Genomic DNA, 57,671 nt, shown 5'->3' with positions numbered 1-57,671 from the left:
GGGATGATGCTTGGTGCTTAGAGCGCTCGCACGTGGGCTATGAGCGATGAACACGGTCGATAGAGCGCTTAACGCGTGGCATAGAGCGCTCGCGCCTAGACTATGAGCGGATAACACGTCGCATTGAGCGCTTAACCCCTGTATAGAGCGCTCCGCCCAATTTTATGAGCATACCCAATAAATCCTCCAATAAAAAAACGCTTCGAAAAGCTGTAAAACAGCCTTCCGAAGCGTTTATTTCATTATTTATTAAGCATTCCGCTCATTCCGTCGAATCCAAAGCCATCTCAGCCGAACTCTCCAACTTCAACACACCATCCGTCATCTTGTACACCTTATCCACGTATTGAATCAACCGTATATCATGCGTCACGACAATGGTCGCTGTCTGATTCGACTTCGTTTCATTACGCAACAACTCCATCACCTCAAACGCCCGATCCGAATCGAGCGAAGCGGTAGGCTCATCCGCCAAAAGAATCGCCGGCTTGCTGAACAACGCTTTAGCAATCGCCACACGCTGCCGTTCACCGCCAGACAAATCAGAAGGATAGTTCTTATGCAACTTGGTAATACCTAAATCCTCGTATAACTTGCGTTGCTCGTCTTTGGTCATATTGTCTTTCTTCACTTTATTTAGCAATTCAAGCTGCTCGTCAACAGTTAGGAACGGTACGAGGTTAGAAGCCTGCAATATAAAACCGATTTCCTGCAAACGGATTTTTGAACGTTGCTTTTCATTTAGCTGCGATAATTCCTTACCGTTAATGATAACTTGACCTTCGCTTGGCGTTTGCAGAGCACCAGCCACCGTCAGGAATGTACTTTTACCTGAACCTGACGGACCGATAATCGCGACCAATTCTCCACGTTCGACTAAGAAGTTGGTCTCCTTCATCGCTTCAACGAGCGTATTGCCTTCACCGAACGTCTTTTTTGCATTTCGTAGTTCCAGTACCATCGTTTACCCTCCTATCGCTTCGAGCGGATCAATTCGGATAATCGTCCAAACCGAAATGACTGCTCCGAGAATTGCCACTACTATTAAGATCAATCCATAAATTATCATGGTAGGTATATCAAACATAATAGGAACTGCATTTGGCAGGAAGCTTCCCGCAAGCAACGTCAGTCCAAATGCCAGGACAACCCCGATCAACGCAAGAATGAATGTCTGTGCGACAACGGATCTAGCCAAATAGGCGCTGGAAATTCCCTGCGCTTTCATCAGACCGAACATGCTGATTTTCTGTACGGTCAATACGTATAAGAAAATGGCAACGATTGCCGCTGAAATGACAAACAGGAAGTAAATCATATACACTAACGTCAAATTCTGCTCTGTATAACCCGGCAGATTCTCGATAAATGTTTCCGTTTCAATGATTTCCGTATTGTCCGGCAATGAAAGTGTAGCCCAGTCTTTGTCTCTGATGACAATTGCGTTAACCAAGTCTTTATTCATTGTATAGGCGTCACCATATTTAATTTTCTGCATATCATTTAACTTCATATAGAGAATAGGCGATGCATTAAAACGAGCCTTTTCTGTGAAGCCAACAATCGTCAGTTTCGTGTCAGATGAAGATAACTCGAGCGTATCTCCAATCTTAAAGCCTTCATCTTTCAGCACATTCGATGCCACGACACCGTTTTGAACGTAAAATGTCGGGTCCCCTTCACTAACTTCCGGCTTGATGAACTCTTCTCTATCAATACCAAAGAGCATGACATTTTGCTTGGTTTCCCCATTGTTGGCGATGGCGCCCATTTGGCTAACAACAGCCGTTTCTTTCGCATCCAGTTCATCGGCTATTTTCTTATCAAGTGCCGACTCATACAAACTCTTATCGGATTCCTCTGTCAGAAGAACTGCATCGACTTTCCACGAGTCGATCGCTTCCCTGTTCATGCTAGCTAATCCATTCGCCAGTCCAGACAAGAAGAACACGAGGAACGACACCAATAACAAAATCGATGTAATGAGTAAAAACCGCAATTTATTCTTTTTGATTTCGCTCCATGCCAAAAACATTCATTCTCACTTCCTTTTATAGGACATTTATCGCTTCTTCTAACTCATAAGAAGTTGAAACGACTTCTTTCGATACGTCACCAATTGATGTGACTACACTTTGCAAGTTTTTCATATGATCTGAAAAATGCTGGATATCATCTATCGTCAAATGAACCGTCTCGGTGATATTCTGGAAAGTCTCTCTAGTTGTTTCCGTTTCTTTCATGCCCATATCCGCATACTTCGTGACAGCATCTATCGCATCATGAACAGCTCGCGTCTTCGCTTTCGACTGCGCGACGAGTTGTGCAATATTATCTGTCGACCGTTTCGTCTGATCAGCTAGGTTTCGGACTTCATCTGCAACAACCGCAAAACCTTTTCCGTGAACACCCGCACGTGCCGCTTCAATTGCAGAGTTCAGTGCTAAAAGATTGGTCTGATCCGCAATATTCTTCACTAGTTGAACGACTTCTTCGATTTGAATGGATGAGCGGTTTAATTCTTCAATCAATGCCGCCATACCTTTCGTTTCCTTGACAATCGTCTCCGAAGTGATCACCATTTGTGCCATCTGTTCGATTCCAGACTGCGCTTGATGGACTGATGTTTCGGAACGGACAATACTCTCCTGAATTTTCCCTTCAAGTGTAGTAGATTGCTCGATTAAATCATTGACTGCCGCATATGTGGACTCGGACTTCTCTTCAATTTCAAGCGCAATACTACCAATTTGCTGCTTGACACTATCTTTTACTTCTTGCTGATTTGCATGAATTGCGTCATTCGTACTCTTCTCAAACGCCTCAAGAACCAACTGCTTTTCGAAATTCAAAATCTTACTTAACGCCACGATCATTTCACGTTCTTCTGCACGGTCCAATTCTAAATCAAATAATATATCGAGCATCGTTGAATGCAAGTTTTGAAAAGCCGCGATATACCATTTAGGTTCCAAGCCTATGCGTACATGAGCACCCGCTACTTTACTGCGATTGAGTAAATAAGCCTCATCAACCACACCGTCGAATAATCCCGCGAGATGTACAGCCAACGTCTTACGTAAATAGTCGGTCGTACTGTACTTTTTAATCATCTGAGACAATTTAGGAACTGCTGTCACACTAGAATAAAAGGCTTCTACAATTTCATCAATCCGGTCGTTCATCGGATCTTTTAACGCGCGTAATAGTTGTAAATCCCGCTCTCTTAATTGAATAGCATCTAACTGCAATTGAACCTCTTTGGTGGGAACTTGCAATTTGACAGGGGTAGTGGAAATGGGACGGACTAATGATTGGGCCTTGTGTTTTTTAGTGATCCACATAGTGAAATTCTCCTTTATCTTCAACTGACACGAACAAACTGCCGTTTTTTCAACGTCCATGCTTTGTACAATGTTAATATTTATTGATTATACAATAACCTGGCTATATATACTAGAATAGTTGGTCGGGATAGACCTATTTCGTACTTTTAAATTTTCTGCTAATCAAAACCCCTACGAAGAAACCATATACAGCATGTCCGACCATCCACCAGAACAAAGAAGTAATATTGGTGACACTTGGCGTACGATCAGAAAATGAAGTCGTCGGATACAGTAATAACCCGATAATACTATTCACTAGAAAAGGGAACAATACCGCATGATGACGAATGAAACCATTGCTCTTGTCATACAGAATCACCAGTATGATACAAAGAACAACTGACACAATCAGATGGAAAAACACTTCAATCACTTCTGGAAATGCATATTCTTTTACAATAGGTATGTAATCCACATTCAATAACAAAGTATAGACCTTGTGACCTGTAATCGACTGTATAATTTTTAAGAAAATAGCAAGAAAAACACCCGTTACGATACCAATCCATGTACCTTGTACTATATATGTCGTTTTCATTTAGACACCTTCCTACTATGTAAAAATAGCAGGTTTGACTTACGTTGTCAAATCTATGTATAATGTTAAGCATATAGAACTGGGCGATGTATGATCGCTAATTATAGTAAAACGAAAGGTTGATTATTTTGAAGCCGTCATCTGAAACCCCTACGTATACAATTAAACAAGTTGCGGAGCAAACAGGATTGTCGAGGCAAGTCTTGAGGAAGTGGGAAGAACGCTACGATATCGTGATTCCACAGCGACTAGATAATGGCTATCGGGTATATCACGATGAAGATATTCGGTTATTTTTGCTGATGAAACGTTATGCAGAAGATGGTTTTGCGCTCTCACAAGCAGCCGAGATGGCGAAATCCCAGAAAAACTCCATTTTCCCATCGAATCCCGAAAATACCTATATAGAAGATATATTGAGCGACTTATTGCGCCACGGCAAAAATTGTGATGAATTAGAATTAAACTTTTCCTTGCAAGCCGCCTATCATCGGTTAGGACTTGAACACTATCTCCAGCAAATCGTCATTCCATTTTTGAAGGAAATAGGTGATCACTGGGCAAGTGGTGAGTGGGACGAATATCAGGAAGCCTTGTCGAGTCTGGTCGTACGAGATCAACTCGTCCAACTACGGCGAAACTTCCAATACCGGGAAGACTCGCCCCTATTGCTCGGTGCATGTCTCCCGAATGAATCACATGAAATCCCGGTGCATATTTTTTTACTGCAACTGATGCTAAAAGGCTGGCGTACAGCGATGATTGGATCATTACCTGCTCCTGGCGCTATTCAGTCTCTTATAGAAAAAATCAAGCCGGTCAAAGTGTTATTGTCGGCGTCGACTACGTTTCCGTTTGAAGAGAGTCCACAGATGATACAAGAATTGGACGAGTTTGCAGGCCAACACCCTCATACCGAATTTTATCTAGGTGGATACGGATCGTTCATTTGGGCGGATCGGTTACAGCTACAACATATTCATCTACTTGAATCTATTGATGACATTTAAGAATTTTTGCATGTATCATACGCTGCCAATGCGCGTGCACGGGCAGCTTGATGGTCAACAATCGGAGCCGGATAGGATGTACCAATCGTAACGCCTGCTGATTCCAGCACATCAACCGGTGCGTCTGCTGGTTGAAATACATAGTTTACTGGCATGTCCGCCAACTCGGGCAGCCATTTTTTTATATAGCGAGCATCTTCATCGAATTTTTTTGCCTGAAGAATGGGATTAAACACTCTAAAGTACGGCGACGCATCAAAACCACTGCCCGCCACCCATTGCCATCCCATCGCATTGTTCGCTAGATCCAAGTCGAGCAACGTCTCTTCAAACCACGCCATGCCCTCTCGCCAGTCAATCAATAAATGTTTAATCAAAAAAGAAGCTACGACCATTCGCACACGGTTATGCATATAGCCTGTTTCCCATAATTCACGCATTCCGGCATCGACTAACGGATAACCGGTACGCCCTGTTTTCCAAGCTTCCAGCTGAGCGTCGGCAGGTTGCCACGGGAACTTTTCAAACTCCGGTCGCACGGGTTTCGTCAACATTTCTGGAAAGTACAGTAGCTGGTAATTATCGAAATCCCGCCACGCCAATTGCCGAATAAAAGCTTCCACTTGCCGATCACCGACGTCTTCCGCCGCAGCTAATGCACCATGCCATAGCGAACGTACGCTAACATTCCCCCAAGCCAAGTAAGGCGACATGCGCGAAACACTAGATTGCGCAGGGAGATCTCGTCCCACTAAATAATCGCACAACCCACCGTCACGAAACGTTTCCCAACAGTCCATCGCAGCTTTTTCCCCAGGTCGCCAATAAGTTGCAAACTTGTTATACCAAGGTTCATCCGATAATAGTCCCCATTCTTCTGAAGACAATGATTGTAGTTTACCAGTAGACGGTACGAGTTCAGGAGTTGCGAGTGGTGTCGCAATTCGTTCTTGGCGGAGCCGCTTCCAAAACGGCGTAAATACTTTATATGGCTGATTGGTTTTATTGAAAATCGCATCCGGTGCAACGAGTAGCGACCCTTGGAATGAACGCATTTGAACACGCCTTTTCTCACAAGCCTCTGCTACTCCACGTTCCACTTCCCGACTTTTCGGATCATATAATTCATTGAACACAAGTTGATCGGCTCCGCTTTCATCTAGCAACTTCATCAGCTGTTCAACAGAATGTCCTTGTCTGATCACGAACTGAATTTGCTGCTCCGCAAAGCGCTCGATTATTTCCAGCAAACTGTGATGCAACCACCAATCAGATGCTGCGTGGCGTGCTTCCGGCAAAATGAAGACGGGCAATACTTCACCATGTGCTGCCGCCTCCACCAATGCTGGATGATCATGCAAACGCAAATCTTTTCGGAACCAAACTATTGTCTTACCCACTCTATTCACTCCTTTTACTTATCTTAAAACGCACCTGATCCACCGCCTCCACTGCTACTGCTACTGTCACTCTTGGAGCGTTGTTCGATACATTGGTCGACGCTTGATTGGAAGAACCGGCGAGGAATATAGGATTGTAGACAACGCCGCCATAATAGGAATTTCCGTACTGTGCGTCTGCCGTATCCTGTCGATGTCTTTCATCATAACGAGTGCGATTTTGATCAAGCTGCTTCTGGACACTGGCGAAATCCTTATAATACGCGTCCAGTTCAGGACTCTATACTAGGAGGCACGATCGTAATCGTCATATTGCCATAATCGGTTTCATTACGGCGATCGAAAAATGGCCAGTAAAACTGCGCGCCATCTGCATACTTTTCCATTCCATTTCTAATGGTGTACTGCAAATCGAAGACAATGACCTCGCTGTCTCCTTTGCGATGTACACGATATTCCGAGTTACGCTTCTCAATCCTTAACTCTTTACCCTTTTCAGAGGCTTTAAACTCCTCAATCGAAGCTCCTCGTTTCGGTTGAATTTCTCGAATAATCCCGTTAAATTCGCTGTCAAAATTATAGGTATGCTGTTCCGTTACCCGGACGGTGCCATCCGTTTCCAATTGTGCTTTGATTTTTACATCCGAAATGCTGAAATCTACAGCCCCTACTGTCGTCGGCAGAACAAGGAAAGCTAGTAAAGTGACAAGTAACAGTTTCCATTTCACAAAAAATCACCTCTTATCATGAGTATACGATAGGAGGTGATCAATAGATTCATTTATTGGCAGAATTTTAGAAATACAATTCAGGCATGGCTATAATTTCAGTACTTTATAAAAATAAACACCTATCGCACTGAAGAGTAGTACAAGTAGCGTGATGAGGATAGGCGCATTCAATGAACCGATTCGAGCCAAAGCGATATCGACAGACTGCCATAGTAGAAAGATCACTACTAATGTAGAAAGGTTTTTGATGACATTCATGAATAGCACGCCATATCGGTACTGGATTTCTACGTTGTCAGGACGCAAATTCATGTAGTTAAACATATACGGATACTTCTCCACTATCCATAAACCTACCCACATAACGGCGCCAATGACTGACAACAGCAGTAATTCTATTTTCGAACCATAACGGTCCACTTCCCCATTCGCTCCAAAATGCGCAGGAATACGATCAGGCAATTGATTCCACTGCAATAGTAAATAGACGAGAGCAGCAGCGAATAAAGCGATCACCAACACATCGAACGCTTTTGCAACAGCAGGCTTCTCAATGTCTAGCTTCGGTTTTTTCGTCTCCATACTCTCGCCACCTTATTTATGATTCCGTTGCACTCGTTATTTCAAATACATCAAAAACGTTCTCTTGAATATTGAGCGACATGATCTTGCCTTGCTTCTCATAGAAATGGATAGATCCTCTGCGGTCTTCCACCATTTCCGTCCAGCCCCATTCTTCAATAGTACGCAAATAATGATCTGGCGGATTGCCTTCCGAGTCACCGATTCCCTTCAACTTATATTTCGCTGATTTAGAAATCTCCCCTATGCAATCTTCTGCTTTTACTTCATACGCTTCTTTCGGAACAGGGAATCCTTGATTGATGATGGCCATGCGGTAGCCGTCTTCTTGACTATATGCATTGGAACAGCCAGTTAGTACCAAAGCAGACACCACGGCCATCAAAGCAAGTACTTGCTTCATATGTTTACCTCCCGTTTCACGACTTCATTGAATCCATCGTACTAGGAAATATTGACATTGTCACCCTACTTTTTGTGACGAATTAACGTAACTTCTGCACAATCACTACTTTTAAATAGTTAAATTCAGGATAGTCCCGTGGCGTACGGAAGTCCCTAGGTAATGTGGATTCTTCCAGTACTTTATAACGCATATCTGTCTCTTTGAAAGCTTGCTCAATAAAGCCTTTGAACTTCTTCATACTGAAGCTCGCATTATTTGTAGAAGCGACGATAATGCCGTTTTTCTCCGTAACCGCAATCGCTTCTTTCATCAACATAGGATAATCCTTCGCTGTACTAAATGTATACTTCTTCGAACGCGCAAAGCTCGGTGGATCCAGCACGACTAGTCCGAATTTCATGTCATGACGCTTCGCGTAACGGAAATAGTCAAAGACATCCATCACTTTAATATCTTGTTGCTCATAATCGATACCGTTGACACTGAATTGCTCGATTGTCTTTGCGACACTACGCTTCGCCAAATCCACATTCGTCGTTTTCTTCGCTCCACCTAAAACAGCTGCAACCGAAAACGCTCCTGTATACGAAAACGTATTCAACACTTCGCGACCTTCTGAATACTTGTCCCGAATCGCCTCACGTACATCGCGCTGATCAAGGAAAACTCCAGTCATCGCGCCATCATTCAAATCAATTGCAAAGTTCATGCCGTTCTCCTTAACAATAATCGGAAAATCACCAGGCGTTCCTTTGACAAAATCATCCTGCTCGACATACTGCCCCTTCGAATCAAAACGTTTCTTTTCATACACCGCTTTATATTCCCCACGCTTATCCAGAACATTATAGACGTGGTGACGGAACGCATAAATACCTTCACTGTACCAGCTGACCATATAATAGCCATCGAAATAATCGATCGTCAACCCACCGATTCCATCGCCTTCCCCATTAAATAAACGGTAAGCCGTTGTATCTGGATCATTAGCATACGACGCACGACGCTCAAAGGCAGTCGCCATTTTTTGATCGAAGAAATCAAAGTCAATCTCTTCTTTTTCATTCGAAGTCAGCACCCAGCCGATTCCTTTATTTTGTATTCCATAATAACCCGTAGCCAAATATTTATGGTAGCGATCCGTCAAACGAATCAAACTACCTTCCTTCGCCTGAATCTCGCTAGTCATCACAGCATCCTTCAAAATCAAAGGATATCCCTTCTTCAAAGCCACCGTGCCCTGTGCATTTAACTGTATTTCAACTAATTTACTCATATCGTCATCCTCAAAGTGTATTTTCTCTATTATCGCATGGATGAACCAAAAGTGAAAGGTGGCGTTTAGAGTCGGCAGGCATAAGACGAAGATGCGAAGCGGCGCTCTTTGCCGCATAGCAGCTTTGACTTATGACCCGAGACTCTGCCACCTGCAACTGGATGAACCAAAAGTGAAAGCGGCTCGTCAGGATCGACAGGCATAAGACGGGCTGGACTTGAGGCGCTCTTTGCCTCACGACCAGCACGGCTTATGACCCGAGATCCTAGCCGCTTGAACTAGATGAACCAAAAGTGAAAGGTGGCGCTTAGAGTCGGCAACTCAAAAAATCTTTTTTTACGACTTTTACTAACCTTTCACTTACAATGAAAGTACTAAAATACCCAAACAGGAGGAATTCAAATGAACATCATCCCTTTAGGCATCTGGGGAGGCTACCCGAAAGCGAACAGCGCCACCTCTTCATTTCTCATTGAGCACGAAGGATTCCATTGCCTGTTCGACTGTGGCAGTGGCGTTCTATCTTCCTTGCAAAATTACATTACACTTGACCAGCTCGACGCAGTCGTCATCAGCCACTATCACGCAGATCACATCGCGGACATCGGCAGTCTGCAATACAGCCGCTTGATTCAGTATTACCTCGATCAACCGTCACCTGTCTTGCCGATTTACAGCCACGCACAAGACAAAGAACAATTTGAGAAACTGTCGTATAAAAATCAAACACAAGGTATCGAAATTCAGGAAGACCAATCCGTTCAAATCGGTCCATTTACCGTAACATTTTGTCCAACGATCCATCCCGTCTACTGCCTTGCAATGAAGTTTACGGTAGAAGGCACGTCCGTGGTTTTCACTGCCGATACGGAATGGTCGGACAAGCTTGTTACGTTCTCGCAACACGCAGATATCGTATTTTGCGAGGCCAATCTATACGAAGAGCACCTCGGCAAGTCTCCGGGTCACATGGCAGGTAGCCAAGCAGGAACACTTGCGCAGCAAGCAGAAGTGGGTCAACTCGTCCTCACCCATCTGCCACACCATGGTGATATTAATGAGATATTGAATGAAGCGAGGAAAACGTTCAGTGGTTTGGTGGAAATTGCAGAAGTAGGAAAAAGGTATACAGTAATTTAAAGCCGGAACAGTAGACTGGTGAGTATGAAGGGATTGCAAGGGATTGCAAGGGATTGGATTGGAGTGTAGGAGGGGCGACTCCCAGAGGATCAGCTCGACAGGTGAGACAACCAAAGAGAGCTTGCGAACTGGTTGGCTCACCGCGGGCCCTCAGAAAGCGTCCCCTCTGTAGCGCAAATCCCCTACCGTAACCACTGCCAGTCTTTCCATTTTATTTCACGTAAAAAACGACCTCTGCACATCCCGCAAAGGTCGTCTCACTTCTTATAAAAACACAATCACGGCCAAGATTGCTGCCAACACGAGACGATAAATCGCAAATGGCATCAACTTGACTTTCGAAATCAACGTCAAGAAGAAACGAATAGAAATCAGCGCAAACACAAATGCACTCAAGAAACCTACCACGTAGAATCCTAAGTCATCCATCGACATATACTCCCAGTTCTTCAACACCGACACCAGACTCGCACCCATCATAATCGGGACCGCCATGATGAACGTAAAATCAGCAGCCGTCCGGTGATTCATCCCGAACAATACACCACCGGAAATCGTCGCACCCGATCGTGAAAATCCAGGCCACAACGACAAACACTGAACCAGTCCAACTGTAAACGCCTGTTTATATGTAATTTGATCCAGGGTCTGTACACGTGGATTTTTCGGCCCAAACTTATCCGCAGCAATCATCAGCACCGCCCCTGCAACTAACGCAAAAATAACGGTTTCCACGCCGAATAAATAATCATCAATCAAATCTTTAAATGCAAAGCCCAAAATAACAGCAGGTAACATCCCCACGATTACGTGTAATAAATTGAAACGCTCGCTCATCTTGACTCCGCTATCTACATTATACAAACCGACCAAACTAAATAACCGTTTCCAAAATACTACGACAACAGCTAAAATTGAACCGAGTTGAATCACGATCTTAAATGTAATGGCAGGATATTTCCCAAGGAATTCTTCTGTCTTCAACCACATATCATCGACAATAATCAAATGACCTGTCGAAGAAACGGGTGCGAATTCCGTCATTCCTTCTACGAATCCTAAAATTAGCGCTTTAATTAAATCAAATAATTCCATATAACTCTCTTTCCGCGAAGGCTCCCCTTCTGCTATTCTATTTTCTTTTATCCAGTCTACCATGACGTAACAAACAGTGGATAAGTTTCCGCCAGAATATTTTTATCCACATGTGCATACATTTTATTTTCACATATAACTGAATACTTATGCACATAGTACGTGGATAGATTGTGGAGAAGTGCATAACTTCAGACTATTCTAACTAAAGTAGTTGCTTATCCACAGTTTTACCGTCTATCTATTGATATGCTGCGGCTTATACTTGTAGACTAGTAATCCGTTAATTTATTTTGAAACGCATAAATAACCGCTTGAGTGCGGTCTTGGACTTCTAATTTGGATAATAGATTACTGACGTGAGTTTTTACAGTTTTCAACGCAATGAATAGTTCATCCGCAATTTCCTGATTAGATTTACCTTTAGCCAATAATAATAAGACTTCGAGCTCGCGATCGGTTAAGTCTTCATGCAAGGCATGCGTCTTGCCACTGCGCATTTTCGTCATCATTTTAGATGTCACTTCAGGCTCAAGCACGGTTTGTCCCTGCATAGTATCTCTAATCGCATCCGCCACACGCTTCGCATTGGATGTTTTCAAAATATAACTGACAGCTCCTGCTTCAAGTGCAGGGTATAATTTATCATCATCGAGGAAGCTCGTGACGATAATTACCTTCGCTTCCGGCCACTTGGCGATAATCTCAGCTGTCGCCTCAGCGCCATTCATCACAGGCATGACCATGTCCATCAGAATAATATCCGGACGTAAATCCAGTGCTTTTACGACGCCTACCTGACCATTTTCAGCCTCCGCAATTACTTCAATATCCGGTTGCATCTGCAAATACGTCGATACGCCAATGCGCACCATTTCATGATCATCTACCAACAGCACTCGAATCATCCGCCAGCTCCCCTTTCAAAATCGGTAATTTCACTTCTACGATCGTTCCTTGAGACGGTACCGAGACAATCTTACAACTACCGCCAATCTCAATCGCCCGTTCTTTCACATTCTGCAGACCATACGATCCGCCTTTCCCTGCGTCCTGCTTAAATCCAACGCCATTGTCTTGCACACGTAAAATCGCCAATCCATCCCGTTCGATTAATAATATTTCTACTTCCGTTGCCTTTGCATGGCGAAGTGTATTCGATAACGTTTCTTGTGCAATCCGGAATAAATGATCTTCCGCACCTTTGGATAGCACGATATCTTCTAAACGATGTGTAATATCGAATGTCACTTTTTCCTGTAATTCACTCAATAATTCTTCGAGACCTTCGGCAAGCGTCTGATTATGCAGTGCAGCGGGACGTAAATGGAGAAGCAATGCCCGCATTTCTAATTGTGCCTGCTGAACCATTCGTTCCACTTGCAGTAACGGCTTGCGGAGTGGTCCTTCTTCCGCTTGTTCCGCTAGCGCTGATAATAGCATTGAGGCTGCGAACAATTGTTGGGAGACAGAGTCATGCAGCTCCCTTGCTAATCTTTGACGTTCTTCTATAATACGTTCTTGAATGATTTGATCTTGTGTCTCGACACGCTCATCCGTAATCTTACGCAAACTGTTTCGCTGTGCTTCAAGTACTTCATATAACTGTTTAATAGAACGATTCGTTTGTTTTTTCATTTTATTCGAGCCCGTAAACTCTTGTTTAGCATACAAATCCTGTAGTTTTCCAATAATGATATTCTCTTTCATCCTACTGTTTAGGCTGATCCAGCTTGCGATTCCTAAACTTATGACGAAAATCGTCGTGAACAACCAGGCCAACAACGGCATATCCGCAGCTTCTGTATCGAGTAGCAACCTCTGATAGTCAGCGATAGATACATCAATGAACAAATAGAAGAAGACCGCGACGATCGAACTAAACATCAGCGTCAAGAGAATGGTGCGACCAATGATTGCCTTCATTTTCTACGCACCTCCACGTCACCGATCCACGTAAATACTGAAATAATCAACTCGGGATCATTCGGCCGTTTCGTTTCATAGCCGTCATGTTCTTGTATAGTTTCATTAAATAGTTGCTGTGGAACGTTGCCTAACAAATTCGCTTCACCATATAACGTGGCATAATGAATGCGTACCGGAATATCGTACGGCAGTTCAATACGCACTTTACCGAAGATTTGCCGAACCGAAATAAAGGAAGCCCCTTTAGGCAATACCGTATCCGTCACATCGACATGCACATCACCGAAAAACCCTTGCATATGAATATCTTCCCACTCATACGTCGAGAATGGAGTGGATTGGACCGAAAACAAGCGGTTCCTCCACATACCTTGCGATCGTCTAACACGAGGCTTTTGCAAATCGCCAAAGACTTCACTGGCCGGCGTGCCTTTCCATAATTTCATGATAATATACAAAACAATGGCTAAAATCAGCAGACGTACACTCCATAATGTCAGAAGCGCAATCACTATAAAGACAATACCTGTGATCGCTGTCCATTTTCCACGTTTTCGATAGCCATAATCGAGGAATCCCCAACCGAGAAGGAGGAAGATGAAATTACCATTTGAAAACACCATGGATTCGACGAAAGCAATCGTCAAAAGCGCAAGTACATATACTGAAACTTTAGTAGAATCCCTCTTAGCCATTTCATTCTCTCCCTTCTCGATAGAGGAAGCGTAATGCTTCCTCTTATAGTTTACACAATATCTTGAGATTTTGCGTTAGATTTCTCTAATGAATCCAAACGTTGCTCCATTGACGAATGTGATTGTGTCGTTCTTGTTTCACCGCCAAGATTTTCGATGTACGAATGCAAGTCATCTAGTGTTGAAAATGAACTATCTGGCTTGACGAATCGATTCATCTTTTCCTGCGCGCGCGTCACGTTCTCTTTGCCCATCAATTGCAACTGGCGAACACGCATATCTTTCACACGATGCTTCATTTCTTCAAATTCCCGTTCCAATGACAGCAATTCTTGCGTAGCGTCTTGGATGCTCGCAGACAGACGGGCAACTCGTCCTTCATACGCTTCTACTTCTTGTTGTGCGAACGCAATCAACTCTGCATCTCCTGTCATTTCAGCAAGTTCCAGTTGACGACGACGTTTTATCGCCATCGAATTCGCGTCTTGACGTTCGGCTTCCAATTCTTCCTTCAGTCTTCCTTGGCGTTCAAGCAACTTTCCGATTTCCGCTGTTTGCTTTTGTGCTTCTACGAAATACTGATTTAGTAATTCTAGCGGATTTTCTTTCTTTTGCGACTTATCCATTAAACTATTCAAATCTTCTTGTAGCGTATATTTCAGTTTATGCCAAAATGCGTTCATATTACATCTCTCCTTTTATTTTGTCAGTTCATTCCATTGACGTTCAAAGTTTGTGAACGGGTCATTGGATAGAACGTTCGGGTTTGCCTTGCGATCTTTCCATTTGCGGTAAACGTAATAGACTCCAATCAATGCGATGATCCCGATGAATGCACCAATATTAGAAATTGAACCAATTACACTGATAATCAAAATCGACATCCAGAATACTTTCGCGAACATCGACTGGCTCTTTCTCCAGTAGTGATAACTGACAAGCGCGATTGCTCCTGTAATGGCTAAAGCAATGATTGGACCTACGTTTAGCACAAATGCCAAACCCGCCACAATGCCTAGTAAAACTAATCCAAGTGTCTTCATGTTGATGTCCTCCCTTCATTTGTATCCTTAGTTTATAATGAATCCTTGATTTCTCCGACGGTCCCATAGCGGATTTCTGACTCAGACTTAAGGCTGAGTGTGAGTAAATCTCGACTTAGGGGGTGCCGTTGATCTGTGTTCTTCAGTATAAAAATCTAAAAGGCTTACTCCCTTACCAACGGAAGCCAATCACACAAAAAAGCCGTTCGAGAAATCATTTATGATCTCTCAAACGGCAATATCGGATATTATTTATTTGCTCTAAGTAGCCCATCAATCACACCGGCATGCAAACCTTCATGCCAAGTAAGAAACTGCAGAACTTCATCGACAGTTTCCATCGTAATAAACGTACCAATAGAAAGCGGTGTACTTAATCGATGCGTCAGCTGTTGTTCAGTTAGTTTCGAAATACGCTTACCTTGGTCTTTCATCGCTGCGATCAATTCCTCTTCAGTTGGAGCGCTACTCTGCCAAGTAGATGGACTCGTTCCCGTTGCGAAGAATTCTGCCCATTCTAATTTATCGACTGGATAGTCATTCATTGCGCGGTGAAGAAAGTCTTCAGTCAATGAATAGATATGTCCTACATTCCACCGTACTGTATTTGAAAAACCTTTAGGTTGGACGTCCCACGCGGATTCGTCCGTCCGTTTACAAAGACTTAATGTATAACCTCTCGCCATGGAGAATTGTTGTAAAGCACCCATTCATTCCACCCTCTCTTGTAATCTAAAAACAGCCTTGCACTTAGGCAGGCTGACATTATGACGGATTCTCTTCTTGCTTTTTAATATTCTTATGCTCATTCCACTGGTCATGCGCTTCATGGTTGTATTTACGATTATATTCTTCCTGATCTCCATACGGGAATCTTTCACCGGGTGTCAGATCATGATAGTTTTGGCTTGGGGATTTATTTTGACTATAAGCGGAAGGTTTATGTTCTCCCGTTTCATCCTGTGCATTTTCTCTAAATGTTACACTTGAATCAGAATCTGCTGGATCGGCAAGAGGTAGTTCATCTGGTACCACTACGCCTTCTACCGCACACTTCTCCTCATCGATCTTTTCCACTCTCGGCGTAAGATCTTTTTTGTTTGGATACTTTCCGTCAACGATTGTCATATAACCATTCCTCCCTTTCATGCTGCCCCTAATCAATAGACCGCACTCTCTATACATACCCTTATTCGCCATAAACTAAACTGATTCCTCTTAACATTTCAAAAAAGGAGTAAGATGGGAGTTTTATCCCACCTCACTCCGGGCCAATTTACCCCCCGATGACATCAATCGTCACTTTAAATAAATCCCCATCGACCTCCACTTCCATACGGCCGCCATGTAGTTCAACGATAGATTGAGCAATAGCCAATCCTAAACCCGAACCTTCCGTTTGCCTAGACGTGTCTCCCCGCTTAAAGCGTTCGAATAATTCATCTGTCGTGTCACCAAGTTCATATTGTGCAACGTTTTTCAACACGATACGCGCATTCGATCCCACTTGTTGAAGATTGACATACACCCTCGTACCTGGCAACGAGTACTTCCATATATTGATGAACAGATTATCAAGTACTCTCCACCACTTTTGTCCGTCTACCATCGCAAAGACGGTTTCTTCAGGTAAAGTAGTTCGAATATGCAAATTTTGCTCAACGAATTCTTCCGCATGCTCTGCCAACGCTTGTTGGATCAGCTGATTCAAATCTACACGTTGCTTCACCATTTCTACATTACCGCTTGCCATTTTGGATACTTCGAATAAATCTTCTATAAGTGTTTTCAAGCGCTGTGACTTCTGATCTAGAATGCCAATGTATTTTGCACGTTCTTCTGCAGTTAACGTCTCATCTTTCAGTAAATCCGTATACGTTATAATAGAAGTAAGCGGTGTCCGCAAATCATGGCTGACATTTGTGATTAACTCCGTTTTTAACCGCTCACTTTTCGCTTGTTCATTGATCGATACGCGAACACCTTCACGGAGATTATTCAAATTCGCTGCATGCTTCGCAAGCTGCGATGTACCTTTGACCGGTATCGCCTGCGTCAGATGACCCGCCGCCATATCATTCGTTGCTGCCACTATACGATTCAAATAGGCTGCTTTTTTCACGAAAATGAATAATGCCGGTAGTGCGACAAACAATACACAGAAAACATAAATGATCAAAAGCGATGGGTGCATAACTCCCCCAACCAAGCCTACGCCGGCAAGGAAAAAGATCATCAGTACCAACGAGAACTGTACACCCATCGTACGATTGTTGAATGTGTCTCTACTATCTTTAACAAATTGCATCGTGAAGCTTTCATGCCAATCTTTCATCAGCCGCCCAGGCTCGCGGTATAGCATAAATACATGAACAGCCTGAAACGCCAATAATGCGGTAAATAGTACGCCAATCAGCAAGAAACTGACCGCCGCATTACTAATAATTCCCAGGTTTAGGTACATAAACTGATTAAAGATATTGAATATAGTCGATTCGAAATAAAGAGCCAGAATAAATGCGGTCAGTAGCAAAAGAACTACTTTCACATCTATTTTCCAGCGTGAATACGTTGCGGCCAATCTTGAATGCCGCACCCATTCTTTCTGAAACTTCATCACTGTACACAATGCCACGAGCGCTAGCACACCGAGAACCCACAAGGCATACATCATATATTTTCCACGGATGAATTGATCGTTTTCCTTAGCCAATTGCCCCGACACTGTAGCATCTGATGGAATAATCACTGTTCCTTTGAAATATTGCGCGGGATTACTAATTTCCAACGCATTGTCATCTGTGAACGTCGACCCTTGTTCCATTGAATAATCAGAGTAGCCATTGTCATACACAGCTGAGTTCGCTCTGAAATATCCTGTTGCTTCAGTAAATTGTTGTTGGAAGAGTGACGTAACCTCGACATCTCCACGCGTAAATCGCTCACCCGTTTCAACATTCACGAGATCATAGGAAATGGGAATATTCATTTCTCGATTATTTTCTATCTCCCTAATTTGACTAGCTAAAGCTTTTACCTTTTCCGAACGGATTTTGTCTTCTACATAACTATCGCTATCAAAATTCTTTTGGATCTCTTCTAGTTTCGTATTTCGCTCTTTAACTAGAGCCAATAGCAACGTTTCATTTTTCTCGCTTTTCGCTTCCGCAATTCGTTCTGTATATTGTTGCTGGATAGTATCAAGCTGTTCAGAAAGTGTACCGTATCGCTGTCGGTATTCTTCAATTTCATCCTGTGAAACCGTTAATTCCTTCTCCGCTTTTTTCAAGTCGATTGGATTGAGTACAGTAGCCGACAAATTATCGTATACTTGTTCCATTCTATAGGTAAAGTCTTCTTGATCGGTAAATGATTTGCCAACAAGCTGCGGTGCATAATGAATGATGGACGGCAATGCGATCAATACTAGTGTCACGAGTGCAGACCAGATAGCCAATTTTATATTTTTGTTCATCACACGGTTCCTCCTCTAATAATTCGTCCAAAGTAATGGGCTGCCAGGTTTAATCGTTCCCATCCGTCGAGGAAAAGATCAACCGTAAATGAGGCGCAGTACATTAGGCTTCCTAGAGCTAACGTAATCGCTATGAGTGACCCAACCAAGCCATTTCTATTTTTCGATCTTATAGCCAACGCCCCACACCACCTTCACATACCGCGGATTTTTAGGATCCGCTTCGATTTTCTCCCGAATCTTTCGGATATGCACCGCTACGATATTTTCTGCATTATACGCTTGCTCATTCCACACACGTTCATATATTTCATTAATTGAAAATACGCGTCCTGGGTGTTTCATCAGTAGTTCCGTAATTTTGAATTCAATCGGAGTCAGCCGAACAGGTGTCCCGTCCACCGTCAGCTCCTTCTCCTCTTCGTTCAGGACCAGTCCGTTCACTTCAATGACTTTTTGTCCTTCATACGTCCCTAACTGTACATACCGGCGAAGTTGCGATTTCACACGAGCCATCAATTCAAGCGGATGGAATGGCTTTGTGACATAATCATCTGCACCTATTGATAACCCGTGGATTTTATCCGAGTCTTCCGCTTTCGCACTCAACATAATAATCGGGATATTCTGCGCTTCTCGTATCTTGAACGTTGCCGTGATGCCATCCATATTCGGCATCATAATATCTAAAATCAATAAATGGATTTCATTCAACGAAAGCAACTCCAACGCTTCTTGCCCATCTTTCGCTTTCAGTACACGATATCCTTCATTTTTCAAATAAATCTCAATTCCCTCACGAATTTCTTTATCGTCATCTGCTACAAGCACTGTAAACTCTGCCATGTACGTCACCCCGTCTCACTAATACCTTCATTCTACCACCCCACTCTTAACAAAGACTGAGGATAAATATGAAGAAAATCTTAAGATCGTTTCGAATGAATTCTTTTGCGTTCATTTATATCGCTTCAACCGCTCTATACAACGTCACAACCGCTCCTAGCAGATGTATAATCTCCAATAAGAATGCCACACTTCTATAATGGAGGTGACGAACATGTCTAACAAAAAGAACAATAAGAAGAAAAATGAGAACATGCGCGAGGAATATGGTTTTGGATATGATTTGAGTCCTGACGATTTTGATGTCATTGGACAGAACGATGCGGCTAAGAATAAAAATGCGAACTCGAAGAAGAACAAGCAGACGGACGGTAATCAACCGTTTAATCCTTCATGATTTTTAAAGGAGAAAGCATCGTGATCGAATATAATCATTCGCTTTTCATTCATCACAAAAAAGAGCAGCCAATTCTGGCTGCTCTTTTTTGTATTATGTACATCAGTTAACGTGGCTACTCATACAGCAACCCGAAGTGTAAAGAGCCGATGAAAAGAATCTCTCATCGGTCTTTTTGTGAATAATATCTAGTACAACGCCCGCTATATACGCGTGCGTCTACTTACAGCTCCTGATAATCCCGCTGATAGACTCCGCCGTCTTTAACTTCTGCATGATAAAGTGCTTTCAATGCAAAGCTTTTCTCTAGCTCATGCTCTTTCATAATCGCTTTCAATTTTCTGTTTAGCTCTGGGCTACGCTTTACGAGCTGAAGCATCTTAGGCTGTGAATATTGCATGAAAATTTCCTCCTCATTACCTTTGTTTCAATAGTATAACATGGCCACTGTTCCTGTTGTGTGAAAGGAGATTGTTTGTTAAGGTAGAAATCACCCATGCGTTTCATGTATACTGTCACAAGCGCAAGGCGACTTTTTTGAGCAAGCACATGAATGGTACTACGGAAACAACTTACATATACGACGAGAAGCAAATTTTTTCGTCAATTTTATTTGTATTTGTGATGCATTTGGCAATAGACTGTCGTTTATTTAACGTTTATCTGGGCGGTTAAACGGGTACTATCAACTGTATATATGCAATTTTATTTTATTGTTTCGGTTATGTACTATGCTCTTTTCTCAGACTACATTCTAAATAGGAGGACCTATGAAAAAAATATCTACAACATTTTACATTACATTAGCGGCTGTCATATTGGCTGTGGGATACGGCGTCATTGCCCCCAAGCACTTTGAAGAAATCACATCCACTATCCAAGTCTATATTTCGGATTCATTCGGCTGGTATTACTTACTAACCGTCTCCATGTTATTCTTCATTTCGGTATACTTGATATTCAGTCCAACCGGTAAAATCCGATTAGGAAAGGATAATGACAGACCGCAGTTTTCCATGTTTTCCTGGCTGGCGATGCTATTTTCCGCTGGTATGGGAATTGGACTCGTGTTCTACGGTGCGGCCGAACCTCTTTCGCATTACGCAGTAAGTCCTGCAACAGAGGCTCCTGAAACAAAAGCTGCTTATAAAGAAGCAATGCAGTCGACCTTCTTCCACTGGGGTTTCCATGCTTGGTCTGTATATGGCATGACCGCTTTAGTATTGGCATATTTCCAGTTCCGCAAAAGACAACCCGGATTAATCTCCGTTACACTTCGTCCAATTTTTGGTGATCGCGTAGACGGAAAGCTCGGGACAGTCATTGACGTCTTCGCTATTTTTGCCACTGTTTTCGGTGTGGCGACATCACTTGGATTTGGAGCTGTCCAAATCAACGCCGGACTCAACTACTTATTTGGTATATCAATCGGCTTCTGGTCCCAGTTCTTTATCATTGCAGTGGTAACGGTATTATTCCTTGCATCCGCATGGAGTGGACTTGGTAAAGGGATTAAAATTTTATCTAATGCCAATATGGTTTTGGCATTGGCATTGTTAGTTTTCATTATTGCGCTCGGACCCACATTATTGATTTTCAACATGTTCACTGATTCCATCGGTGGCTATTTGGAGAATCTCATTCGTATGAGTTTCCGAACCGCACCACTTACCCCGGAAAATCGTGCTTGGCTCAATGGGTGGACTCTATTCTACTGGTCTTGGTGGATAGCTTGGGCACCATTTGTCGGGATGTTCATTGCCCGCGTATCAAAAGGTAGAACGATTCGCGAGTTTATGATTGGCGTACTAGTTGTTCCTACTGTGCTCAGTATGATCTGGTTCACAGCATTTGGGACGACAGCAATCGAAACGCAAAAAGCTGGCATTATCGACTTGGCTGCGAGTGCAACTGAATTGACGATCTTTGAAATGTTCAGCGAGTTACCTTTATCATTCATCATATCGATCATTGCAATCTTATTGATTACATCGTTCTTTATCACATCAGCAGATTCGGCTACATTTGTACTCGGCATGCAGTCGTCATACGGTTCATTGACTCCACCGAATAATTTGAAAGTGATATGGGGTGTCATTCAATCTGCCATCGCCATTATTCTATTATATGTTGGAGGATTGGATGCACTGCAAAACGTCATCATTATTGCCGCTTTGCCATTCTCAATCATACTCATTATGATGGTCGTTTCGCTGTTCAAATCACTTAAAGACGAGAAAAATCGAATACAACGATAGTAAAGAAAAGAACACCGTCGCAAATGCGACGGTGTTCTTTATATATATTGGTTTGCCACTTTTTCGATGGCTTGTTTCAAATCTGCAATAATATCCTCTGCAGACTCCAACCCTACAGATAAGCGGATTAGTTCTTCGCTAACGCCAGAGTCTTTCAAATCTTCCACAGACAACTGCTGATGAGTTGTGGATGCCGGATGAATGATTAATGACTTTGCATCCCCCACATTCGCAACGTGAGACCAAATTTCTACATTGTCGATTACTTGTCTTCCTGCATCGCGTCCACCTTTGATACCGAATACGATAATTGAACCATAGCCGTTTTTCAAATATTTATTTGCTAGTTCCGCTGTTGGATGATCTTCTAGGCCAGTATAGGTCACCCATTCTACTGCTGGGTGTTCTTGCAAGAATGCCGCGACTTTTTGTGCATTTTCATTGTGGCGTGGTACGCGTAAATGAAGGGTTTCCAAACCTTGTAACAAGTTGAATGCACTATCCGGTGATAGACAAGGGCCGAAGTCTCTCAACAATTGTACGCGCAGTTTCGTTGCAAAAGCTGCAGCGGCTGTATCGATTCCGTAACGTAAGCCATGATAGGATTCGTCCGGCTCTGTAAAGCCTGGGAATCTCCCTTGCGTCCAATCGAATCTCCCTGCATCCACGGCTACACCACCGATGGTCGTACCGTGTCCGCCAATCCATTTCGTCGCTGAGTGGATCACTACATCTGCACCGTACTCGATAGGATTTGATCCATAAGGAGACGGGAATGTATTATCTACTAGCAATGGAATTCCATTGTCATGTGCGATGTTCGCAACAGCTTCCACGTCAAGAACTTGCAAACTCGGGTTACCGATTGTTTCTGCAAACAATGCTTTCGTTTTATCCGTAATAGCTGCTTCAAAGTTCTTTGGATCGGACGCGTCAACAAACTTCACGTTGATGCCATAGCGTGGTAATGTCACGGCGAATAAGTTATATGTGCCACCGTAGAGATTGCTGGCTGCAACGATTTCATCGCCCGCTTCAGCGATGTTCATAATAGAAAAAGCAATCGCCGCCATTCCAGAAGACAATGCCACTGCAGCTGTTCCACCTTCTAACTGCGCGACACGCTCTTCAAAGACAGCTACTGTCGGGTTCGTAATTCTTGTATAAATATTGCCGGCTTCTTTCAAGGCAAATAAGTTTTGTGCGTGCTCCGTGTCTCTGAATACATAAGAAGTCGTACGATGAATCGGTAAGGCACGTGAGCCTGTTTCTGGATCCGGCTTTTGCCCTCCGTGTAATAATATCGTTTCTGGCTGTAAATTCGTCATAACCATTCCCCTTTTTTATGTATTGATGGAACACCGAAACTCCTCGGACAACTTCCTCCTAGAACTAGACAAGAAAAGCATAAGAGGACGGTTCGCTAAGTACAGAAAAAGCCATCTTCCATAATAAGAAGAGGGCTCTGCTTTCGCTCATTCCTCCCTTATCTTCCAAACTATTGAAAGTTTGTAGGAAGTAGCACCTTTGCTTTCGCCGGTTGCCGGGCATCACAGGGCCTAATCCCTCCGCCTCTCTTGATAAGAGTATGTCTATTCGTTTTCCATCGTTGAAAAATAGTATACGGCTATTCCTAGTCTATTGCAAGGTAATTTAATTGAATGTTTTGAAGTCAATATTAATTTTAATACCTTGCAATGAAAGTAATAAACGTGAAAGCACCGTTGATCGACGTTCCAGGCGGACGCTTTCCCGAGGGCGTGGCTTGAACTTCCTCGTGCGCTTCGCTTCTGCGGGATCTCAAGGCGCACGCTGATCCTGCGGGAAGAGCCGTAACGAAGAACGGCTTTTGCACTCGCCGCCTTCCACTTACGATCAACTAGTTTACGTCCTTGATTATTTTGACTTATAATGACTTACACATTTACTAAACGGGAGCTACCTGCAAGAGGCGAAGTGCGTTTAATGATGTTCCACTTATGACTTCACCAAAAAAACCGCCAGCACAAGTTCATTGAACGATGTGCTGGCGATTTTGATTGGTTAGAATATGTCCCACCATATTTTCACAGCGGAAGCCATGATGAGTACGGCTAGAATGCTTTGTAGTACTTTGGTGTTTACTTTCCGGCTCACTTTTACACCGATCGGAGCGGCAATGATGCTAGCGATAATCAGAACAACAGCTGGTCCATAGGGTACTTGGCCTGTTAAGAGCTTGCCTGATGCCGAGCCCACCGATGACAACAGCGTAATTGCTAGGGAAGTAGCAATCGTGACGCGTGTGGGGATTTTTAGTATCACGAGCATAATCGGTACCACGATAAATGCGCCGCCAGCTCCGACGATTCCAGCCGCCAAGCCGACGATAAAGGCTGCACTTGAAGCAATGAAGCGATTGAATGTAATCTCATCGATCGGCTGATTGTCGAGTCCTTTTTTTGGTATAAACATCATAATAGCCGCCATGACGGCTAGAATACCGTAGATTACGTTGACGGTAGCTTCTGAAAGCATACTAGACCCAGCACCGCCAAGTACACTGCCGACTAATACACTGATTCCCATATAAAGAACGAGTGGCTTCAAGATCAGATTACTCTTTCTATACGCTATAACGCCTGAAAGTGATGCAAAGAAAACTTCCATTGCAGTAATTCCGGCTACTTCATGTGGTGTAAATGCAGCAAAACCAAGTAATGCAGGAATAAATAGCAACATTGGATATTTGACAATTGCGCCACCGATTCCAATCATACCGGAAAGGAATGAGCCGACGAATCCAATGAGGAAGATTGTGATAATAAATGGAATTGTCATGATGTCCTCCCTTCTTCCCGACTTAAGAGGGAGACAGCCATTCCCTCTATCCTTAGTTTAACCTTTTTGGATCCAGAATTTAAAGACATCAGACTCTTGTTGCTGCTCTTTTATTTCATGATTGCCAGAAGCAGCCCATGCTGTCAGGTCGGATACTGATCCTTTATCTGTCGTATGAATCTCAAGAACTTCTCCTGTTTGCATATCCTTCATTGCTTTCTTTGCCCGTACGATTGGCATTGGACATGCCAGGCCTTTTGCATCTAAAAATGTTGTTGTATTCATATATATCTTCTCCTTTAGTTTTTTTATATAAATTAAAATACCTATTTACCGTACCGCACAGCGATTCGGGCCAATCTCCATCTCGCGTTGCGTTTCCTCGTCAGGCTGGATTTTCCCCATGTTCGTCTCGCGGATTTCCTGATACGCGTTAGGCTGTGGAGGCAAGTTCCCCGTGACTAACTCTCTAAACTCTTTTTCATCCTCAATGTTCAAGCCGTGATTTTGCTCATACAATACGCCGAGCTTCTCCGACACGCTACCGTCTTCATTCAACTCGTCTATAATCATGAAGTGAGCTGGTAAGACAGTTAAATCCTTCGACAATTCTTTATAGCGGCTATACAATGACTCACGCAAGTCGCCTACCCAATCTTCTGCTAAACCTGCTAAATCAGGACGTCCAATCGAATCAATGAACAAAATATCACCTGTCATCAAATAACTGTCGTCTACGATAAATGAAGTCGAACCAATGGTGTGTCCTGGCGAATAAAGCGCTTGAATATCGATTCTCGTATCACCTATCTGAATGGACATATCGCCTTCTAATGCAGCATATTCAAATACTACCTCTTCGGCATCTTTCGGTGGCAGCCAATACGTTGCACCCGTAGTTTTTGCGATCTGCCGACCACCTGAAATATGATCCGCATGCAAGTGAGTATCGAATACGTTTGTAATCTTCACACCGCGTTGCTCAGCAAAGTCCGTGAACACATTTGTCATACGTGTAGCATCAATGATTGCTGCTTCTCCACCCGACATGACCATGTAGGAAAGACATCCTTTACCAAGACGAACGAATTGATATAGCTCGCCGCCCGATTTCAAATCGGCAATTTTTACAGGCTCAAGATACTCGCTCCATGCTTTCATTCCACCTGAAAGATAACCTACTGAGAAACCTGCTTCTTCAAGAATTTCCGCCACCATGATGGACGAACCTTCTTTTGCACAGACAACCAAGATTTCTTCATCTTTTGGCAATTGATCTTCAATTTCTTCAATGCCATCCAATAAATCAAAGTATGGCACGTTTAAATGGCGTACTCGCTCTCCTTCGATTTTCCAATCCTCGAATGCATCTGTATTTCGTACATCTAAAATAAATAATGATTCTTTCGTAATTACACTCTTTGCTACTTCACTTGATTGAATGATTCTCATTGATTAATACCCCCTACTGTATTTTCCGTCTCGCCATTCCACTCCGACATGCCAGGAATGACATTCGTGACACTTTCAAATCCATTTGCGACTAGTTTTTGACACGCCATATCACTGCGGTTGCCTGTTCGGCATACAACGTAAAACTTCTTGTCCTTATCCCAGTACGCCATACGTTCCTCCAACTGACCAAGCGGTATAGATAGGGCGCCGGGAATATGAGCAAATGCATATTCGGCTTCTTCCCGGACATCTAGTAACACCGCGTCAGGTTGTTGCAGTCGGTCCATCAACTGGCTGTTGTCAACTGTAACCGGATATTCTTTTTGTGACTGATCTTCCTGGCCCGATTTTCGTACGAAGTGGCGCCAGACATCTGCCTCCTTCACATGACCAACGTATTGATGTCCCACACTTTCCGTCCATGCCTGCAAATCTGCTGTTGTACCTGAATCTGTAGATTGTACTTCGAGCACTTGACCATCTTCCATATCTTTCATCATCTTTCTTGTCTTCACAATGGGCATCGGACAGGCAAGACCTTTTGCATCCAACACGTTATCTGACTGAATCATTGTATTCCTCCTATACACCCTAGGGTATTTATTTTCGCAAAAAAATTAAATAAATAAGTTCACGTGACCGTCTTGTGCTTCTCCTAAGTAAGCCGCTACACCGCCATACTCAACTTCTTCCAAGAGTTCTTTCTCACCTAGGCCTAGTAAATCCATTGTCATCGTACATGCGATCAACTTCACGTCTTGCTCCACTGCCATATCGATTAGTTGTGGTAATGTCATCGCGTTATGCTTTTTCATCACGTGCTTAATCATCTTTGGACCCATTCCTGCAAAGTTCATTTGAGATAATCCCAGTTTATCCGCTCCACGTGGCATCATTTTCCCAAACACCTTTTCAATAAAATTTTTAGTATTTTTAATAGGTTCATCTTTTCGCAAGGCGTTCAATCCCCAGAATGTATGAAAAATGGTTACCTCATGATCATACGCCGCTGCGCCGTTCGCGATAATATAAGCCGCCATCGCTTTATCATAATCTCCACTAAATAATACGATCGTCGTTTTCTTTTGCTCCGTCATGTTCTCGTTCCCTTCTATTTTAAAATCACTTTATTAAATACCTATAGGGGTATATTATACGTTGTAAAAAAAAGAGTCAAGCGATGTTGCTTATCGACTCTTTACTAGAAGATCCACCGCTTCATTAATGATGGATTCATGCGTGCGTTCATCTGCTTCATCTAGATTCTCTATACAGGCAATCAAATTCGAACTGACAATTACGCCAATTGTACGATCAATAGCAGAACGACTGGCTGATAATTGCGTAATTACTTCTTTACAGTCCTTGCCTTCTTCCATCATACGCAAGACACCTTTGATTTGACCCTCTAGACGCTTTAACCGATTTTTGACTTTATCATCGTATTCCATATCGCTCGACCTCCTTACTGTTAATTTTATATTATACCCCCGGAGGTATAATGTCAACGAATTGATTTGCACGTAATCCATACTCTCTACCTTTGGCAGTGGAACTAGTCACATTCAAGAAATGATTCTACGCAAAACTTGCCCATTCGACATAATTCTAGTATGATGAATAATTTCTCAAAATGTGTTATACTAGTTCTAGTAAGCTATTGTATGTACTTTTTGTCTGATTTTCATGACAAATTACGACAAACTAGAATCCATACTACTGAAGGAGTTGATTCGATTGGCATTCCCACGAAAAGATCGTCCAGTTTCTGATTTTGTAGCATCACGGTATGTAGACGAAGTCATATCTTTCAACCGTAATGAACATGAAGTTTCCGGAACTATACACAAGATTCTCGAAAACTCCGTCATTGTGAAAATTTCTGAAGAAGACGCGGAAAACATTGGAGCAGCTTCCAACATGACTGTCGTCGCACACAAAAATTACACAGTTCAATAATTGTACGCTCGATGCCTTGCAGAATAATGCAAGGCTATTTTTTCATACAAAATTAGCCCTTTTATTGGATATCGTGAAACCCGCAGGATGATTACTATATAAACGCACATGGGAGATGATTGATTTGACTGATCGTACAAATGTAGATTTAACGCAATCAACGGCACGTAAAGGAATCTTACGTATTGCCGCTTCGCCGGTTATTTCACAAGCCATTTTACCGGACGTCCTTACTCGGCTACACGCAAAATATCCCGACATGCGACTGGAACTGACGACCGCACCTTCCTCTGAAATTATGCAATTACTAAAAAGCAAGAAAGCCGATATCGGTTGTAGTGAACTAGACAATTTACCAACGTCTAAAGCATTTATGCAAGACGAACTATTGCTCTTTGCTTCCATTCATCATCCGCTTGCACATAAAAAAAGCCCATCCATCCTAGATTTGCAAAATACACATTGGATCCTGCCTGACACGAAAGATCCTAGCCGTCCATTAATTGATCAATCGCTTCAACAATATGGAGTACAAGTACAGCCCACTATCATGGGCTCGCCAGAAAGCATCAAACAAGCTGTTCTAAGTGGACTAGGCATCGCTATTTTGTCGCGTCATAGTTGCAAACACGAACTTGCAAAAGGTGAACTAACTGTACTCGATTATAAAGTAGCTCCAATCAAACGTACTCTTTATACAGGAACCCATTCCAACACGAAGGAAGTACAAGCATTCCTCAGCGAACTCCAAGCCTATTGCCGTCTATGGTAATAAGTCACTACTCAACTCTCGTTTGCTGCGCCAATTCACGAGGAATATTCCCAAACTAATGAGCATTCCTCCTAAAACCAATGACATAGACAACTTCTCATCCAACAGAACCCATCCCGACAACGTCCCAAAGAACGGTGCCAAGAACAGAAACGCACTCGTTCTTTCGGGATTTCCTGTCTGCAATAAATAAAACCAAATGGAAAATTGCACAATAGATGCGGCAATCGCAAGCCACCCTAAAATTGCCAATGATAATGGATTCGCTAGGAAAAATGGTTCTTCAAGTAGATAACTTGCCACGAATAGGATCAATCCACCAAATAACATTTGATATGCTGTCATCACCCACGTATCAAAACGGTGACCATGTACTTTGACGAGCAAAGTTGCGCAAGCCCATGCTACTGCAGATAAAAATCCTAATACCGTACCAATCTTCAAATTCAAATGACCGCCCATTGTAATAAATACCCCAAACAATCCGCAAATGACACCAATCCACTGTTGCAAGCGGTAATGAATCTTCAATACTAACGTCCCGAGAACCACGACAAGCAATGGGTTCGTAAACGTTAAAATAGATGTTTCACCTGATGTAATGGTGCGAAGTGCTATAAAAATACAACCCATGACTGCAGCGGTCTGCAAAGAACCGATCAGTACAAGCCACTTCCACTCTCCAACTGTTTTAGGATGGGGTTTTTTCATTACTTTCACAATTACCGCCATGATCGCTCCTGCAATCGTAAAGCGTAATGCTACTAGCAACAACGGTGAAGAGTATTCCAATCCGATTTTTCCAATAGCAAACGACGACCCCATTAAAGCAGTCGTAATGACAACTAAAACACCGAATAATAACTTATTCACCCAGCCCTCCCCCTTCTTTCCACTTCACATAGGAGTCACGCTGCATTTGCATCCTACTCACCAACATCTCAATAGCTGGTGGCATATACCGTTTTTTCAAATACGTGAGATAGACTGTACGTGTCAGCGTCTTCGAATTGGTTGTTTTAATTACAAGTGTTGGATCGGGTTCATGTGCAAAATATTCTTGTGGAATAATTGAGATGCCAATATTCATTCGTACCAGCTCCACAATCGTTTCAAAACGCTCTACTTCATAACATATATTCATTCGTACTCCTTCTTCAGCAAATGCAGCAAAAATATCCTGTCTAGTTTGCAATCCAACACTCGTGACAATGAATGCCTCATCTTCTAGGTCAGCTAGCGTAATGGATTCCTTGCTAGCCAGTCGATGTTCAGGATGCATGACAACTGCTAATTGCTCTTGATACAAAGGAATTGTTGCGATATCCGATTCCTCTATAAATTGATTTGTCAAACAGACGTGGACCGCATATTGACGAAGCGCTCGCTCAACATCTCCACGGCCTAATACCTCAATTAACTTCACATGCATGGATGGAAACTCCTGACGATACGCATGTAATATAGAAGGAATCCAGTTTTTTACTGATTCAATCATACCGATTTTTACACTTCCACTACCTATCCACTTCACTTCTTTAATTTCTTGCTGTAGAATGTCTGTTTCATGCAGAATCTTCAATGCACGCTCGTAAACCACATTGCCCGATTCTGTCAGTTGGACACGTTTGGTCGTACGTTCAAGTAACTGAAAGCCTACTTCAAATTCCAAGTTCTTGATCGTCTTACTGAGCGAAGGCTGCGTTAGATGAAGTTTTTTTGCCGCCTCGGAAAAACTCGATTGCTGCACCACCATGACAAAATACTGCAATTGCTTCAATTCCATTCATCTCGCCTCCACTTATAGCCTGTATGCATGAATATATGAAAAACATGTATTAGAATTAATAAGTACAAGCCAGTATAGTAAGAATATCACGTTGGAAAGGGTGAAGTATATTGTTAATCCCATCAAATGAAAAATACTGGTCAGGTCGCACCGATAGCGAGACCGACAGAGCTGCATTCCGAGTGCACCAAATCATCCAATTTTCCGAATTAAAAGAAAGCGCTACCAACAAAACTTGTACCCTAATCGGATTTTCTTCTGAAGAAGGCGTACGTCGAAATAATGGCAGACTTGGTGCTGCAGAAGGACCGAATGCACTCCGAAGCGAACTAGCAAAACTACCTTGGCGCTTACCGGCCGACTGTCAGCTAATTGATGTAGGTACCGTAGTATGTGAAGATGATCAGTTAGAAAAAGCGCAAGCCGAACTAGGGGCAGTCGTTCAAAAGAGCCTTCAAAATCATACAAAGCCTGTCATTTTAGGCGGTGGACATGAAACCGCTTACGGTCATTATACAGGAGTTCGAAACTTTCTTGGTCCAGATGCAAAACTTGGTGTCATCAATATTGATGCCCATTTCGATCTTCGCAGCTACGAAGAACAACCATCTTCAGGCACGATGTTCAAGCAGATGCTAGATGCTGATCCGCATGTTGACTACCTTGTGCTAGGTATACAGGAGTTCGGCAACACGGAAGCATTGTTTGCAGAAGCCGATGCAAAAGGCGTGACATATGTCATGGAACAAGAGATAATAACGAGTCCTTTAGACAAGATATTGCAAAAAGTACAGTTATTCATTGAAAAACAGGACGCTGTTTTGTTAACATTGTGCTCGGATGTCCTGAACTCTGCATATGCTCCAGGTGTAAGTGCGCCCTCTCCCTTCGGATTGAATCCGTTGATTGTACGCTCTTTCATTCAGACCATTGCATCGCATGAGAAAACCCTTTCATTCGACATTTCCGAAATAAATCCGTCACTTGATCATACTAATCAAACGGTTAAGCTGGGAGCTTATCTAACAAATGAAGCAATCTTTGCATTGCTGGGAGGTCGAATCACATGACAATTGAGCTAAATCAAATCACTACGCTATTTTTAGCGTTAGCCCTCCTCACACTGGGTACGGTGTTAGTCCGTAAAATCGGCTTTTTACAGAAGTTCTGTATCCCTGCCCCTGTTGTCGGTGGTTTACTATTCGCGTTTGTAGCGACTATTTTGAAGTACTTCGATTTACTAAGTTTTTCATTGGACACATCACTACAAAGTTTATTCATGCTGACATTTTTCACCACAGTCGGTCTCGGTGCTAGTTTTCGTCTTATCCGTCTTGGCGGAAAATTATTGCTGATCTACTGGGCAGCTTGTGGCTTCTTAGCCCTAGCTCAAAACGTTATAGGTGTCTCCATGTCCTATATATTTGGTCTACATCCGTTGATCGGTATGATGGCTGGCGCTGTCTCCATGGAAGGCGGGCACGGTGGCGCTACTGCTTACGGTGAAACATTAGAAAGTCTCGGCATTGATTCAGCACTATCCATTGGTATCGCAGCGGCTACTTTTGGCCTCGTAGCAGGTGGTCTAGTCGGTGGTCCAATCGTTAAATACTTGATCAATAAACATGATTTGAAATCTACAGAAGTCGAGCATGGAGAAGCATACTCCGTGGAGTCATTGGAAAAACCAATCAATACCGACAACTTCCTAACACAGACTCTATTGATTACACTTTGTATTGCTGGCGGTACGCTAATAGGAGATCTTTTCTCAAACGCTACTGGCTTCGTAATGCCTGGCTACGTAGGTGCAATGTTCGTCGCGGTTATCGTACGAAACATTGTGGATCGCGTGAAAGAAGACGCGGTGCATATGACGAGCATCAACTTGATCGGCGACGTATCACTCGGTATATTCCTATCGATGGCGTTAATGAGCATCAAGCTGTGGGAAATCGCAGACTTGGCGCTTCCATTGTTACTGATTGTCTTTGTACAAGTGATCTTCGTCATATTGTTTGCAATCTTCATCCTGTTCCGTTTGCTTGGTAAGGATTACGACGCAGCAGTTATGATCGCTGGTTTCGCGGGTCATAGTCTAGGTGCGACACCAAACGCAATGGCAAACATGGCAGCTGTTACGGGACGCTACGGCCCGTCACGTAAAGCCTTCTTGATCGTCCCTATCGTAGGCGCCTTCCTCATAGACGTCGTCTCGATGCCGATCATCATTACGACGATTAATATATTTGCTTGATTTTCGTAAGCCAAATGCTTAAAACATGAATGCTAATTAGTGTGTGCGTGGGGATTGGTGCGTAGGAGGGGCGACTCCAAGAGGATCAGCTCGACAGGCGAGACAACCAAGGGAGCTTGCGACTGGTTGGCTCACCGCGGGCTCTCCAAACGCGTCCCCTCCGCAGCGCCAATCCCAACCCCAACACCAATTAACCCTACACCTTTTCCCATGAACCGAAACTCTCGGTTCTTTTTTCATTTTAAGCGAAATATTCACACACCTCTGTTAGAATGAAAACATTAATTCGTATCTTGGAGAGGAGCTTGCTACATGAAAGAAGAACTGATTGAACGACTCATCCGCTACGCTAAAATTGACACTCAATCCGATGCTACTTCGGACACGACACCGTCTACCGCAAAACAATGGGATTTGCTACGTGTGCTTGAAAAAGAAATGGCCGACATCGGTCTCGACGAAATCTCGGTGGACGAAAACGGCTATCTCTTCGGTACACTACCGGCTAACACCGACAAACAACTGCCTACAGTCGGCTTTCTAGCACATGTCGATACAGCAACGGACTACACGGGGACAAACGTCAACCCTCAGCTCATCGACAACTATGACGGCAAAGATATTTCATTGAATGAAACAACAGTCATGTCCGTACAAGCATTTCCCGAACTCCACAACTATGTCGGTCATACACTGATCACAACGGATGGCACGACTTTACTAGGTGCTGACGATAAAGCCGGTATCGCAGAAATTATGACAGCTATGCAGTATTTAGTGGAACATCCAGAAATTAAACATGGCAAAGTTCGCGTTGGCTTCACACCTGACGAAGAAATCGGGCGTGGCCCGCTTAAGTTTGACGTAGAACGATTCGGTGCAGATTTCGCCTATACAATGGATGGCGGACCACTTGGAGAACTTCAGTATGAAAGCTTCAATGCTGCAGGCGCGGACGTAACATTTCACGGAACGAATGTCCATCCGGGAACTGCAAAAGGTAAAATGGTCAACTCCCTATTGATCGCGGCAGAGTTCCATCAAGCCATGCCGGAACATGAAATCCCGCAAGAAACAGAAAACTATGAAGGCTTCATTCACCTGATGCACGTAGATGGTTCTGTAGAAAAAACAACCTATCAATATATTATTCGTGACTTTGACAGGAATTCTTTTGAAGCTCGCAAACAGCTCTTGCAAGATACCGCTACACGTCTTCAAGAGAAGCACGGTGAACATGCGATAGAGCTGACAGTAACCGATCAGTACTTCAATATGGGGGAGAAAATTGCACCTGTCATGGAAATTGTCGACGTAATGGCGGACGTCTATCGTAGTCTCGATATCGAACCCAACATCGCACCCATTCGTGGTGGTACGGATGGGTCACAACTATCTTATATGGGCATGCCAACGCCAAACATCTTCACAGGCGGTGAAAATTACCACGGTAAATATGAATACATCTCAGCAGATAATATGGTGAAAGCTACACAAGTCATTATTGAAGCGCTACAACTTCTGGAACAGCGGGGGTAAGTGTATGAGGGCAATTGGAATTGGTATACTATCCGCCCTGTTTTTTGCGGTGACTTTTGTGTTGAACCGATCGATGGAACTAGATGGCGGTAGTTGGATGTGGAGTGCGTCTTTGCGTTATTTCTTCATGGTGCCCTTCCTAATGATCATCGTGGCTATGCGCGGTGGTCTACCAGGTGTAAAACGGGAGATGGCCGCGGCACCTTGGCCTTTTTTCATCTGGAGTTTCGTAGCTTTCGTTCTGTTTTATGGTCCACTAACATTTTCAGCCGGCTATAGTCCGGGATGGCTCGTTGCTGGAACATGGCAGATGACAATCGTCGCCGGCGTGTTGCTAGCCCCTTTCTTTACGTTTCAATCCAAGACGGAAACTGGTGAAATACGCACGATCCGTCACCGAATTCCAGCGGTCTCATTGGTAATTTCATTGGTCATCTTAGTAGGTGTTGTGCTAATCCAGATTCCACATGCAGCGAGCGTATCGACGAAAACGATTCTGCTTGGTACATTGCCACTTGTCATTGCTGCGGTCTCTTACCCACTTGGCAACCGAAAAATGATGAATCTAGTAGGTGGAAGGCTTGATACGTTCCAGCGTGTACTGGCTATGACATGGATGACGATACCGATTTGGTTACTGCTAGCGGTTTATGCAACAGCAACTGTCGGCTTGCCTTCTATGGGTCAAGTCGTGCAGTCATTGATTGTTGCAGTCAGTTCAGGTGTGATCGCTACTTCACTATTCTTCATGGCGACGGATATGGTACAACATGATCAAGGGAAACTGGCTGCTGTCGAAGCTACACAGTCTGTCGGATTAATTTTTGCCATGCTTGGCGAGATGCTATTGCTAAGCATGCCCTTACCGGGTGCCCTTTCATTGGTCGGCGTGCTCGTGATTATCGGGGGCATGTCGTTGCATAGTTATCAAACTTCATTGGCAGCAAAGAAAATATAGAAAAGGGTTGTCCCAGAGTCGGTTGATGACTTGCTGGACAACCCTTTTTCAAATGTTACGCTCTTCTACTTGCGTCGGGATTCGTTTTTTCAATAGTTGCGGTCTAACTTCTGACAATAAAATCGCAATGAAGATAATCAGTGCACCTAGGAACATGCGGAACGTCAACAATTCATAGGCGAGGGCCACTGAGAAAATCATGCCCCAAACTGATTCTGTCGATAATATAATGGCTGCTTTTGTCTCTGATAAGTGTTTCTGTCCAACTGTTTGCATCAAGAATGCAAGAGTCGTGGAGAACACAGCTAAGTACAGCACCGAACTTACACCCTTTGGTTCCACGGAGAATGACGTTTCGCCCATTGCGATAACGGTCACGGAGCTGATCACGGCCGCGACAACCATTTGTAATAGCGTGAGCAAAATGGCGTCTTCCGTGCGGACAAATCGTGCCGTGTACAAAATATGAAAAGCGAACATCACAGCACAACCAAGTGTCAGTACATCGCCAATGTTAATAGTAGTAGACCACTGCAACGATAAAACCGCCACTCCGATTAGTGCCAGTACTGCACCAACCCATTCAAATGTATCGAGCTTCCGCTTATACAAAATGAATGCGATCAACGGGACCATCACGACATTTACACCGGTTAAAAATGCATTCTTTGAAGGCGTTGTAAACTGTAAACCTACCGTCTGCAAAGCAAATGCCCCATACAGCAAAACACCAAGCAATGCACCTTTCCATAAAATCGACTGCTCCATCCGAAGCAGACGTTTATGGAAGACGATACTAAGAAGCAGCGCTCCTATGACAAAACGTACGGCCAAAATTTGATACGGTGTATAATATTCCAAAGCGAGCGCACTCATCACAAAGCCGCTTCCCCAGATAATAGCAGTGATCGTCAACCCGATCTCACCTATGTATTTCCTCATGTCCTTCACCAAACTTCCGAATAGTCAGTCCTATTATTCTAGCATGATTTCCAGTCTGATTATAGCTGAATTTATAACGGATACTCCCTTTTTCTATTAGCAGAAAAGCGTTCGTAATACATGTTGACTCTGTAAATGAAATAGCATCCACAATGGATTAAAGCTCCAGCCGGGGACGGCTTCCGGAAAGCAAATACCTATCCTAGCATCCCCTACATAGCAAAAAAAAGAGCCATCACCAGAAGTCACCAACGTCATGACTTCTAGGACAACTCCACTACCTATCAATCTTCGTACACCCCTATTTCCTTAATAGCACGCTCAACAAGTGACGGATCAACAGACTTATCGAAGTCGATCTCACCACGTATAGCCCCATTCGCCTTATACATCTCATACTGTTTCTTAATATCGTCTACAAACATCTTGCCGTTCGGATCGAGCCCCGTTACGAATACCCTCTCCCATAACTCAGGATCTTTCAATGCCGTATGTTTGACCATAATGTCTATGATCTCTTCTTTACCTTGATCTTTAAAGAATGCGTCGTTATAGTCACGCACTCCTTTTAAATAGGCTGCCATGAAGCGTAGCGACAAATCTTCATTGGCCATGAACTTCGGTGAAGCCAATACCATGGCGATTTGTGATTCAGGCGCATAATCGGTGGCATCTCCAAAGCGAACGTGAAAACCTTTATTGATACCTTGCGCGATAAGCGGTTCGATATTCAATGCGGCATCAATCGTTCCTGAATCAATTGCTCCAAGCATTGCACCGAAGTCTGCGATGTGCACATACTCTACATCGTCTTCCGTCAAACCTGCATGCTTTAACATCTCTTCATAGATATAGCCATCAATGGAGTTGCGGGACGATACCGCGATTTTCTTTCCTTTAAAGTCGCTGTACTCTTTGATTTCATCGACCATATGATTACCGATGACAAAACTGAAGTACGATTTGCCGGGCATATTATGACCTTTATCCGCGATGATTCGTACATCAATGCCTTGAGCGATCGCATTAAAGAATGATGCAGTGGAAACACCACCCGCGATATCCACTTCTCCAGCGGCTAGTGCGGGCAACATATCATCGCTGTTTGCAAAATCCGCAAAATCTACACGTATATTATAGTCTTCAAAATACCCCTTTTCTTTCGCAATGTAGAAACCGGCGCCGGAAGCAGCACCATCTTCCGCTATAAATACTTTCGCCTGTTTCTCAAGCGGAGCCAAATCACCCGATGCCGGCTTTCCGTCATTCGTTACAGGCTTCGTAACTTCTTTCGGAGAACATGCCCCCATCATTAATACGACCGACAATACGCCAAACAAACCCGCCTTCTTCACCCATTTCCCCACATCATCTCTCCTTTTATCCCTTATTCTCTCGATTTCTGTACTTCCTCCTGCAAGTGACGCCATATCTCGATGAATTTCGTCGCCATTTCCGGATCTTTCCGAACATCTTCCATCTTTCTCGGCCTTGGCATATCAATAATGATTTCTTCAATGATTTTCCCCGGTTGAGCGCCCATCAACAGAATTCGGTCACTCAGCAACAACGCTTCATCAATACTATGTGTAATGAACAATACGGTCTTCTTCGTCTCTGCCCAAATACTCAATAACTCTTCCTGCAAAATAAAACGATTCTGTTCATCGAGCGCACCGAACGGTTCATCCATCAATAAAATCTCGGGATCATTCGCAAAAGCCCTCGCAATACTTACGCGCTGCTTCATACCGCCAGACAACTCTTTTGGGTACAGCGAAGCAAACCGTTCCAACCCAGTCTTCTTCAAATAAAAGTCCGTTCGTTCATTTATAAATGCTTTTGGCAAGTTGCGCATCTTCAACCCGAAAGCTACATTTTCACGGACCGTAAGCCACGGAATGACACCACGTTCTTGAAACACCATCGATTGTAACGGCCGGTTATTCGTTTCAGACGCAATCGTAAAGCTGCCGACACTCGGCTGTTCAAGTCCCGCCAAGATACGCAACAGTGTCGTCTTGCCACATCCGCTCGGCCCAACGAGACAAACAAATTCACCTTCCGCTACCGTTAGGGAAATATCTTCGAGCGCAATGACACTTCCCTGTTTCTTATAAAATGCTTTCATTAGTCCATCCACCGTAATCTTAGGCTTCCCCTCCATTTCTTTCACCTCCATGGCAATAATTTATTTTGAAGCGCACGCAGTATAAGCGAGAATAAATAACCGAAAAAGGAGATGAGTATTAATCCCACATACATTTCAGGCAATAAGAAGGCTTTATAGGACGTCCATATCAAATAACCGATCCCAGAAGTTGCTCCCATCATCTCTGCCGCCACAATTGTCAATAACGCAATCGCCTGCCCCATCTGAATTCCTTCGAGCATGACAGGAAGTGCTCCGGGAAAAGCGATTTTAAAGAAGAAATTCCACCGACTCGTTTGATAATTACTAGCGACATCCAAATAAATTTTGTCGATATTCAGTACACCCGCCGCCGTATTAATGACAACTGGGAAAAATACACTTCCTGCAATCGTCACGACCTTCGACAAATCTCCAATTCCGAATAAAATAATAATGATTGGCAATAATGCCAACGTTGGAATTGGCATAAGTGCCATAACAATTGGTTGAACGAAATGCCGGATTGGAGAATATAATCCCATCAATAAACCGACAATAATGCCTGGAATGACACCTGCTAAAAACCCGATGAAAATCCGATACAATGAGACGCCAACATGTTTCGCCATCACGCCGCTCACAACCATGTCATAAAAGGTTTGCACAATCGTACTGGGCGGCGGGAAAAAGCGAATATCCAAGATACCTGTTCTCGACATCACTTCCCACAGTACCAGCAGGAATAACGGTGACACAATTGTCAGTAGTTGCTTGCCGCGTTCCTTGCGTTGCCGCAGCTTCCATTCCCTTTGCTCTACCTCGAATGATTTATTGCGAGCCAATTCTTGAGTTTCCACTCTTCACCACCTCTTCACTGCCTATTGTATGTAAAGGCCTAGTAAACTGGTTGGGCAGGTATCACGTTTAGGTTGTTTCCACCAAGTAGTTTGACTATACTGAAGTCATGACTACACTTACAGCAGACCAAATCAGAGAATTGAATAGTTACAGTGTTTACTTGGAACCGCCGGCAATTCCAGTCTTTACGCTGGCAGATGTTCTGGATTCTTCAAAAGTACAGACCATCGTCGAAGTCACTCAGACTATCAGCCAAAGTCCAAATGAAGTCGTGGCCGCTTCGTTCTTCGTACGCCGCCTCGGTATGTTCTTCGCCATGCAACTGTATAATTTAGCGGCATACGACGAAATGTGGAACGGATTGGCAGAAGATCTTCAGTTCGGAGTGCGAGAGGAGTTTGGCAATAAAACCGTCAGCCTATTTATAAATAGCGCAGACTGGGAAATGATAGATGACGAAGACCGGCAAGCACAGATTAAACGTGTACTGGATGATGCACATGCAGTCATTACATCGTTGCGTAGCGTAGTGTCAATATCCCCTCTCACCTTATGGGAGAATGTCTTCGGGTTCTGGCTCTGGCAATATCATGTACTATTGTCTGATCCGGGATCGGAAATGGAAGCAAGGGAAGATGTAGAAATGCTAAAAAACGACACCTTATGGACAGGTATCGCTGATCACTCACGTTTTGCAAGCTATTTAAACGGCTCCGAACCATCCGCTTTATTGAATACGACTGTTCGCAAAACCTGCTGCTTCTCTAAAGATGTACCTGGGTTGATGCGTTGCGGATTTTGTCCATTACACTAAAAAAGCAGGCTTTCGCTCACTACGCGAAGGCCTGCTTTTAACGTTTACGATATGCATGAAAAGATTGTTTAGTCGAATAAATAATACCCATTGCCGCACCGCTATAAAAAAAGCCCATGAAAATTCCGGCAGACAAATTCTTTGGATGGCTAATGAATATTGACATAGCAAGCGCAACTACTGTGGCTACTGTTGAAAGCCAGGCAGGCGACAATTTAAAAAGCCACTTAATGAACAGTACTACGACCAAAACAACTGGTACACCCCATATCGCGTCCCATACATTGGTATGAATAACTGGAAACTCCGTCAACATCCGTTAACACCCTTTCATTTTTGTTAGGATGTGCGGTTTTACTTTATTTATCCATCCAAAAAACCTCTCAGTTCAAAGACCAAGAGGTTAGTACTACCACTAGACATTCTTCGTGGCGGCTTCACTAATTTCTCGTCGCATTTCATAGATGTTCTGCACAATTACTTTACCAACAGCATAAGCAGGTACAGCTACCAAAATACCAAGGAACCCTGCAAGACTTCCCGCTACTAATAATACCGTAATGATCGTCAGTGGATGGATATCAAGTGATTTCCCCATCACGTTCGGCGTAATCAGGTTACTATCGATTTGTTGCGCGACTAACGTAACAACTCCGACCCAAATGACTAATTTGGGTTCCTGTAAATACGCAATGATTAAGGCTGGAGCCACCGCAATCCACGGTCCAATAAACGGAATGATATTCATGAATAACGCGAGAATTGCCAGTAACAAGGCATACTCCAATCCGATGATTGAATACCCAATCAAAATAAGCACTGCCAAAATAGCACTAATTAATAATTGTCCTTGAATATAAGAACGTAAGACCTGATCAATATCTTCCAATGTCTTCTTTACCCATATGCGCCGCTTCCCCGAAAATAGATTGTACACTCTCGGAGCTAGTTTTTCATGATCCTTCAACATAAATAAAAAGAAGAACGGTACAAGTAACAGTAATACTACTGCTTGAACGAATGATTGTACAAATTGTACGAACCATTTGCCGAATGTTACCGCAAAAGTTTGGACGGATTCGATTGCTGAATTTAAGGAGTCCTGCAACCCTTCTGGTAAGTTTTCCTTTTGATTAATCGCTTTATCTTTCAGTTGCTCGAGCTGATGTGTGAGAGCTGGCCCATTGTCTACCAAATTATTTACTTGTTTCGTCACCATCGGTCCAATAATTGCGACTAAAATCCATAAAACGGCTACGAGTATGAGCATAATCGTAATGATGCTTCCCCATCTCGGCATTTTTTTCTTTTCCAAATAGTGTTGGATAGGTACCGTTATGTAATAGAGCAGGCCACCGAAAATTAATGGCATGATAATCGTTTGTACAATGATACCCACCGGTCTAAAGATATAATTTACTTCTAAAAAGAATTTCGTGATCAACAATGCTAGCAATATACCCACACCTGCCTGGAACCACGCCTTTTTCGTCAAATGCTCACTTCCCTTCTATTTTAATTTACATAGTTAGTTCTAGTATACGCGGTTGAACGAACTGTGTCGAAAAATTCTTTTTGTCGCTTGCTATATAATAATTCTTGATTTAAACACTGTTTTGCAACAATATTTGTCTAATTATACGAAAAAGTCTTAATTCCTCTTGTTCAAGTTGTATTTAATAGGTAAAATGGTGGTGTCTTGGAAGATTGCTACTCTTCAAGAAATACAACGTAGAAATGAAGGGATCTTAATGTTACAACAGACTTGGAATCGTCTTTGGTCGTTACATGATCAAGCGAAAGATGTCTTCCGTTTTTTCACTGCGCCTGACTCCTCTGAAATGGTGAGAGGCGGACAAGGCGGAAAGAAGATTGGCGTAAATCATGAAGGGGGAGGTAGAGACTCCCGCAGTTATTCAGCTACACAGCTCATTGGATTGGTGCTTGGTCCATTACTCTTTTCCCTTATTTTACTGTTCTTCAAACCTGCAGATTTATCCGCAGCCGGCGTCGCTATTTTAGCTAGTACGGTATGGATTGCGGTTTGGTGGATTACGGAAGCTATTCCCATTCCGGTCGCTTCCTTGCTACCACTCATATTGTTTCCCATGACAGGCGGATTGGAAATGAAAGACACTGCATCTTCCTATGGAGATGAAACGATTTTCTTATTTATGGGTGGATTTATGATCGCACTCGCGCTTGAGAAGTGGAATTTGCATCGACGAATTGCACTGACTATTATTTCTGCTATCGGAACAAACATGGACAAAATCGTTCTCGGTTTCATGGTAGCTACCGGATTTCTTTCTATGTGGATTTCTAACACTGCCACAGCCATGATGATGGTGCCAATTGGTTTGGCGATCATTACACAAGTAACGATTGCATTAAAGGACGACCCCTCTATCGATACATCAAAAGAAAACTTTGGATTCGGTAAAGCCTTGATGCTTGGTATTGCTTACTCAGCTTCACTAGGCGGGATTGCGACATTGATCGGTACGCCTCCGAATACATTGCTTGCCGGCGCTATCAATAAAATTTACGGCATCGAGTTATCATTTGGTAAATGGATGTTGTTCGGTGTACCGTTTGCTTGGGTATTTATCTTATTGACGTGGTGGTACTTAGTGAAGATCGTCTACAAATCACCAGTCAAAACATTACCTGGCGGACGTGAAGTCATTGATAACGAAAAGAAGTTGCTTGGACGACCTTCAATTGAAGAGATTATGGTCTTCATCGTCTTCGCGCTTGCTGCTTTCTCATGGATTACACGCTCGTTCTTCCTATCGAAATTCATTGACGGCTTAAGTGACGGTGTCATTGCTATTGCTTTTGCGATGATTTTGTTTATCATCCCGTCTGTAAATAAAAAAGGTGATCACTTGCTAGATTGGAACACAGCAGTGAAATTACCTTGGGGTATCTTACTTCTCTTTGGTGGCGGACTAGCTATTGCAGCTGGCTTTGTCAGTAGTGGTCTGTCAGAATGGATCGGTACTCAACTGATTGGGTTGAAAGGTGTTCCTCTCATTGTCATTATTTTGATTGTCACCACATTGGTCATTTTCTTGACGGAAATCACATCGAATACAGCAACAGCTTCTATGATGTATCCAATCATGGCTTCGTTGGCATTGGCACTAAATTTCCATCCGTATGCATTAATGATTGCAGCGGGTGTAGCAGCATCTTGTGCGTTTATGCTACCGGTTGCCACCCCACCGAACGCGGTCGTTTTCGGATCGGGTTATCTACGGATTCCTGATATGGCGAAAGCCGGATTCGTGCTCAATATAGTCGGAGTTGTGCTCGTGACGCTTTGTATTTACTTCTTGCTTCCATTATTATGGGGTATCGACTTACAGACTATTCCAGAAATATTTAAAAACTAAAACAAACCAGCTGCCGGGTATCATTCCAGGCAGCTGGTTTATTATGTACTACGCTTTTAACACGCTACGTCGTAGTCGGATCAACAGTACATAGACAACTGGCACAACAGCTGAAAACACAGCGAGACCCGTCCACCCTGCAAACTGCCAAAGCGGTGTTACTAGCGTACTTCCCGCCGCCATACCAATATAATAAGAAACGAGATACAGGCTTGATGCACTCCCCTTATGATGCGTTGCTTCTTTACTGACAGATGCAGCAGTTAAAGAATGGGCAGAGAAAAAGCCAAGACAGATCACGCAATAACCAATAATAATCAGTGGCAATATAGTTGGAACTGTTAGAAGACAACCGACTGCCAGTAATAGTACGCCTATTAAACGAACAGGATTCATACCTACCTTACTGGCAATCGAGCCAGCCAGCGGTGCACCGATAATTCCAAATGCATAAGCGAAGTAGATATAGGAAACTTCATCAAGCGTCATCGAAAATGGTGAAGTAGTCAAATGAAAAGGTAGAAACGTCCACATGCCGGTAAAGCTCAGCTGGAGTACAATACCAAGCCCAAAGACCATTAGCAAGGCCGGATTCTTTAAATGTACGCCGAAACCTTCCATGTCTTTCTTTATCGACGCCACACTCGGTTCGAAGTAATTGGATTTAGGTAACGTGAATAGTAAGAAGATAAATACCAATACACCTGCGCCCGTTAGAAGTTGAAGGGACAGTTCCCAAGACCAGCGTTCTGCCAAATACCCCGTTACAAAACGACCAAGCATCCCGCCAGTGCCGTTGAATGAAATATACAGAGCAGTCGCCACGCTCACTACCCGCTCATTAATCTCTTCATTGATATAGGCTAGAGCTGCAGCCAATACACCCGCCATCCCAAAGCCCTGTATAAAACGCAATACGAGGATCACCGTAAAAGAATGCGTTAAAAACATAGGAATAAATAAAAGTGCTGTTACCAAAACTGAGATTTTCACAAAAATTGATCTACCTAGCCGGTCAGAGTAAAACCCAAGAATCACCAAACCGAAAATTAGACCTATTGTATTAACAGACATGGCCAAACTGGCAGTAGACACGGAGACATTGAATTGCTTTGTTAAAATAGGTAGCAAAGGCTGTATAGCATACATCGCGGCAAAAATAAGCACTGAAGCAATGCCTAGCCCGATGACAATACGCCAAAATCGAAGCTCGCGAATCGTTGATTTAGCTTGTAAATTCATGATGACACTTCCAGTCCATTAAATGTGAATAATGAAATTATATCACTACACTAAAAGTTTAACAGGAAATTGTAGGAGACAAGTTGAAATCCATTGTATATTCTTTCTATAAAGAGCCATCCTACCATTTGGAGGTGTTAGACAAATGAACAAAATGGCGATGACAGCTGTCGGACTTGGTGCACTTTACCTCATGCGAAATAAGCAGTCACGGGAAAAGCTTATGGAGCAAATTAGTAACCTTTCTGGAATGAACAGTACTCCGTAATGCCAGACATTTGTAAACACCCGAAAAGCCGGAGCCTCTAAAGGTTTCCGGCTTTTCACTTGTTTAGTCACAATATATCGTGCAATATCATGCCCCCATTCCGACTGTTCATCCAAAAGTCATCCGTAACTCATACTTTGAATAACTGGTATCTTGTGAAATGAGGTTATGAAATAATCGGTCAGTAGAATGTGGCAGGCACAATCATGCTGTAACCGTTCCAACAATACTTCAGATGTTTTCTCTTTTTGAAAGTGGGTATTTATATACTAACAGACGAAATGGAGGAGATAATATGAGTAACAAAGATCACGGTACAGAAGATAAATTAAAAGGTATTGGCAACAAAGTCAAAGGCAGTGTAAAAGACACTGTAGGCGATTTAACAAATAACACTAAAATGCAGGCTGAAGGTAAATGGGATAAGGCAAAAGGTACCGCACAAGAAAAAATCGGTGAAGCGAAAGAACACTTCAGTGATGATGAAGCACACCCTAGCAAGTAATACGTGTAGTACGAATATAAAAAAGAAGAGGCTGGGACATAACTAATTTAGCTTTGTCCAAAACCGAATGATAAATACGTTTTTATTATCTAAATACAAAAAACCGAACTATTTTAGAATGCCATGTTAGCATTTCTAATAATAGTTCGGCTTTTTTGGTTGCTGAAAACCTTTTGTCCCAGCCTCTTCTTTTTTACAACTAATCAGTACCTAATCTCGGGCTGTTTGGAATCGGGTTCCCCACTCCTTCATTCGGATCACTATCCAGATTTTCACCGCTTTCTGTTTGCTGTCGAGCACTGTCATGAGGATCTACAGATTGGGCTCGTTCTTCGTCTGTTAGTTGATCGACAAACAAAGCCATGCCGCCTTCTTTTAAATCATTATAAAATGTTTTGGATTCTAGTTTCGTAAAACCCATTTTAATGAAAATCGTCAACATTTCATCTTTACTGTTGAATAAACGGCGCGTATGATCCCAGAGCGACCCTTCCTGGATACCGATTATCTCTATTTCAGAATCACTTTCCAAAACTTTTAGATCATCCCGCACATTGGAAACTACACACATATGATGTTTTTTAAAACCTTTTGCCTCAAGTTCAGTTATTTTATAAAGAACATTATCCACAGAATGAAATGTACCCGCGTATTGTTTATTAGCCATTATTGCACCTCCCTTTCACTATGCTATACTCCTACCCACTGAAGCCTTTTTTCACACATAATTCAAAATACATTACCTATATCTTCACATGCATAAATCATTACTTCCTGTGCAAGCTAGTTGTATCACAATGAAAAGGAGTGGTTGATTGGTGGATATGAAAAATAAGTTGGAGTCTGAAGTTTCAAACATGGGTAATGAAAAGAAAGATCAGATTTTGCAGAACTTCAATCATTTTAAAGGGTATCTCGCTGATAAGGTAAAAAAAGGTGAAATCCTTGGAATGAATGATGAACAATTGGCGAAAACTACAACATTTATTGCCGATTATTTGTCACGTCATGAAGAACCTCGAAACCGTGAGCAATATTTATTACAAGAACTTTGGGATTCAGGCTCTAAAGAAGAGCAACACTCTTTGGCGCATATGCTTCTAAAAATGGTTCGTCAAGCATAATAGGAGGCGATTAGACGTGACGTCAACGAAAAATCCAAGCCCCAAATATCATCCGAACACGTATCGTCTAATTCAGACACATCCTGAAAATCTGCAGACTAACACCGTTAGTTTGTTCGATTTGCATGAAGATATGCAAACAGTCGATTCCATCTCTCTACCCGATCAGCGAAAAGCGCTTATGAAAGAAAAAATCAACCACTCCCCCCGTTTTAGTGGTGGCAGCTTGTCGAATGACTACGGCGCTCCCCACTGATCTACCGATAAAAGCTGTACAGTGAAAATTCCACTGTACAGCTTTTCCCCGTTTATTTGCAGTTATTGTCGCTATTTCCCGGGAAATACGGTTAGTATTGCGCAGTTTGAAAAACCATTTTCATGATATACTATGATCCGATGGAAATGGAGGTTGTACCGATGAAACTGTGGATGTATCCGTTGCTCGTTGTATTTGGGGCTGCATGTTATGGGATTTTATCAACGATTATCAAATTAGCTATTCAAGATGGCTTCACCGCTTCAGAGGCAGTGACGAGCCAATATTATACAGGATTTCTTTTAGCTCTTATTATATTTATTCTAGTTAAACGCGGCTTACCGACAATCCGTGGAAGCTTCCCCGTTCTAATTGCGGGATTATTCACAGCAATTACTGGAACGGTGTATGGGAAAGCCGTTGAATATATGCCTGCTTCCTTAGCAGTCGTATTACTCTTTCAATTTACATGGATCGGCATGCTCTATGAATGTGTATTATCCAAGCGTTTGCCTAAACAATCCGAAGGGGTATCGCTTGTCTTTCTATTCGGTGGAACGATTTTAGCTGCAGGATTGATTGACGTGGATGTAAGCGGGATTCCATGGCAAGGATGGGCATGGGGACTTGCTGCAGCGTTTAGTTTCGCAGCGTTCGTTACAGCGAATCAGCAGCCAGTACCAGGTATGGATGTAGTGACGCGGTTGTTCTTAATGTCGTTTTATGCAGCGATCGCAATCACTTTTTTCCAATCTCCCGAAATTTTATGGAACGGGATGTTAGGTGATGGATTGTGGATTTATGGCACCATTTTAGGTGTATTTGGCATTGTTCTTCCCATCTTCTTATTTTCTATCGGAGTACCGAAAGTCGGCGCAGGCATGTCTTCTATTTTAAGCGCTGTTGAGTTGCCCGTAGCGATTATAGCTTCGATGTTGTTGCTCGGCGAAAGATTAACGTTATTGCAGTTTCTTGGCATTTTCCTCGTTTTGTTCGGGATGACGTGGCCGGCTATGTTGCAACGGTTTGCGATGAATAGGAAATTGCGGTTAAGACGAGCCGAGTAAACGTAAAATTGATCGGCGTCCGAGACGTACACGCTTCATTTTCGGTCAACTGGTCACTCTCTTCATTAGTAAAATACAAGTAAATGATATATCAAACGAGACCCCACTAATTTAGTGAAGTCTCGTTTGTTTCATATTCCGACCCATCCACTCTACGCAATGAAGTGACGGGGAACGGTAGTTGCATAATTGCTTAAAACGGTTTGATGTTCAATGGGTCAACCCCTTATAGTGACCGAATAAACGTCACCAAGTCTTGTTGATTCTCTGACGTTACGCCATGTCCATCATTATATGTTTTGAACGTAACATCCGCGCCGAGTGATTCAAAGTATTCCTTGCTTTCCACTCCAGATTGGGATGGAATTATATAGTCATAGTCACCATGGGAAATGAATACGTGTTGATTTTCCACGGACTGTATTGCGTATTCACTCTTGACGAAATCAGGTACGTATCCACTAAGTGCCGCCACTCCATGGAGTGAAGGTATCAACGTTACACCCAGCGCCTGTGCAAGGGCGGCTCCCTGACTGAAACCGATGACCGTCAAACGCTCAGGATCTAGATCATACTCTTGGATGGCTTCACGAATAAATGATTGGATGTAGACGAGCACTTTATCAAATACTTCACGGACCGGCTTTCCTTCTTCTTCAATTGTGAAAAATGCATAGCCTGGCGCATGAACGACAGGACCCCTCAAACTGAAAATATGATGTGTTTCTTTAAATTCTTGAACTAATTGTGGTAGATCATCTTCATGACTCCCCATTCCATGAAGTAAAAATAGCGCAGGTTGTTTTTCTTCTGACTTCACTGGCTTTGTATGTGTAAATGTAAATGGTGATTTCACAGTCATTCTCCCCTTTTCTCTTCTTTATGCCACTAGTTTACCACAGAAAAAACCGTCTGCCACTATATGCAACAGACGTGTTGAACAGCTTATTTCTTTTCTGGCTTCGCTAATACTTCATCCCAGTTGATAGTTCCATCTTTGATTTGATCACGACGTTCTTTCGTTATTATATCGTTCGGGCGACCACCATCCGGCCAGTCTTTGTCATGATTTTTCCATTCAGGACGATCTTTTGAAAGGATGTACGCCGCCAAGTCACTAGCTTCTTGATCAGTAATTGTGTCTTCTTGACCAACAGGCATGTTGTTCTGAATGTATCCCGCCATTTTAGTCATACGTGCCATTCCTGCTCCATCGTTAAATGATCCTTCACCCCAAAGTTTAGGACCCGTGTTAGAACCAATCCCTTCACCGTTCTCACCGTGACATGCGATACAAGATTGCTGATACACTTTTTCACCGTTTTCTACGTTCGGTGTCGGTAAGTCATCCAGAGTGTTCTTGTTGCGCCAATCTAATTCAGCGCCTACTGGAATACCTTCGGAGATATACGTCATGTATGCGACCATTGCATCTAGGTCCTCATCATCGGCAGCAAATTTTTGTCCGTCCATACTTCTTACCATACAACCGTTAATACGTTCTTCTAGTGTAACCATTTGACCTGATCGTCCGATGTACATCGGATAAACTGCAGACATTCCGACCATGGATGAAACGCCTTCGTCAGTTCCTGCACCTGCGTGACAACTTGTACAAGATAATTCATTCACTCGTGCAAGACCGTCTTCTACCGTAGCTGCCTCAGAACGTAATACGTTAGACGTATCATCGAATAAATCGAAGCCGCGTTTGATTGCTTCCCCTTCTTTTCCCTCTGGAACGTCATCCATTGAAGGCGGGTTGTGTTGAATCCCAGCAATCTCTTCTGTCGGTGCTTCTACTTCAGAAACTTCTGTTGCCTGGTCTTTGTTAACACGCATTTGGTTGCCCATAAATGCTATGATAACCAAACAAACTACGACAATAAAGCCTAGGGCTAGTCCCGTTGCTCTTTTCATGTCCACTCCTCCTTTTTCACCATCTTATATATTCCATATTTAACCTACCACACATCCCTTTATCAGTCTATTCAATTAATGACTGATATCCTTATGTCAGTTAACCTTAAAATTTATGGTGTAAGTAATTCTAAAGCCTAAATACTTTATGACAAAAAGTAAACAGCCGACGGCAAGATGCCGTCGACTGCTTATTCTACTATATAACCATCACGCATCGTAATAACCCGATCAACATACGATAGCATTTCTTCGTCATGCGTCACCATCAATGTCGTTAAATGTAATGTACGTGTTAGTTCCCGCAATAATTCCATCACACCTTTTGAGCGCTTCGTATCAAGACTTGCAGTGGGTTCGTCTGCAAACAATATTTTCGGATGATGGATGAGCGCACGAGCAATCGCCACACGTTGACGCTCTCCTCCTGATAAAGAAGAAGGATAAGCATCTTTGCGGTGCTGCATTTCAACTAACTTTAACATCTCATCTATTGCTTTGGCCTGTTCCTTTTTACTCGTTTTCGTTTCTGCTACGTCAAGCATCAACTGCAGTTGCTCTTCCACCGTCAAAAAAGGAACCAAGTGGGAAGACTGAAAAACAAATCCGAAGTCTGTTGCACGAACATGACGAACCTCTTCCTGACTCATCTTCGTCATGTCACTACCTTCAAATAAAATCTCACCGCAAGATGCTCTTTGCAAACCTGCTGCAATTGTCAAGATTGTTGATTTTCCAGAGCCAGAAGGGCCAATCAACGCGGTAATTTCCCCTTCTTTCAACGACAAATTCACACCTTTTAATATTTCTTCTTCAATTTCTCCATTGGAAAACGTCTTTTTCACTTTCTCAATAGTAAAGGCAGACATATTACATCTCTCCTTGTTGAATCGCTTGAAGCGGTTCAATATTTTTCACTTGGATTCCTGAAATTGTAGCACCAATAAAACCGACCGCCATAAATACTGCTGACAGCATCCATACTGTATCCATTGTTAAGTGGAACGGCATGCCTTCTGGGGCAACAAAACTGAATGCTTGGCTGAGCGTAATGGACAATGCGAGTGAAATAGCGGTAATGACTAACATCTGATACCAAATCATCTTGAATAACGAAATTGTCCTCATACCAATCGCTTTCAATATGCCGTACAATCCGATCTTCTGAACATTCATCATATAGAAGAAAATCGCAAACAACATACCACTGATGATGACTAGGAACCAGACAATCATATTCAATGACATCTGCTCTGCACTGTAGCTCGGAATAGCATTTAAAAACTCTTTATTCGAGAAAGAATCCAGTGCACTCAGTGTTGGTGCTTCTTCACCTGGAATGAAAATCGTCTGCATTTCCATCACACGATAGATTTCTTGGTAGTTCGTCATTCCAATGAATGCAACCGGTGCGTGACTGTATTTCTGCTGGTCAACAAATCCTTTTACAATGAATTCTCCACTAAATTGATTGTTAGTTAAGACGTCACCTACTTCAATACCGTTTTCTTTCAAAGAGCTATCCAGAACGATTTCCCCGTCTTTGACATTTTCAAATAGCCCGGACTCAGTAGAAGCAACGAATGCTACACTATGCTGCTTATCTTCCGCATCGTTGACAAATCCCATCTGAACCGAAAATGCGGTTGCATTAGGATTGTCCATAAGTATTTGCTTTTGAATCTCTTCGTCTATTTTTGAGAGATTATAGGTACTGTCTGCATCTTTACTTAGATAAAATTGTCCGTCGGGTAAATCTTTTATTAGCGCAGCATTGTCCTGAGATAATCCATTTGCTAGTCCTGAAATAATAAACGTCAAGAAGCTGACAAGAAATATAATAGATCCGAGAATCAGAAACTTGGCTTTGCTTTTCTTCATTTCTTTCCATGCAATTTTCATATGAACGCCTCCGTGTTATTCTTTATACTCACATCTTATCTTACGAAGATGAACGGAGAATGAACGGCATATTACAATGCTTTATTCTTTTTAAAGGTATATAACTTCCTATTTTTCTGACACTATGTGAAAATCATAATAAAAAGGGAGGGATTTCGATGATTCGTTTTGAAGATGTTTCAAAGAGTTATGATATGTCACGCTTAGTCGTGGAATCGGTGAATTTAGAGATTCAGCGCGGGGAGTTTCTTGTACTGGTCGGACCCAGTGGTTGCGGGAAGACCACAACGCTTAAGATGATCAATCGACTGATCCCACTTACAAAAGGTACGATTTGGCTCGATGGCAAGCGAATCAGTGACTATCCAATCCATGAGCTCCGTTGGCAAATCGGCTATGTTTTACAACAAATCGCCTTATTTCCCCATATGACAATTGAAGAAAACATTGCAATTGTTCCCGAACTGGTCGGGTGGAAAAAGAAAGACATCCGCGCACGTGTAACGGAACTACTTGAAATGGTCGGGCTAGATCCCAAAGTGTACCGAAAGCGTAAACCGGATGAATTATCAGGCGGTCAGCAACAGCGAGTAGGTGTCGTACGTGCACTGGCGGCAGACCCAGATATTCTATTGATGGATGAACCATTCAGCGCACTAGATCCAATTAGCCGTTTGAAACTGCAGGATGATCTGCTAGATTTGCAAAATAGAATCCAAAAGACCATCGTATTCGTCACGCATGATTTACAAGAAGCATTTAAATTAGGTGATCGTGTCTGTATCATGAATGAGGGCAAGATTGAGCAAGTTGCAACACCGCAAGAAATCCTCACCAAACCTGCGTCACCATTCGTGCGCGAATTTACAGCATCAGCCGTAGCCCGCACATTTTCCATTGCGGATCATATAGAAGAGATCCCGACAGATCTATCGCTCGCTTTTGCAATTCCAATTGATTCTGAATGGGGGCCACTCTTGCAGTTCTTGGCTTCTGATGATCAAGTTGCGATTAAACAAGATGGACAAGTTATTGGTATGGTTACCCGAAAAGGAATCCTACATTTTCTAGCGGAGCAGTCACTGAAAGGAGGAATATCTCATGAATAGTTTTCTAGATGTTCTTCAAAGTCGGCGCGCTCAATTACTGGAAGCTCTGATCGAACATATTCAAATCTCATTAATCTCCTTATTAATTGCGGTACTGATTGCTGTTCCACTTGGCATCTATTTGACAAATCGGCGAAAAATGGCGGAATCTGTCATCGGTGCAAGTGCTGTATTGCAGACGATTCCTTCCCTTGCACTACTTGGTCTATTGATTCCCTTATTCGGTATAGGGAAAATACCCGCAATTATAGCGTTAGTCGTCTATGCGTTGTTGCCCATTTTACGTAATACATACACGGGCATTAAAGAAGTAGATCCTTCACTTAAAGAAGCAGCGACTGCGATGGGAATGAATACCCGAAAGAGGCTGATGAAAGTTGAATTACCGCTCGCAATGCCGATCATCATGGCAGGTATCCGCACTTCGATGGTATTGATCGTCGGAACTGCAACATTAGCGGCTTTGATTGGCGCAGGTGGTCTAGGTAATTTGATATTGCTTGGTATTGATCGTAATAATCCATCATTAATTGTCCTAGGCGCTATACCTGCAGCGTTACTAGCACTATTCTTCGATTACCTACTAAAGATATTCGAAGGGCTTTCGTTTAGGAAAGCTATTACCGCATTTGTCATTTTCGTTATTGTAGCAGTCTTGATGATAGCAGCTCCATTCATAGGCGGTAACTCCAAACACGAATTAGTCATTGGGGCCAAGCTTGGCGCAGAACCTGAAATTCTTATTAATATGTATAAACTATTGATTGAAGACCAAACGGATCTCTCCGTGGAATTAAAACCGGGGCTCGGTAAAACGTCATTCGTCTTCAATGCACTGAAATCTGGAAGCATCGATTTGTACCCGGAGTTTACAGGTACGGCTATATCCGAGTTTTTGAAGGAAGAAGCCGTCAGCAATGACCGGGACGAAGTGTATGAGCAAGCGCGAAAAGGACTAGACGAACAATTTAATATGACATTCCTGACACCGATGTCCTTCAATAATACGTATACACTCGCTGTCTCCAAAGCATTCCAAGAAGAGTACGGACTTAAAACAATTTCTGATCTAGCCGCAGTTGAACAAGCCGTAAAAGCGGGCTTTACTCTTGAATTTAATGACCGTGAAGATGGATACCTGGGTATACAAAAGCTGTATGGCATTACGTTCCCTTCCATCCAAACGATGGAACCGAAGCTGCGCTATCAGGCTATAGAGGCAGGCGAAATCAACTTGATGGATGCCTATTCGACGGATAGTGAGCTACGCGAATATGATTTGTCAGTTCTAGAAGACGACAAAGAACTGTTCCCTCCGTATCAAGGCGCGCCATTGCTTCGCAAAGAGACATTAAATAAATATCCCGAACTTGAGGAAGCGTTAAATAGCCTAGCCGGAATCGTGACGGACGATGAGATGCGTGAAATGAATTATCAAGTGAACGCGGAAGGTGCTAGTGCGAAAACAGTAGCAGAGGCATTTTTGAAAGAACAAGGTTTGTTGGAGTAGTTCGGAAGGTATGACCGTTGTACGTATTGAGCGGTTACAGGGCAGGTATGAGCGCATACGGCGTATGATAGAGCGCGTGTGTACGCTGATAGAGCGCTTGGACACCGCCTTAGAGCGGTTAATCGAACATTATGATCGCTTATTCGGTTTAATGAGCGAAACGGAACAGCCCTCTCCTACTTACCAAGGCATCTATAAAACTAAAAACAGTCGCTGGCAGAAATATGCTGGTGACTATTTTTAGTTTATTTAATTAATCCATCCACGCAACATGTAGGTTGTTGACCCCATCATAACGCGTGCACGCCCGTCGCGTATGAACTTCTCTACCTAACCCGTCATATTACTACGGCCACCTGACACCCGCAACAATTCATCTCACCTTTTTAGTTAACTAGTATGTATTTATTAAAAATAGATGGGTTGCTTTTACATATTCGGAGTGCCCAATGGCTTCAGACAATACTGGAAAATGTTATAATAAAATATATAGATAAGGAGGCATATGCGATGAAAAAATGGATGAGTATAGCTCTCTTAAGTTGCATATTATTTCTAAGTGCCTGTGCAGCAACCGATACGAATAAATTGACGATGCCTGAACTTACGGATCGTGAAAAACAAATACTTGAAACAGCTGCTAATACTTCATTTGTCTTTGATTATACAGCAGATCAAAACTACAAAAAGGTAACTTTGTGGGTAGAGAAGTACAAAAAAGGTAAGAAGGTTGCGGAACCGATCAGCGAATTATCTACTCCACTGCCTGGTGAGTCGACGAAGGGTAGTATCGTTTTGACGGTCACACAAACTCTCGAGAAAGAATTATTATTCTCCGCAAGTGTTAGTGACGCTAAAGGCTCTGCGAGTGTGAGTAATCAAGATGAACTTAAGAGTATGGATGACATGGCGACTCTATTTAATACCAATCCACAAGAAGGTTTACTTCTTTCGGACAACATGTTGTTGGCCGGTATCATCTACACATCTACGACAGAAGGTTCACCGACTAGTACGTTATCTAACGATTTTTATGAACAAAAAGAAGGCTACTTGGACGAATTAAAAGAATACGATGTAGTTTACGTATTACGGGCTTCGTTTGAAAAATAAAAGAACTGGATGACAAGTACACGACTTGTCGCCCAGTTCCCGATTGGTAATTCAATTCTGCAAATACTCTTTTACTGCCTGCGAAACAGTCTTTCCTTCTGCACGACCAGCAACTTCCTTCATTACAACGCCGATTGTCTGCCCCATTGATGCATCGGTTGGAATGCCTAATGATGCTATCAATTCTTTTACTTCTTCCACATTCATCTGCTTCGGCAAATAAGATTCGACAATCGCGATCTTCGCTTTTTCTGCTTCCACGATGTCTTCGCGATTGGCTTTTTGACCTTCTTCAAGCGATTGTTTGGTTTGCTTGAGCTCACGCTGAACGATTTTGATTTCTTCTTCAATCGTCAGTTCACGCTTTAGATCTAGTGATTCATTCTGTAGACCTGCTCTCAATAAATTGATGACACCTTTCTTCATTGTGTCTTTTTCCTTCATTGCTGTCCTTATATCGGCCATTAAACGATCTCTTAGTTCTGACATTGAAATCCCTCGTTTCTATAGTGTTACTTACAGTATACAAAATAATCCTGCGTTCAGTCTTGTATTGTCACTCCGCCTTAATTGACGAAAGTAGCGGTCTGGTTTACACTTTTTAGTAAGTAACTTCTTCATTTAGCGTAAGGCCATAAACCTTATCTATTGGAGGAGTTTTTCGACATGTATAAAAAAGGAGTTCATTATATGAAAAAAAGTGTAGTACTCGCGGAAAAGCCTTCCGTGGCGAGGGATATTGCCCGCGTGCTGAACTGCAATAAAAAAGGTAACGGCTATTTAGAAGGCGATAAATATATCGTGACATGGGCTCTTGGACACTTGGTGACACTCGCTGATCCAGAAAATTATGATACGAAATTCAAGACGTGGAAACTAGATGATCTACCGATGATGCCCAAGGACTTGAAACTTACCGTCATCAAACAAACGAGCAGACAATACAATGCCGTAAAAGCACAACTACTTCGCACGGACGTTTCAGATATCATTATCGGGACAGATGCTGGACGTGAAGGAGAATTAGTCGCACGTTGGATTATTGAAAAAGCGAAAGTTAAGAAGCCGATTAAACGTCTATGGATTTCATCCGTAACGGACAAAGCAATTAAAGATGGTTTCGCTCAGTTAAAACCTGGTACAGCTTATGAAAATTTATTTGAAGCTGCAGTCGCCCGCTCTGAAGCTGATTGGTATATCGGTCTCAATGCCACGCGCGCACTGACAACCAAATTCAACGCACAACTGAATTGCGGACGTGTGCAGACGCCTGTCGTTGCAATTATTGCACAGCGTGAAGAGGAAATTAACACCTTCCGTCCTAAAACTTTTTACGGCATCGAAGCACAGTCTGACTCTAAATTAAAACTGACATGGCAGGATGCAAAAACAGGCGATACCCGATCATTTGACCGTGATAAACTATCTGCCATCGTCCAAAAAGTGGATGGCAAACAAGCTGTAATTGAAAATGTCGAGAAGAAAGCGAAAAAGACATTCTCACCAGGTCTATACGATTTAACTGAATTACAGCGTGATGCCAACAAAATGTTTGGCTACTCGGCAAAAGATACACTAAACATCATGCAGAAATTATATGAACAACATAAAATACTTACCTATCCACGCACCGACTCTCGCTTCCTTTCAAGCGATCTCGTTGCAACACTTCCCGAGCGCTTGAAAACTGTCGGTATAGGCGAATATCGTGCACTTGCGAATAAAATATTGAAGAAACCGCTGAAGA

The 57,671-nt window shown here is 42.9% G+C and carries 64 protein-coding genes and 1 riboswitch (2 of these 65 cut by a window edge); of the genes, 22 read left to right on the top strand and 42 right to left on the bottom strand.

Annotated features, from left to right (window positions below; translation table 11 throughout):
* On the top strand, positions 1–7 hold the final stretch of the coding sequence (locus tag CSV60_RS04810; RefSeq protein ID WP_099636134.1) for a ThiF family adenylyltransferase. It extends 1,010 nt beyond the left edge of the window; only the last 7 of its 1,017 coding nucleotides appear in the window; its start codon lies off the left edge, out of view; the stop codon is at positions 5–7.
* 255 nt (positions 8–262) lie between these two features.
* On the opposite strand, the gene CSV60_RS04805 is transcribed toward CSV60_RS04810, so the two are convergent.
* From CSV60_RS04805 to CSV60_RS04790, 4 genes are all read right to left on the bottom strand, one after another.
* Positions 263–961: an ABC transporter ATP-binding protein gene (locus tag CSV60_RS04805; protein ID WP_099636133.1), complete on the bottom strand. Its 699-nt coding sequence runs from the start codon at positions 959–961 to the stop codon at positions 263–265.
* Positions 962–964: 3 nt separating this feature from the next.
* Entirely contained in the window at positions 965–2,035 is a 1,071-nt protein-coding gene (locus tag CSV60_RS04800) for an ABC transporter permease (protein ID WP_099636132.1), read from the bottom strand.
* Positions 2,036–2,051: 16 nt separating this feature from the next.
* Positions 2,052–3,344 (bottom strand): globin-coupled sensor protein, encoded by a 1,293-nt coding sequence (locus CSV60_RS15820; RefSeq protein ID WP_199175234.1) that lies wholly within the window; start codon positions 3,342–3,344, stop codon positions 2,052–2,054.
* A gap of 136 nt (positions 3,345–3,480) precedes the next feature.
* Positions 3,481–3,927 carry a hypothetical protein gene (locus CSV60_RS04790; protein ID WP_099636130.1) on the bottom strand — a complete coding sequence of 149 codons (447 nt, stop codon included), beginning with the start codon at positions 3,925–3,927 and terminating at the stop codon, positions 3,481–3,483.
* A gap of 128 nt (positions 3,928–4,055) precedes the next feature.
* On the opposite strand from CSV60_RS04790, the gene CSV60_RS04785 reads away from it, so the two are divergent.
* Entirely contained in the window at positions 4,056–4,937 is an 882-nt protein-coding gene (locus CSV60_RS04785; RefSeq protein WP_158233150.1) for a MerR family transcriptional regulator, read from the top strand.
* On the opposite strand, the gene CSV60_RS04780 is transcribed toward CSV60_RS04785, so the two are convergent.
* From CSV60_RS04780 to CSV60_RS04760, 5 genes are all read right to left on the bottom strand, one after another.
* The gene (locus tag CSV60_RS04780; RefSeq protein WP_158232939.1) at positions 4,934–6,337 is read right to left on the bottom strand and encodes a cryptochrome/photolyase family protein; all 1,404 of its coding nucleotides are present in this window, start codon (positions 6,335–6,337) and stop codon (positions 4,934–4,936) included. The genes CSV60_RS04785 and CSV60_RS04780 overlap by 4 nt on opposite strands.
* Before the next feature lie 272 nt (positions 6,338–6,609).
* Positions 6,610–7,065: a DUF2207 domain-containing protein gene (locus CSV60_RS04775; RefSeq protein ID WP_099631962.1), complete on the bottom strand. Its 456-nt coding sequence runs from the start codon at positions 7,063–7,065 to the stop codon at positions 6,610–6,612.
* A 90-nt stretch (positions 7,066–7,155) separates the two neighbouring features.
* Positions 7,156–7,650 (bottom strand): DUF1648 domain-containing protein, encoded by a 495-nt coding sequence (locus CSV60_RS04770; RefSeq protein ID WP_099631963.1) that lies wholly within the window; start codon positions 7,648–7,650, stop codon positions 7,156–7,158.
* Between the two features lie 16 nt (positions 7,651–7,666).
* A complete protein-coding gene (locus tag CSV60_RS04765) occupies positions 7,667–8,053 on the bottom strand; it encodes a hypothetical protein (protein ID WP_099631964.1) in 387 nt (128 codons plus the stop codon).
* 82 nt (positions 8,054–8,135) lie between these two features.
* The gene (locus CSV60_RS04760) at positions 8,136–9,332 is read right to left on the bottom strand and encodes a class I SAM-dependent rRNA methyltransferase (RefSeq protein WP_099631965.1); all 1,197 of its coding nucleotides are present in this window, start codon (positions 9,330–9,332) and stop codon (positions 8,136–8,138) included.
* A 402-nt stretch (positions 9,333–9,734) separates the two neighbouring features.
* On the opposite strand from CSV60_RS04760, the gene CSV60_RS04755 reads away from it, so the two are divergent.
* Complete coding sequence (locus CSV60_RS04755) at positions 9,735–10,472, top strand: MBL fold metallo-hydrolase (protein WP_099631966.1); 738 nt, start codon at positions 9,735–9,737, stop codon at positions 10,470–10,472.
* Between the two features lie 264 nt (positions 10,473–10,736).
* Here CSV60_RS04755 and CSV60_RS04750 read toward each other — a convergent pair whose 3' ends face one another.
* From CSV60_RS04750 to CSV60_RS04700, 10 genes are all read right to left on the bottom strand, one after another.
* Entirely contained in the window at positions 10,737–11,567 is an 831-nt protein-coding gene (locus CSV60_RS04750; RefSeq protein WP_099636128.1) for an undecaprenyl-diphosphate phosphatase, read from the bottom strand.
* Positions 11,568–11,839: 272 nt separating this feature from the next.
* Positions 11,840–12,475 carry a response regulator gene (locus tag CSV60_RS04745; RefSeq protein ID WP_099636127.1) on the bottom strand — a complete coding sequence of 212 codons (636 nt, stop codon included), beginning with the start codon at positions 12,473–12,475 and terminating at the stop codon, positions 11,840–11,842.
* A complete protein-coding gene (locus CSV60_RS04740; RefSeq protein WP_099636126.1) occupies positions 12,450–13,493 on the bottom strand; it encodes a sensor histidine kinase in 1,044 nt (347 codons plus the stop codon). The genes CSV60_RS04745 and CSV60_RS04740 overlap by 26 nt, the downstream gene beginning before the upstream one ends.
* Positions 13,490–14,191: a cell wall-active antibiotics response protein LiaF gene (liaF, locus tag CSV60_RS04735; RefSeq protein WP_099636125.1), complete on the bottom strand. Its 702-nt coding sequence runs from the start codon at positions 14,189–14,191 to the stop codon at positions 13,490–13,492. Before liaF ends, CSV60_RS04740 begins: the two co-directional genes overlap by 4 nt.
* Before the next feature lie 50 nt (positions 14,192–14,241).
* Positions 14,242–14,874 (bottom strand): PspA/IM30 family protein, encoded by a 633-nt coding sequence (locus CSV60_RS04730; RefSeq protein WP_099636124.1) that lies wholly within the window; start codon positions 14,872–14,874, stop codon positions 14,242–14,244.
* 15 nt (positions 14,875–14,889) lie between these two features.
* Complete coding sequence (locus CSV60_RS04725; protein WP_099636123.1) at positions 14,890–15,234, bottom strand: lmo0954 family membrane protein; 345 nt, start codon at positions 15,232–15,234, stop codon at positions 14,890–14,892.
* A 248-nt stretch (positions 15,235–15,482) separates the two neighbouring features.
* Positions 15,483–15,944, bottom strand: a complete 462-nt coding sequence (locus CSV60_RS04720; protein ID WP_099636122.1) for a DinB family protein — start codon at positions 15,942–15,944, stop codon at positions 15,483–15,485.
* 55 nt (positions 15,945–15,999) lie between these two features.
* On the bottom strand, positions 16,000–16,362 hold the full coding sequence (locus CSV60_RS04715; protein ID WP_099636121.1) for a hypothetical protein: 363 nt from the start codon (positions 16,360–16,362) through the stop codon (positions 16,000–16,002).
* A gap of 148 nt (positions 16,363–16,510) precedes the next feature.
* Entirely contained in the window at positions 16,511–18,709 is a 2,199-nt protein-coding gene (locus tag CSV60_RS04710) for a histidine kinase dimerization/phospho-acceptor domain-containing protein (protein WP_099636120.1), read from the bottom strand.
* 156 nt (positions 18,710–18,865) lie between these two features.
* On the bottom strand, positions 18,866–19,555 hold the full coding sequence (locus CSV60_RS04700; RefSeq protein ID WP_099636118.1) for a response regulator transcription factor: 690 nt from the start codon (positions 19,553–19,555) through the stop codon (positions 18,866–18,868).
* A 214-nt stretch (positions 19,556–19,769) separates the two neighbouring features.
* Between CSV60_RS04700 and CSV60_RS04695 the strand changes: the two genes are divergently transcribed.
* Positions 19,770–19,952: a hypothetical protein gene (locus CSV60_RS04695; protein ID WP_099636117.1), complete on the top strand. Its 183-nt coding sequence runs from the start codon at positions 19,770–19,772 to the stop codon at positions 19,950–19,952.
* A 223-nt stretch (positions 19,953–20,175) separates the two neighbouring features.
* Here CSV60_RS04695 and CSV60_RS15935 read toward each other — a convergent pair whose 3' ends face one another.
* Positions 20,176–20,352 (bottom strand): hypothetical protein, encoded by a 177-nt coding sequence (locus CSV60_RS15935; protein WP_099631979.1) that lies wholly within the window; start codon positions 20,350–20,352, stop codon positions 20,176–20,178.
* Between the two features lie 370 nt (positions 20,353–20,722).
* Here CSV60_RS15935 and CSV60_RS04685 point away from each other — a divergent pair, with 370 nt between their 5' ends.
* Positions 20,723–22,210, top strand: coding sequence for a glycine betaine uptake BCCT transporter (locus CSV60_RS04685; RefSeq protein ID WP_099631980.1), 1,488 nt, complete (start codon positions 20,723–20,725; stop codon positions 22,208–22,210).
* Positions 22,211–22,248: 38 nt separating this feature from the next.
* On the opposite strand, the gene CSV60_RS04680 is transcribed toward CSV60_RS04685, so the two are convergent.
* The 7 genes from CSV60_RS04680 to CSV60_RS04650 form a co-directional block, all read right to left on the bottom strand.
* Positions 22,249–23,538 carry an O-acetylhomoserine aminocarboxypropyltransferase/cysteine synthase family protein gene (locus tag CSV60_RS04680; protein WP_099636116.1) on the bottom strand — a complete coding sequence of 430 codons (1,290 nt, stop codon included), beginning with the start codon at positions 23,536–23,538 and terminating at the stop codon, positions 22,249–22,251.
* Positions 23,539–23,693: 155 nt separating this feature from the next.
* Positions 23,694–23,797: riboswitch (SAM riboswitch) on the bottom strand.
* Positions 23,798–24,253: 456 nt separating this feature from the next.
* On the bottom strand, positions 24,254–25,030 hold the full coding sequence (locus CSV60_RS04675) for a sulfite exporter TauE/SafE family protein (RefSeq protein WP_099631982.1): 777 nt from the start codon (positions 25,028–25,030) through the stop codon (positions 24,254–24,256).
* A 57-nt stretch (positions 25,031–25,087) separates the two neighbouring features.
* Entirely contained in the window at positions 25,088–25,315 is a 228-nt protein-coding gene (locus tag CSV60_RS04670) for a sulfurtransferase TusA family protein (protein ID WP_099631983.1), read from the bottom strand.
* A 45-nt stretch (positions 25,316–25,360) separates the two neighbouring features.
* Positions 25,361–26,482: an MBL fold metallo-hydrolase gene (locus tag CSV60_RS04665; RefSeq protein WP_099631984.1), complete on the bottom strand. Its 1,122-nt coding sequence runs from the start codon at positions 26,480–26,482 to the stop codon at positions 25,361–25,363.
* On the bottom strand, positions 26,479–27,057 hold the full coding sequence (locus CSV60_RS04660) for a sulfurtransferase TusA family protein (protein WP_099631985.1): 579 nt from the start codon (positions 27,055–27,057) through the stop codon (positions 26,479–26,481). Before CSV60_RS04660 ends, CSV60_RS04665 begins: the two co-directional genes overlap by 4 nt.
* A gap of 45 nt (positions 27,058–27,102) precedes the next feature.
* A complete protein-coding gene (locus CSV60_RS04655; RefSeq protein WP_099636115.1) occupies positions 27,103–27,582 on the bottom strand; it encodes a DsrE/DsrF/DrsH-like family protein in 480 nt (159 codons plus the stop codon).
* 90 nt (positions 27,583–27,672) lie between these two features.
* A complete protein-coding gene (locus CSV60_RS04650) occupies positions 27,673–27,936 on the bottom strand; it encodes a metal-sensitive transcriptional regulator (protein WP_099631987.1) in 264 nt (87 codons plus the stop codon).
* A gap of 286 nt (positions 27,937–28,222) precedes the next feature.
* On the opposite strand from CSV60_RS04650, the gene CSV60_RS04645 reads away from it, so the two are divergent.
* Both CSV60_RS04645 and CSV60_RS04640 read left to right on the top strand, forming a co-directional pair.
* Positions 28,223–28,444: a DUF2187 family protein gene (locus CSV60_RS04645; protein WP_099631988.1), complete on the top strand. Its 222-nt coding sequence runs from the start codon at positions 28,223–28,225 to the stop codon at positions 28,442–28,444.
* A 124-nt stretch (positions 28,445–28,568) separates the two neighbouring features.
* Complete coding sequence (locus tag CSV60_RS04640) at positions 28,569–29,216, top strand: LysR substrate-binding domain-containing protein (RefSeq protein ID WP_158233149.1); 648 nt, start codon at positions 28,569–28,571, stop codon at positions 29,214–29,216.
* Here the strand turns inward: CSV60_RS04640 and CSV60_RS04635 are convergent.
* Positions 29,208–30,089, bottom strand: coding sequence for a DMT family transporter (locus tag CSV60_RS04635; protein WP_099636113.1), 882 nt, complete (start codon positions 30,087–30,089; stop codon positions 29,208–29,210). The genes CSV60_RS04640 and CSV60_RS04635 overlap by 9 nt on opposite strands.
* Complete coding sequence (locus CSV60_RS04630) at positions 30,082–31,002, bottom strand: LysR family transcriptional regulator (RefSeq protein ID WP_099631991.1); 921 nt, start codon at positions 31,000–31,002, stop codon at positions 30,082–30,084. The genes CSV60_RS04635 and CSV60_RS04630 overlap by 8 nt, the downstream gene beginning before the upstream one ends.
* 113 nt (positions 31,003–31,115) lie before the next feature.
* Here CSV60_RS04630 and hutG point away from each other — a divergent pair, with 113 nt between their 5' ends.
* The 4 genes from hutG (at position 31,116) to CSV60_RS04610 (ending at position 35,759) form a co-directional block, all read left to right on the top strand.
* The gene (hutG, locus tag CSV60_RS04625) at positions 31,116–32,075 is read left to right on the top strand and encodes a formimidoylglutamase (protein WP_099636112.1); all 960 of its coding nucleotides are present in this window, start codon (positions 31,116–31,118) and stop codon (positions 32,073–32,075) included.
* Complete coding sequence (gene gltS / locus CSV60_RS04620) at positions 32,072–33,262, top strand: sodium/glutamate symporter (protein ID WP_099631993.1); 1,191 nt, start codon at positions 32,072–32,074, stop codon at positions 33,260–33,262. The genes hutG and gltS overlap by 4 nt, the downstream gene beginning before the upstream one ends.
* A gap of 312 nt (positions 33,263–33,574) precedes the next feature.
* A complete protein-coding gene (gene pepT / locus CSV60_RS04615) occupies positions 33,575–34,801 on the top strand; it encodes a peptidase T (protein WP_099636111.1) in 1,227 nt (408 codons plus the stop codon).
* A 4-nt stretch (positions 34,802–34,805) separates the two neighbouring features.
* Positions 34,806–35,759 (top strand): DMT family transporter, encoded by a 954-nt coding sequence (locus CSV60_RS04610; protein WP_099631995.1) that lies wholly within the window; start codon positions 34,806–34,808, stop codon positions 35,757–35,759.
* A 48-nt stretch (positions 35,760–35,807) separates the two neighbouring features.
* Here the strand turns inward: CSV60_RS04610 and CSV60_RS04605 are convergent, their stop codons facing one another.
* The 4 genes from CSV60_RS04605 to CSV60_RS04590 all read right to left on the bottom strand — a co-directional run bounded on the left by CSV60_RS04605 (position 35,808) and on the right by CSV60_RS04590 (position 39,692).
* The gene (locus tag CSV60_RS04605) at positions 35,808–36,701 is read right to left on the bottom strand and encodes a DMT family transporter (RefSeq protein ID WP_099636110.1); all 894 of its coding nucleotides are present in this window, start codon (positions 36,699–36,701) and stop codon (positions 35,808–35,810) included.
* Between the two features lie 284 nt (positions 36,702–36,985).
* Entirely contained in the window at positions 36,986–38,014 is a 1,029-nt protein-coding gene (locus CSV60_RS04600; protein WP_199175239.1) for an ABC transporter substrate-binding protein, read from the bottom strand.
* Between the two features lie 74 nt (positions 38,015–38,088).
* Positions 38,089–38,868, bottom strand: coding sequence for an ABC transporter ATP-binding protein (locus CSV60_RS04595; protein ID WP_099636109.1), 780 nt, complete (start codon positions 38,866–38,868; stop codon positions 38,089–38,091).
* A gap of 5 nt (positions 38,869–38,873) precedes the next feature.
* Complete coding sequence (locus CSV60_RS04590; RefSeq protein ID WP_099636108.1) at positions 38,874–39,692, bottom strand: ABC transporter permease; 819 nt, start codon at positions 39,690–39,692, stop codon at positions 38,874–38,876.
* Positions 39,693–39,799: 107 nt separating this feature from the next.
* On the opposite strand from CSV60_RS04590, the gene CSV60_RS04585 reads away from it, so the two are divergent.
* Positions 39,800–40,507: a hypothetical protein gene (locus CSV60_RS04585; RefSeq protein WP_099632000.1), complete on the top strand. Its 708-nt coding sequence runs from the start codon at positions 39,800–39,802 to the stop codon at positions 40,505–40,507.
* A 37-nt stretch (positions 40,508–40,544) separates the two neighbouring features.
* Here the strand turns inward: CSV60_RS04585 and CSV60_RS04580 are convergent, their stop codons facing one another.
* Both CSV60_RS04580 and CSV60_RS04575 read right to left on the bottom strand, forming a co-directional pair.
* Positions 40,545–40,823, bottom strand: a complete 279-nt coding sequence (locus CSV60_RS04580; protein WP_099632001.1) for a hypothetical protein — start codon at positions 40,821–40,823, stop codon at positions 40,545–40,547.
* Between the two features lie 99 nt (positions 40,824–40,922).
* Positions 40,923–42,002: an AI-2E family transporter gene (locus CSV60_RS04575; RefSeq protein ID WP_099632002.1), complete on the bottom strand. Its 1,080-nt coding sequence runs from the start codon at positions 42,000–42,002 to the stop codon at positions 40,923–40,925.
* A 256-nt stretch (positions 42,003–42,258) separates the two neighbouring features.
* Here CSV60_RS04575 and CSV60_RS04570 point away from each other — a divergent pair, with 256 nt between their 5' ends.
* The gene (locus CSV60_RS04570) at positions 42,259–43,908 is read left to right on the top strand and encodes an SLC13 family permease (protein ID WP_099632003.1); all 1,650 of its coding nucleotides are present in this window, start codon (positions 42,259–42,261) and stop codon (positions 43,906–43,908) included.
* Between the two features lie 48 nt (positions 43,909–43,956).
* On the opposite strand, the gene CSV60_RS04565 is transcribed toward CSV60_RS04570, so the two are convergent.
* Positions 43,957–45,150, bottom strand: a complete 1,194-nt coding sequence (locus CSV60_RS04565) for an MFS transporter (protein ID WP_099632004.1) — start codon at positions 45,148–45,150, stop codon at positions 43,957–43,959.
* 145 nt (positions 45,151–45,295) lie between these two features.
* On the opposite strand from CSV60_RS04565, the gene CSV60_RS16105 reads away from it, so the two are divergent.
* A complete protein-coding gene (locus tag CSV60_RS16105; RefSeq protein ID WP_255397303.1) occupies positions 45,296–45,418 on the top strand; it encodes a hypothetical protein in 123 nt (40 codons plus the stop codon).
* Between the two features lie 295 nt (positions 45,419–45,713).
* A complete protein-coding gene (locus CSV60_RS04560; RefSeq protein ID WP_099632005.1) occupies positions 45,714–45,923 on the top strand; it encodes a CsbD family protein in 210 nt (69 codons plus the stop codon).
* Between the two features lie 199 nt (positions 45,924–46,122).
* Here CSV60_RS04560 and CSV60_RS04555 read toward each other — a convergent pair whose 3' ends face one another.
* Positions 46,123–46,590 carry a YflT domain-containing protein gene (locus tag CSV60_RS04555; RefSeq protein ID WP_099632006.1) on the bottom strand — a complete coding sequence of 156 codons (468 nt, stop codon included), beginning with the start codon at positions 46,588–46,590 and terminating at the stop codon, positions 46,123–46,125.
* A 157-nt stretch (positions 46,591–46,747) separates the two neighbouring features.
* Here CSV60_RS04555 and CSV60_RS04550 point away from each other — a divergent pair, with 157 nt between their 5' ends.
* The 3 genes from CSV60_RS04550 (at position 46,748) to CSV60_RS04540 (ending at position 48,370) form a co-directional block, all read left to right on the top strand.
* Complete coding sequence (locus tag CSV60_RS04550) at positions 46,748–47,047, top strand: DUF3243 domain-containing protein (RefSeq protein ID WP_099632064.1); 300 nt, start codon at positions 46,748–46,750, stop codon at positions 47,045–47,047.
* A gap of 16 nt (positions 47,048–47,063) precedes the next feature.
* On the top strand, positions 47,064–47,303 hold the full coding sequence (locus CSV60_RS04545) for a hypothetical protein (protein ID WP_099632007.1): 240 nt from the start codon (positions 47,064–47,066) through the stop codon (positions 47,301–47,303).
* A gap of 161 nt (positions 47,304–47,464) precedes the next feature.
* A complete protein-coding gene (locus CSV60_RS04540; protein WP_099632008.1) occupies positions 47,465–48,370 on the top strand; it encodes an EamA family transporter in 906 nt (301 codons plus the stop codon).
* A gap of 226 nt (positions 48,371–48,596) precedes the next feature.
* On the opposite strand, the gene CSV60_RS04535 is transcribed toward CSV60_RS04540, so the two are convergent.
* The 4 genes from CSV60_RS04535 to CSV60_RS04520 all read right to left on the bottom strand — a co-directional run bounded on the left by CSV60_RS04535 (position 48,597) and on the right by CSV60_RS04520 (position 52,192).
* Positions 48,597–49,226, bottom strand: coding sequence for an alpha/beta hydrolase (locus CSV60_RS04535; protein ID WP_099632009.1), 630 nt, complete (start codon positions 49,224–49,226; stop codon positions 48,597–48,599).
* An 89-nt stretch (positions 49,227–49,315) separates the two neighbouring features.
* The gene (locus CSV60_RS16195) at positions 49,316–50,290 is read right to left on the bottom strand and encodes a c-type cytochrome (protein WP_099636107.1); all 975 of its coding nucleotides are present in this window, start codon (positions 50,288–50,290) and stop codon (positions 49,316–49,318) included.
* Positions 50,291–50,481: 191 nt separating this feature from the next.
* Positions 50,482–51,159, bottom strand: a complete 678-nt coding sequence (locus CSV60_RS04525; protein ID WP_099632011.1) for an ABC transporter ATP-binding protein — start codon at positions 51,157–51,159, stop codon at positions 50,482–50,484.
* 1 nt (position 51,160) lies between these two features.
* Positions 51,161–52,192 (bottom strand): ABC transporter permease, encoded by a 1,032-nt coding sequence (locus CSV60_RS04520; RefSeq protein WP_099636106.1) that lies wholly within the window; start codon positions 52,190–52,192, stop codon positions 51,161–51,163.
* Between the two features lie 158 nt (positions 52,193–52,350).
* Between CSV60_RS04520 and CSV60_RS04515 the strand changes: the two genes are divergently transcribed.
* From CSV60_RS04515 to CSV60_RS04505, 3 genes are all read left to right on the top strand, one after another.
* Positions 52,351–53,301: an ABC transporter ATP-binding protein gene (locus CSV60_RS04515; RefSeq protein ID WP_099632013.1), complete on the top strand. Its 951-nt coding sequence runs from the start codon at positions 52,351–52,353 to the stop codon at positions 53,299–53,301.
* Complete coding sequence (locus CSV60_RS04510) at positions 53,294–54,811, top strand: ABC transporter permease/substrate-binding protein (RefSeq protein WP_099636105.1); 1,518 nt, start codon at positions 53,294–53,296, stop codon at positions 54,809–54,811. The genes CSV60_RS04515 and CSV60_RS04510 overlap by 8 nt, the downstream gene beginning before the upstream one ends.
* Before the next feature lie 510 nt (positions 54,812–55,321).
* Positions 55,322–55,924, top strand: coding sequence for a hypothetical protein (locus CSV60_RS04505; protein WP_099632015.1), 603 nt, complete (start codon positions 55,322–55,324; stop codon positions 55,922–55,924).
* Positions 55,925–55,975: 51 nt separating this feature from the next.
* Here the strand turns inward: CSV60_RS04505 and CSV60_RS04500 are convergent, their stop codons facing one another.
* Positions 55,976–56,413 (bottom strand): GatB/YqeY domain-containing protein, encoded by a 438-nt coding sequence (locus tag CSV60_RS04500; protein WP_099632016.1) that lies wholly within the window; start codon positions 56,411–56,413, stop codon positions 55,976–55,978.
* A 201-nt stretch (positions 56,414–56,614) separates the two neighbouring features.
* Between CSV60_RS04500 and CSV60_RS04495 the strand changes: the two genes are divergently transcribed.
* A protein-coding gene (locus tag CSV60_RS04495; protein ID WP_099636231.1) for a DNA topoisomerase III crosses the window boundary here: on the top strand, positions 56,615–57,671 show its start. It continues 1,136 nt past the right edge of the window; 1,057 of the gene's 2,193 nt are visible here — the first part of the coding sequence; the start codon lies at positions 56,615–56,617; its stop codon lies off the right edge, out of view.

It is taken from the genome of Sporosarcina sp. P7 (assembly GCF_002743425.1).
In the GTDB taxonomy this organism is placed as follows: domain Bacteria; phylum Bacillota; class Bacilli; order Bacillales_A; family Planococcaceae; genus Sporosarcina.
The sequence above is the reverse complement of the archived record's forward strand: the minus strand, read 5'-3'. Positions and strand labels throughout refer to the sequence as shown.

Coding starts and splice junctions, on each gene's coding strand:
- CSV60_RS04605 (WP_099636110.1), bottom strand. CDS start 36,701: ATGAGGAAATACATAGGTGAGATCGGGTTGACGATCACTGCTATTATC.
- CSV60_RS04755 (WP_099631966.1), top strand. CDS start 9,735: ATGAACATCATCCCTTTAGGCATCTGGGGAGGCTACCCGAAAGCGAAC.
- CSV60_RS04500 (WP_099632016.1), bottom strand. CDS start 56,413: ATGTCAGAACTAAGAGATCGTTTAATGGCCGATATAAGGACAGCAATG.
- CSV60_RS04505 (WP_099632015.1), top strand. CDS start 55,322: ATGAAAAAATGGATGAGTATAGCTCTCTTAAGTTGCATATTATTTCTA.
- CSV60_RS04700 (WP_099636118.1), bottom strand. CDS start 19,555: ATGGCAGAGTTTACAGTGCTTGTAGCAGATGACGATAAAGAAATTCGT.
- CSV60_RS04555 (WP_099632006.1), bottom strand. CDS start 46,590: ATGGCTAATAAACAATACGCGGGTACATTTCATTCTGTGGATAATGTT.
- CSV60_RS04765 (WP_099631964.1), bottom strand. CDS start 8,053: ATGAAGCAAGTACTTGCTTTGATGGCCGTGGTGTCTGCTTTGGTACTA.
- CSV60_RS04685 (WP_099631980.1), top strand. CDS start 20,723: ATGAAAAAAATATCTACAACATTTTACATTACATTAGCGGCTGTCATA.
- CSV60_RS04770 (WP_099631963.1), bottom strand. CDS start 7,650: ATGGAGACGAAAAAACCGAAGCTAGACATTGAGAAGCCTGCTGTTGCA.
- CSV60_RS04515 (WP_099632013.1), top strand. CDS start 52,351: ATGATTCGTTTTGAAGATGTTTCAAAGAGTTATGATATGTCACGCTTA.
- CSV60_RS04715 (WP_099636121.1), bottom strand. CDS start 16,362: ATGACAATCGTTGACGGAAAGTATCCAAACAAAAAAGATCTTACGCCG.
- CSV60_RS04760 (WP_099631965.1), bottom strand. CDS start 9,332: ATGAGTAAATTAGTTGAAATACAGTTAAATGCACAGGGCACGGTGGCT.
- CSV60_RS04750 (WP_099636128.1), bottom strand. CDS start 11,567: ATGGAATTATTTGATTTAATTAAAGCGCTAATTTTAGGATTCGTAGAA.
- CSV60_RS04675 (WP_099631982.1), bottom strand. CDS start 25,030: ATGACAATTCCATTTATTATCACAATCTTCCTCATTGGATTCGTCGGC.
- CSV60_RS16105 (WP_255397303.1), top strand. CDS start 45,296: ATGAACAAAATGGCGATGACAGCTGTCGGACTTGGTGCACTTTACCTC.
- CSV60_RS04745 (WP_099636127.1), bottom strand. CDS start 12,475: ATGATTCGAGTGCTGTTGGTAGATGATCATGAAATGGTGCGCATTGGC.
- pepT (WP_099636111.1), top strand. CDS start 33,575: ATGAAAGAAGAACTGATTGAACGACTCATCCGCTACGCTAAAATTGAC.
- CSV60_RS04510 (WP_099636105.1), top strand. CDS start 53,294: ATGAATAGTTTTCTAGATGTTCTTCAAAGTCGGCGCGCTCAATTACTG.
- CSV60_RS04650 (WP_099631987.1), bottom strand. CDS start 27,936: ATGGAATACGATGATAAAGTCAAAAATCGGTTAAAGCGTCTAGAGGGT.
- CSV60_RS04610 (WP_099631995.1), top strand. CDS start 34,806: ATGAGGGCAATTGGAATTGGTATACTATCCGCCCTGTTTTTTGCGGTG.
- CSV60_RS04520 (WP_099636106.1), bottom strand. CDS start 52,192: ATGAAAATTGCATGGAAAGAAATGAAGAAAAGCAAAGCCAAGTTTCTG.
- CSV60_RS04670 (WP_099631983.1), bottom strand. CDS start 25,315: ATGAATACAACAACATTTTTAGATGCAAAAGGCCTGGCATGTCCAATG.
- CSV60_RS04550 (WP_099632064.1), top strand. CDS start 46,748: ATGAAAAATAAGTTGGAGTCTGAAGTTTCAAACATGGGTAATGAAAAG.
- CSV60_RS04595 (WP_099636109.1), bottom strand. CDS start 38,868: ATGGAGGGGAAGCCTAAGATTACGGTGGATGGACTAATGAAAGCATTT.
- CSV60_RS04800 (WP_099636132.1), bottom strand. CDS start 2,035: ATGTTTTTGGCATGGAGCGAAATCAAAAAGAATAAATTGCGGTTTTTA.
- CSV60_RS15935 (WP_099631979.1), bottom strand. CDS start 20,352: ATGCAATATTCACAGCCTAAGATGCTTCAGCTCGTAAAGCGTAGCCCA.
- CSV60_RS04540 (WP_099632008.1), top strand. CDS start 47,465: ATGAAACTGTGGATGTATCCGTTGCTCGTTGTATTTGGGGCTGCATGT.
- CSV60_RS04805 (WP_099636133.1), bottom strand. CDS start 961: ATGGTACTGGAACTACGAAATGCAAAAAAGACGTTCGGTGAAGGCAAT.
- CSV60_RS04680 (WP_099636116.1), bottom strand. CDS start 23,538: ATGACGAATTTACAGCCAGAAACGATATTATTACACGGAGGGCAAAAG.
- CSV60_RS04695 (WP_099636117.1), top strand. CDS start 19,770: ATGTCTAACAAAAAGAACAATAAGAAGAAAAATGAGAACATGCGCGAG.
- CSV60_RS04710 (WP_099636120.1), bottom strand. CDS start 18,709: ATGAACAAAAATATAAAATTGGCTATCTGGTCTGCACTCGTGACACTA.
- CSV60_RS04730 (WP_099636124.1), bottom strand. CDS start 14,874: ATGAACGCATTTTGGCATAAACTGAAATATACGCTACAAGAAGATTTG.
- CSV60_RS04790 (WP_099636130.1), bottom strand. CDS start 3,927: ATGAAAACGACATATATAGTACAAGGTACATGGATTGGTATCGTAACG.
- CSV60_RS16195 (WP_099636107.1), bottom strand. CDS start 50,290: ATGAAAAGAGCAACGGGACTAGCCCTAGGCTTTATTGTCGTAGTTTGT.
- CSV60_RS04660 (WP_099631985.1), bottom strand. CDS start 27,057: ATGATTCAGTCAGATAACGTGTTGGATGCAAAAGGTCTTGCCTGTCCG.
- CSV60_RS04580 (WP_099632001.1), bottom strand. CDS start 40,823: ATGTTGACGGAGTTTCCAGTTATTCATACCAATGTATGGGACGCGATA.
- gltS (WP_099631993.1), top strand. CDS start 32,072: ATGACAATTGAGCTAAATCAAATCACTACGCTATTTTTAGCGTTAGCC.
- CSV60_RS04655 (WP_099636115.1), bottom strand. CDS start 27,582: ATGACGGAGCAAAAGAAAACGACGATCGTATTATTTAGTGGAGATTAT.
- CSV60_RS15820 (WP_199175234.1), bottom strand. CDS start 3,344: ATGTGGATCACTAAAAAACACAAGGCCCAATCATTAGTCCGTCCCATT.
- CSV60_RS04725 (WP_099636123.1), bottom strand. CDS start 15,234: ATGAAGACACTTGGATTAGTTTTACTAGGCATTGTGGCGGGTTTGGCA.
- CSV60_RS04720 (WP_099636122.1), bottom strand. CDS start 15,944: ATGGGTGCTTTACAACAATTCTCCATGGCGAGAGGTTATACATTAAGT.
- CSV60_RS04525 (WP_099632011.1), bottom strand. CDS start 51,159: ATGTCTGCCTTTACTATTGAGAAAGTGAAAAAGACGTTTTCCAATGGA.
- CSV60_RS04565 (WP_099632004.1), bottom strand. CDS start 45,150: ATGAATTTACAAGCTAAATCAACGATTCGCGAGCTTCGATTTTGGCGT.
- CSV60_RS04665 (WP_099631984.1), bottom strand. CDS start 26,482: ATGAGAATCATTCAATCAAGTGAAGTAGCAAAGAGTGTAATTACGAAA.
- CSV60_RS04560 (WP_099632005.1), top strand. CDS start 45,714: ATGAGTAACAAAGATCACGGTACAGAAGATAAATTAAAAGGTATTGGC.
- liaF (WP_099636125.1), bottom strand. CDS start 14,191: ATGGCTAAGAGGGATTCTACTAAAGTTTCAGTATATGTACTTGCGCTT.
- CSV60_RS04600 (WP_199175239.1), bottom strand. CDS start 38,014: ATGATGGGGGCATGTTCTCCGAAAGAAGTTACGAAGCCTGTAACGAAT.
- CSV60_RS04585 (WP_099632000.1), top strand. CDS start 39,800: ATGACTACACTTACAGCAGACCAAATCAGAGAATTGAATAGTTACAGT.
- CSV60_RS04740 (WP_099636126.1), bottom strand. CDS start 13,493: ATGAAGGCAATCATTGGTCGCACCATTCTCTTGACGCTGATGTTTAGT.
- CSV60_RS04630 (WP_099631991.1), bottom strand. CDS start 31,002: ATGGAATTGAAGCAATTGCAGTATTTTGTCATGGTGGTGCAGCAATCG.
- CSV60_RS04570 (WP_099632003.1), top strand. CDS start 42,259: ATGTTACAACAGACTTGGAATCGTCTTTGGTCGTTACATGATCAAGCG.